44 protein-coding genes are annotated in these 44594 nt (G+C 61.5%); 9 read left to right on the top strand and 35 right to left on the bottom strand.

The features are described 5' to 3' along the window. Nucleotides 1-108 precede the first annotated feature (108 nt). Both ABG80_RS00755 and ABG80_RS00750 read right to left on the bottom strand, forming a co-directional pair. On the bottom strand, nt 109-690 hold the full coding sequence (locus ABG80_RS00755; protein ID WP_058085887.1) for a hypothetical protein: 582 nt from the start codon (nt 688-690) through the stop codon (nt 109-111). A 292-nt stretch (nt 691-982) separates the two neighbouring features. Next, on the bottom strand, nt 983-2350 hold the full coding sequence (locus ABG80_RS00750) for an AbiJ-related protein (protein WP_058085886.1): 1368 nt from the start codon (nt 2348-2350) through the stop codon (nt 983-985). Between the two features lie 157 nt (nt 2351-2507). On the opposite strand from ABG80_RS00750, the gene ABG80_RS00745 reads away from it, so the two are divergent. Continuing rightward, the gene (locus tag ABG80_RS00745) at nt 2508-2831 is read left to right on the top strand and encodes a hypothetical protein (RefSeq protein WP_058085885.1); all 324 of its coding nucleotides are present in this window, start codon (nt 2508-2510) and stop codon (nt 2829-2831) included. Here ABG80_RS00745 and ABG80_RS00740 read toward each other — a convergent pair whose 3' ends face one another. The 32 genes from ABG80_RS00740 to ABG80_RS00590 all read right to left on the bottom strand — a co-directional run bounded on the left by ABG80_RS00740 (nt 2832) and on the right by ABG80_RS00590 (nt 33562). Then, on the bottom strand, nt 2832-5606 hold the full coding sequence (locus ABG80_RS00740; RefSeq protein WP_058085884.1) for a conjugal transfer protein TraG N-terminal domain-containing protein: 2775 nt from the start codon (nt 5604-5606) through the stop codon (nt 2832-2834). Nucleotides 5607-5630: 24 nt separating this feature from the next. Beyond that, nucleotides 5631-7088 (bottom strand): conjugal transfer protein TraH, encoded by a 1458-nt coding sequence (locus ABG80_RS00735; protein ID WP_058085883.1) that lies wholly within the window; start codon nt 7086-7088, stop codon nt 5631-5633. A 9-nt stretch (nt 7089-7097) separates the two neighbouring features. Further along, a complete protein-coding gene (gene traF / locus ABG80_RS00730) occupies nt 7098-8033 on the bottom strand; it encodes a conjugal transfer protein TraF (protein ID WP_058085882.1) in 936 nt (311 codons plus the stop codon). A 10-nt stretch (nt 8034-8043) separates the two neighbouring features. After that, a complete protein-coding gene (locus tag ABG80_RS00725; RefSeq protein WP_235513699.1) occupies nt 8044-8424 on the bottom strand; it encodes a hypothetical protein in 381 nt (126 codons plus the stop codon). A gap of 50 nt (nt 8425-8474) precedes the next feature. Then, nucleotides 8475-10811 (bottom strand): type-F conjugative transfer system mating-pair stabilization protein TraN, encoded by a 2337-nt coding sequence (gene traN / locus ABG80_RS00720; protein WP_058085880.1) that lies wholly within the window; start codon nt 10809-10811, stop codon nt 8475-8477. Nucleotides 10812-10819: 8 nt separating this feature from the next. Next, on the bottom strand, nt 10820-11602 hold the full coding sequence (trbC, locus tag ABG80_RS00715; RefSeq protein ID WP_235513698.1) for a type-F conjugative transfer system pilin assembly protein TrbC: 783 nt from the start codon (nt 11600-11602) through the stop codon (nt 10820-10822). Next, nucleotides 11589-12560, bottom strand: a complete 972-nt coding sequence (gene traU, locus ABG80_RS00710) for a conjugal transfer pilus assembly protein TraU (RefSeq protein WP_235513700.1) — start codon at nt 12558-12560, stop codon at nt 11589-11591. The genes trbC and traU overlap by 14 nt, the downstream gene beginning before the upstream one ends. A 77-nt stretch (nt 12561-12637) precedes the next feature. Continuing rightward, entirely contained in the window at nt 12638-13288 is a 651-nt protein-coding gene (gene traW / locus ABG80_RS00705; protein ID WP_083505688.1) for a type-F conjugative transfer system protein TraW, read from the bottom strand. Beyond that, the gene (locus ABG80_RS00700) at nt 13285-13788 is read right to left on the bottom strand and encodes a hypothetical protein (RefSeq protein WP_058085877.1); all 504 of its coding nucleotides are present in this window, start codon (nt 13786-13788) and stop codon (nt 13285-13287) included. Before ABG80_RS00700 ends, traW begins: the two co-directional genes overlap by 4 nt. Nucleotides 13789-13798: 10 nt before the next feature. Beyond that, complete coding sequence (gene traF, locus ABG80_RS00695; RefSeq protein WP_235513697.1) at nt 13799-14320, bottom strand: conjugative transfer signal peptidase TraF; 522 nt, start codon at nt 14318-14320, stop codon at nt 13799-13801. 92 nt (nt 14321-14412) lie between these two features. After that, on the bottom strand, nt 14413-14754 hold the full coding sequence (locus ABG80_RS00690; protein WP_235513696.1) for a hypothetical protein: 342 nt from the start codon (nt 14752-14754) through the stop codon (nt 14413-14415). 26 nt (nt 14755-14780) lie between these two features. Continuing rightward, nucleotides 14781-17396: a type IV secretion system protein TraC gene (gene traC, locus ABG80_RS00685; RefSeq protein WP_235513695.1), complete on the bottom strand. Its 2616-nt coding sequence runs from the start codon at nt 17394-17396 to the stop codon at nt 14781-14783. 20 nt (nt 17397-17416) lie between these two features. Continuing rightward, nucleotides 17417-18103: a type IV conjugative transfer system lipoprotein TraV gene (gene traV / locus ABG80_RS00680; RefSeq protein WP_058085875.1), complete on the bottom strand. Its 687-nt coding sequence runs from the start codon at nt 18101-18103 to the stop codon at nt 17417-17419. Beyond that, nucleotides 18100-18942, bottom strand: coding sequence for a DsbC family protein (locus ABG80_RS00675; RefSeq protein ID WP_152987394.1), 843 nt, complete (start codon nt 18940-18942; stop codon nt 18100-18102). Before ABG80_RS00675 ends, traV begins: the two co-directional genes overlap by 4 nt. Continuing rightward, nucleotides 18929-20470 (bottom strand): TrbI/VirB10 family protein, encoded by a 1542-nt coding sequence (locus ABG80_RS00670; RefSeq protein WP_083505685.1) that lies wholly within the window; start codon nt 20468-20470, stop codon nt 18929-18931. The genes ABG80_RS00675 and ABG80_RS00670 overlap by 14 nt, the downstream gene beginning before the upstream one ends. After that, complete coding sequence (locus ABG80_RS00665) at nt 20467-21351, bottom strand: type-F conjugative transfer system secretin TraK (RefSeq protein WP_058085873.1); 885 nt, start codon at nt 21349-21351, stop codon at nt 20467-20469. The genes ABG80_RS00670 and ABG80_RS00665 overlap by 4 nt, the downstream gene beginning before the upstream one ends. Then, nucleotides 21341-21904: a type IV conjugative transfer system protein TraE gene (traE, locus tag ABG80_RS00660; RefSeq protein ID WP_058085872.1), complete on the bottom strand. Its 564-nt coding sequence runs from the start codon at nt 21902-21904 to the stop codon at nt 21341-21343. Before traE ends, ABG80_RS00665 begins: the two co-directional genes overlap by 11 nt. A gap of 14 nt (nt 21905-21918) precedes the next feature. Continuing rightward, on the bottom strand, nt 21919-22218 hold the full coding sequence (gene traL, locus ABG80_RS00655; protein WP_058085871.1) for a type IV conjugative transfer system protein TraL: 300 nt from the start codon (nt 22216-22218) through the stop codon (nt 21919-21921). Between the two features lie 28 nt (nt 22219-22246). Beyond that, nucleotides 22247-22660 carry a hypothetical protein gene (locus ABG80_RS00650; protein WP_235513694.1) on the bottom strand — a complete coding sequence of 138 codons (414 nt, stop codon included), beginning with the start codon at nt 22658-22660 and terminating at the stop codon, nt 22247-22249. Nucleotides 22661-22788: 128 nt separating this feature from the next. Then, nucleotides 22789-23520 (bottom strand): OmpA family protein, encoded by a 732-nt coding sequence (locus tag ABG80_RS00645; RefSeq protein ID WP_083505684.1) that lies wholly within the window; start codon nt 23518-23520, stop codon nt 22789-22791. Next, nucleotides 23454-23996: a lytic transglycosylase domain-containing protein gene (locus tag ABG80_RS00640; protein WP_058085869.1), complete on the bottom strand. Its 543-nt coding sequence runs from the start codon at nt 23994-23996 to the stop codon at nt 23454-23456. Before ABG80_RS00640 ends, ABG80_RS00645 begins: the two co-directional genes overlap by 67 nt. Before the next feature lie 198 nt (nt 23997-24194). Then, entirely contained in the window at nt 24195-24692 is a 498-nt protein-coding gene (locus tag ABG80_RS00635; RefSeq protein WP_109036403.1) for a hypothetical protein, read from the bottom strand. A 696-nt stretch (nt 24693-25388) separates the two neighbouring features. Continuing rightward, nucleotides 25389-25841: a Cd(II)/Pb(II)-responsive transcriptional regulator gene (gene cadR / locus ABG80_RS00630; RefSeq protein WP_058085867.1), complete on the bottom strand. Its 453-nt coding sequence runs from the start codon at nt 25839-25841 to the stop codon at nt 25389-25391. Nucleotides 25842-25874: 33 nt separating this feature from the next. After that, complete coding sequence (locus tag ABG80_RS00625; RefSeq protein WP_058085866.1) at nt 25875-28502, bottom strand: heavy metal translocating P-type ATPase; 2628 nt, start codon at nt 28500-28502, stop codon at nt 25875-25877. Between the two features lie 136 nt (nt 28503-28638). Further along, on the bottom strand, nt 28639-29007 hold the full coding sequence (locus tag ABG80_RS00620) for a hypothetical protein (protein WP_058085865.1): 369 nt from the start codon (nt 29005-29007) through the stop codon (nt 28639-28641). A 244-nt stretch (nt 29008-29251) separates the two neighbouring features. Further along, nucleotides 29252-29608 carry a DUF2946 family protein gene (locus tag ABG80_RS00615; RefSeq protein ID WP_058085864.1) on the bottom strand — a complete coding sequence of 119 codons (357 nt, stop codon included), beginning with the start codon at nt 29606-29608 and terminating at the stop codon, nt 29252-29254. A gap of 123 nt (nt 29609-29731) precedes the next feature. Then, nucleotides 29732-30262 carry a flagellar basal body rod protein FlgB gene (gene flgB / locus ABG80_RS00610; RefSeq protein ID WP_230179382.1) on the bottom strand — a complete coding sequence of 177 codons (531 nt, stop codon included), beginning with the start codon at nt 30260-30262 and terminating at the stop codon, nt 29732-29734. 573 nt (nt 30263-30835) lie between these two features. Next, nucleotides 30836-31120 carry a hypothetical protein gene (locus tag ABG80_RS21800; RefSeq protein WP_133611161.1) on the bottom strand — a complete coding sequence of 95 codons (285 nt, stop codon included), beginning with the start codon at nt 31118-31120 and terminating at the stop codon, nt 30836-30838. A 248-nt stretch (nt 31121-31368) separates the two neighbouring features. Further along, nucleotides 31369-31725 (bottom strand): cation efflux protein, CzcI family, encoded by a 357-nt coding sequence (gene czcI / locus ABG80_RS00605; protein WP_058085862.1) that lies wholly within the window; start codon nt 31723-31725, stop codon nt 31369-31371. 110 nt (nt 31726-31835) lie between these two features. Then, nucleotides 31836-32087 (bottom strand): TFIIB-type zinc ribbon-containing protein, encoded by a 252-nt coding sequence (locus tag ABG80_RS21080; RefSeq protein ID WP_407638722.1) that lies wholly within the window; start codon nt 32085-32087, stop codon nt 31836-31838. Nucleotides 32088-32209: 122 nt separating this feature from the next. Further along, a complete protein-coding gene (locus ABG80_RS00595; RefSeq protein ID WP_058085860.1) occupies nt 32210-32797 on the bottom strand; it encodes a class I SAM-dependent methyltransferase in 588 nt (195 codons plus the stop codon). A 24-nt stretch (nt 32798-32821) separates the two neighbouring features. Next, complete coding sequence (locus ABG80_RS00590; RefSeq protein WP_281262567.1) at nt 32822-33562, bottom strand: winged helix-turn-helix domain-containing protein; 741 nt, start codon at nt 33560-33562, stop codon at nt 32822-32824. A gap of 161 nt (nt 33563-33723) precedes the next feature. Between ABG80_RS00590 and ABG80_RS21795 the strand changes: the two genes are divergently transcribed. The 8 genes from ABG80_RS21795 to ABG80_RS00550 all read left to right on the top strand — a co-directional run bounded on the left by ABG80_RS21795 (nt 33724) and on the right by ABG80_RS00550 (nt 43908). Then, nucleotides 33724-33933 carry a hypothetical protein gene (locus tag ABG80_RS21795; RefSeq protein WP_137839858.1) on the top strand — a complete coding sequence of 70 codons (210 nt, stop codon included), beginning with the start codon at nt 33724-33726 and terminating at the stop codon, nt 33931-33933. Between the two features lie 199 nt (nt 33934-34132). Beyond that, on the top strand, nt 34133-34510 hold the full coding sequence (czcI, locus tag ABG80_RS00580; RefSeq protein ID WP_058085857.1) for a cation efflux protein, CzcI family: 378 nt from the start codon (nt 34133-34135) through the stop codon (nt 34508-34510). Nucleotides 34511-34620: 110 nt separating this feature from the next. Continuing rightward, nucleotides 34621-35919: a TolC family protein gene (locus ABG80_RS00575; RefSeq protein ID WP_083505682.1), complete on the top strand. Its 1299-nt coding sequence runs from the start codon at nt 34621-34623 to the stop codon at nt 35917-35919. 11 nt (nt 35920-35930) lie between these two features. Continuing rightward, entirely contained in the window at nt 35931-37328 is a 1398-nt protein-coding gene (locus ABG80_RS00570) for an efflux RND transporter periplasmic adaptor subunit (protein WP_058085856.1), read from the top strand. A gap of 18 nt (nt 37329-37346) precedes the next feature. Next, nucleotides 37347-40532 carry a CusA/CzcA family heavy metal efflux RND transporter gene (locus ABG80_RS00565; protein WP_058085855.1) on the top strand — a complete coding sequence of 1062 codons (3186 nt, stop codon included), beginning with the start codon at nt 37347-37349 and terminating at the stop codon, nt 40530-40532. Beyond that, nucleotides 40529-41164, top strand: coding sequence for a hypothetical protein (locus tag ABG80_RS00560; RefSeq protein ID WP_058085854.1), 636 nt, complete (start codon nt 40529-40531; stop codon nt 41162-41164). Before ABG80_RS00565 ends, ABG80_RS00560 begins: the two co-directional genes overlap by 4 nt. Before the next feature lie 76 nt (nt 41165-41240). After that, nucleotides 41241-41750, top strand: coding sequence for a DUF4124 domain-containing protein (locus ABG80_RS00555; RefSeq protein WP_152987392.1), 510 nt, complete (start codon nt 41241-41243; stop codon nt 41748-41750). A 217-nt stretch (nt 41751-41967) separates the two neighbouring features. Beyond that, entirely contained in the window at nt 41968-43908 is a 1941-nt protein-coding gene (locus ABG80_RS00550; protein ID WP_058085852.1) for an LTA synthase family protein, read from the top strand. Nucleotides 43909-43982: 74 nt separating this feature from the next. Here the strand turns inward: ABG80_RS00550 and ABG80_RS00545 are convergent, their stop codons facing one another. Beyond that, nucleotides 43983-44561 (bottom strand): hypothetical protein, encoded by a 579-nt coding sequence (locus ABG80_RS00545; RefSeq protein ID WP_321166021.1) that lies wholly within the window; start codon nt 44559-44561, stop codon nt 43983-43985. Nucleotides 44562-44594: the final 33 nt, after the last annotated feature.

Below are 44594 nucleotides of genomic sequence, written 5' to 3'. Positions count from 1 at the left end.
TCAGGCCGCCACCATGGCCGCCTTGAAGGTCAAAAAGCTCAGCAACGAACTCCAGTTATCCCTCCTGTAGTGGCACGCTGACTAGGTCAACCTAGTCAAATCAACCACTTACAGCATTTGGTGTCGAACTCGGGTGGCCCGAGCCGCATCGTCGGCGATGACCTGAACGAACGCACTCAAATCAGGCCAGTATTTCAGATCGAACTGGCGTGTGAGAGCGTTCAGTTTTTCCTTTACCCAGCTTTGGTAGCTGTAGTTCTGTTCAGCGGATGCATGGATCACGTCTACTGGGTGGTAATGCGTGTCGCAGGAAAAGCCAGAGTGGTTTTTCAGCGTTGTACGTTCGCTCAGCAGGCTGGCAAGCTCCGACGCTTTTTCCTGAATTGCTAGATTTACCTCGACCAGCCTGTTTCTGCCTTCACGCGCTTCGATATTGGCCTCTGGGCTCCAGAATGCTGCGGTGCTTTGCAAGAGGTCGAAGAACACCTTCAGCGCATGAGGATGCTCGTGCAGCTTGTTGAAGATCTCTTCGTAGGCTTCGTTCAGTTCGAGCCCACGCGCCAGAAGTCGGTCAATGACTTCAACCTCGCTGGGCAGAATGGCCTTCTCAATTTTGTCGCTTCGATCTGCTGCCAGCAAGGCCTCGCAGATCGCACGCGCGTTTTCCTGGGGTGTGGATTCAGTTGCCATGCTGGCTCCTCATTGATGTAAGCATAAGCGTACAGAGGTCCCGAAAATCTGTCGGTACCTGAACACGCGAAGTTCTCCGGGCGCTCAGGTACCCATTTGGCAGATAGCTTCGAGTTCGTTGAACTCTACTGAGCCTTTTAGGCTGTTGGCAGGGCGGCTCGTGGCAGTGCTCGCCCTGCAGCCTTGCCGTTTTTGATCCAGGTGGTTTTCTTCTGAGCGAGGCGTATGCCCGGGGACCGGTAGCAATAGAGCGTGGAGATTCGCTTGATATTCTTGATGAATGCAAGTGACGTCAGTTCGTAGAGACGCGGTAGCGCTTGAACAAAGCCTTGAAGAACGCTTTCACGTCCATCTTCGCGGAGTTCGCCTGCAACTCTGCGGCCCCGAAGCGAAAGACTTCATAGCCCGCGAGTTTGAGTTCGCGGTCGGCCTTGACCATCTGCGCGTAGCGTTGCGCGTCAGCGCTACCCTTCGAGTCTGCATAGTGGTGCTTTCCATCGACCTCGATGACGACCCGTACGCCCTGCGGCAACAAGAGCAGGAAGTCCATGCGAAACCGTAGAAGTGCATCCGGCCCTCGCTCCTTGACCGTGCGCGGGTCCCAGTGCAGCCAGACCTCAGGCAGTAGCGCGGGCAAATTCGGCACCGCGCTGCGGAAGCCTTCAAAGAAGGCATCGAACAGCAAGGTTTGTGGCGGTGAGTTGGAAGGCAGGCTTGCTTTGAGCCGAGCGTACAGTGAGCGCTTGGCCTGCGTGGCATCGAAAATCTGCTCAGTCTCGCCCCACCATTGCTGCAGGTCGTTCCAGCGCAACCCGTCGTTACCAATAGGTCTGTCATAGACGAGCACCTTGTCAGCATTGGTGACAATTTCGACATCGTTGTCCAGAGCATCGCGAAAACGCAAGTCAGGTTTCTCGGGCGAGGCGAAGATGAGATTTTTTGGCCTACCCTTGGCCGTCGCGAGCAATGAGACAAGGGAAAAGACTGGGTAGCCGCCCTCGGCGTCGGTCTCGCGCAACTCGACACCGCAACTGCGCAGCGGCTCGTTGACGCAGGCGACGAAGTGGCGTTGCGCGGCCTCGTCAGGACGCACGTTGGCTGAAGCCAGCCCCTCAAGGAACAGCGCGAAGCGCCGATCGGAGGCTTCATACGCGCCGAGCTTGTCGAACAGCACTTCAGACGACCAGTCCTCGGAGTTGCGATGGACGTGCTGCTGGATTTCGGCGCGTAACCCCGTGGGCTTGCCACCTAACAGGTGCATCCAGTCATCCGCATCCAAAATCCAAAGGCTTTCTAATAGCTCATCAAACCTGCGAGCATCTCCATAAAGATTCTCGGAATTGAGCCTGCGCGCAACCTCTCGCCGATGGCGCTTCGGAATGGGTGGGCAGGAGCTATCGGTCCAGAGAAGGTCTTGAATCTGATTCCGCGTGGCGGCGCTGGGTGGATGGCGAACGAGCAGTTTGCGTGCAACCGCTGGCAGATCTGTGTCTGCGACCGCATCGAAGCTGGCGGTCATGCGCTCTCGCTTGGAGCCATCGGAGGCAGGTGCGGGCATCCCCAACTCACCGCAAATCGTGGGAAGCATGGGGTGTGTGCCGGCATCCTTCAGGGCCGCTACCAGGGGCTCCAACAGGTTGCGAAGTCGTGCGTAGTCCATGGTGAAAGCGTAACTCACTGGCTGGGCGTGCGCGTCCGCTACTGGCCAGCGAAGTGGCGTGGGTGGAGAGTTTGGATGAATACACCCCATGGAGAAAGGAAAATGGGGTTGCAGACGTACCGGCGTGGCGATAGCCTAGTTGGTCCGAGGTGCCCACATGAGAAACCCAATTTTCTTTGGCTTTGTCGCTTTAGGTGGTTTGGTCGGCTTGTTCTCAGCCGCAATGGACGATTGGGGCACAAGGGTAGTCATGATCGGTGTTGGGATGCTTTTTGGCACAGCTATCGGCGGGGCGCTGACTCGCGTCCGCAGAATGAGCAGGAGCTTGAGGCAGGGCGCCGATTCGATCCCCGGGATGGGGGTGACTTCAGAGGATTTGGCCGCGAACTACTGGCGTGACAAAGGGCACCCGCCGTTTATGAAGCCACCAGAAGGTGACTTGAATCCGAATATGAGCGGACCGGATGGTGATTCGGCCTGACTATTTTTTGAGAAGGTCTTTCACCACGCCCATGGCGTTGTCGGCGGTCGCTCCTGCATCCTTGACGACTTGCTTACCAGACTGCTTGAGCAGTGATTTCTTCGAGGCTATTGTTCCGTCATTGGTCTTGACGATCTCCGCTTTGGCATCGAAACCGGTTTGATCAGCAATTGCCGTTGCTCGTATCTCTGTGCCTCGGGTCTGAACCTCTTGTCTAGTCGATGATGGCTCTGGGGCGGGGGCTGGTTGGCCTGCACGCGCAGACTTGCCGAAACGAGACACCTGTCGATCGTTGCTGCGATGGCGATCATCAAGCTCCGGCTTCAAGGCTGTGTCGGCCTTTTCTTGCCGATGTTGAGCCTGAATGTCCTCAAACGAAGTTGGCAATGCCGTGCCATCGGAGAAAACCCGATTGGGCTTGAGTGCCTGCCTGGCCAGTTCTGAGGCCATCAAGGCCTGCGCCGCTTTGCTGTCGCCCCCGTATTGCTCTGCATAGCGAGTGAACATCGCTAGGTTATGCGGATCCTGCGCAATGTCGATGGTGATGGTTTCGCCCTTTTCATACGCGGAGGTCAGGCGCTCGGACAGTGCGGTGCGTTCAGCAAGGCTCGCCTCCGCACGTTCAGATCGCGTGGCCGTGTTCGTTAGCCTGGACGCCATGTCACGGGCCTCTCTGGAGTCGCTGCTGATGGTGTTGACGAAGCTCGAATCTCGGGAGACGCGATCACCGAATTGCTTGAAGTCAGCTATTTGCTCGCTGGTCAAACTGCTCAATACCTTGCGTTCATCGGCGGATAGGCCCGACAGGTAGCTCTTGTCAGCGCTGGCATTGGCTTTTGCACCAGCGAAGCGCCCGTCAACACCTACATGTCCAGACGCACCAAATGCGATGCGCGCCACTTGAGACTGTGAAAGCCCTGTGCTGTCGGCGATGCCCTTGGAGATCTGGTCTAGGCGATTGAGTGTTTCTCCAAATTGCTCGAAGCTGCTGGACGTGGATCCGCTGCTGCTGCGGCCAGAGCGAAGGCTGCTCAGTCCTCGCGTGAATGCTTCGGAGAGGGCTGTGGATCGATCCGAACTGGCAGCCAAGGCTTCGCTGCGTGCCGCAGTGACCTGTCTGCTAGCGTCGGACACATCCTGTTCAGACACCCGCATGGATACCACCCGCGAAGCAAACCCCTGGTTGCGCAGCAAGCTGACGGCAGTTCGCCCGGTCAGGCTGTTCGATGAGAAGGTGTTGCCACTGAGGTCATTTTGCCAACTGCTCATGAACGCCGAGGTTCGGTTCGGTGCCAGTTGTGCCTGGTCCATGGTGACGTTGCCCATGTTCATGTTGCCGGTGGCAGCAGATGCTGTGCTGCCGGTCAGCATGCTTTGCAGGCCGGACAAGCCACCCACCAGGGCGGTCCCGACACCCTCCATCTTCTTCAAAGCCGCCCAGGCAATGACAGGAATGCTGATCGCAAGGTAGCCCACGACAGCCTCGCCAGAGATGGCGCCCGAATAGATCGTCGAGGCGGTTTGCAAAGACAGGGCCTTGGTGCCCGTGCCGATGTCCGAAGCCGCAGCCAGATCGTAGGCCGCGTAGATGGACGCCATGTAGTTCAGCACCGCGTACAGCGGGGGCCACAGTTGGATCCAGATCAGGATGGCAGCGTAGCCTTTGAAGGCCAGCATCGTGTCGCGCCCGCTGGTCAGCAGCAAGAGCAGCACCATCAAGGGGAACAATGCGTAGGTGAGCGCTTCAATGACGTTGCGGAACACGGGCAAGGCTTGCTCGGCCACCTTGCCATTGTTGATCCACGCGGCGTTCTGCTGAGCGACGGCTTGTGCTCGGCCAACGGCCAGAACCATAGCCGCCGGATCGTTGACCTTCTGCCCGACGATGGTGCTGGTGTCGTTGATCGCATTGAGCATGGCGCTTTGGCGGATCAGGTCGGCAGCGGTGGTGGCCGCATTGGCGATATTGTTCTTGATGTAAGCCTGCTGAATCTGGTTGGCGATGACTGCTGCGGCCGCAGCACCAGGCAGGGTGGGGTTTAACTGGAAGGCCAGGCGGCCCTGAATCTGGTTGATCTGCGCTGGTAGCCGGCCATTGAGGTTTGTGTAGATGTTGGGGCAGGTGTCCACATTGATGCCCGCAGCACTGGTGACCGTGCTGAAGCGTGCAGGATTGGGCGTGGCCATGAGGGGCCAGACATCTGCGGATGTCGAGAACACGGCGGGACCAATCGTGCCGTCGATCAGGTCATACATCGTGCAGTTGTGAATGAAGTTGATCAAGTCAGTACGGAAGTTCGGATCCTGGAACGTCACCTTACTGGTGCTCCTGATCAGCCGGTTGCCAAACATCAGGCCGTTCTTCTCGTAGGTGAGTTCGCTGGGCAAGGCGCCTGGGCCGGGAATGGTCTGGAAGGCGGTTTCGAACAGAGCTGTCAGGGTATGGCCGATGGTGCTGGTGATGCTGCCGAGCATGACCATGCCGAAGGGCACGTTGGCCACGACCTTGACCGGGGCTCCGCCTGTCTTGTCCACGATGCCCACGGTGGCCCTGGGCAGGATCAGGATGGAGAACACCAGCAGCACTGTGCCCAGCCACTTCCAGCCTTGCAGCTTCTCAGGTGCAAAGGCGTAGGCGATCAGGGCGGCCACGAAGCCGCAGAAAGCCACGGCGGCAACGGCCGACATGTAGTCGCCCGAGGCGTGGATGGCCGCTGCTGCATTGAAGACGCCGAACATGCTGTCCGCGTTCTGGTAAGCATAGATCTCCCACATGGCATCCCCTGTGGTCGGTGAAAGTCAACGAGCCATGTAAGCAGCCTGCTGCCCAAGCATGTCCATCACGTGCTGCGGCATGCTGGATCGCAATTGCCGCTCCAACTGTTCCAGGTGGCTGGAGACAGCCCGGTAAGAACCGACCTTCTGATACAGGAGGTTCTTCTCTTGAGAGAGTTGCTGCAGCATGACCAGGGCGCGTTGACGAATCTGGACCGCCTGTTCGCGCTGTGTCTTTTGCAGTTGATAGTCCTTGTCGAGCGCGGCCAGGCCGACGCGCAGATTGCGCTCCAGGAACACATAGGCGTAGTCCGCTGCGATCACGTCGCGGTATTGGGCGATGAGGCTGTCTGCCAAGCCAGAACCTGGGATGGTCGCACCCACTGACAGCATTTTGTAGACCGGCTCGGTGGTCTGGTTGACGAAGCCGACCTCGGCCGAATTGTTGGGAATGGCGGTGCGGGTGGCGATCTTCTCTGCAATGGAGCGCATCAGTGTCTCGACTTTGGCGGTGAATGGCGTGTGCGTGTAGGTGGTGTTGAGGGTCACGGCATCACAGTTCACGTAGTCATTGCACTTGAGCAGGTGCTGGGTGACGTTCACACCGGCCCCGGCGCTCTGACCATAAAGCAATTGGCTGATCGAGGTGAGTGTGGCGGCGATGGGTTCCGGGTCGCGGGCGGCTTCTTCCGGGTAGTAGATGACGGTGCCCACCATGCTCATGATCAGTTCACGCTCCTGATCGTCCAGGGAGACGCCGGTGTACTTCAGGGCCTTCCAGGTCAGGTTGCCCACGAAGGGCGCCTTGTTGCGCACATTGGCATCGCCTGAGGTGCGAGCCGAAGCGAGGATGCTGGGCCGGTCGGAAGCGCAACGCCTGCGTGCAGCGTCACGGTCGCTTTCCATGCCCATCTCGATGGCGAGGTCTGCGCAGGTCTCCTGCGAGCTGTATCCCGTGGCCTCGGCCGCCGTGCTGACGATGGCTTTGGCCGTTTCGCAAGAGTTGATGCGTGCGTTGTTGATCCAGGTCTCCAGGCCCTTGGCCCACTTGCTCAAGCCACCCAGGAGTGGTGAGACGGCTTCCAGTGCCAGTTGAAAGGCGATGCCCGGCAGGGCAGCGGTGATGTTCTTGAGCATGTTCTTGAACTCGGTGGCCGAGATGTGCGAGAACGATCCGCCGAACACATCGATGCCACCGCAGCCCGCCTTGGCGCTGGGGAACTGAATGGCGGCGAGTTGGTACACCTTGTTGGGGGAGCGCATGAACAGACTGCCGCCGGTGTAGGTGTTCATGGTCTGACCACGGAAGGCGCCAGGTGCGGTGTAGTTGCCAATGGCCCCCAGGTTGTTGAACATGCTGTTCACTTCGGCATTGAGGTCCCCGGCGTGCAGAGGCAGCGGCGATGCGATGACCAGCACGGCCTTCAGGGTGGCGACTAGTCGTCTCCAGAGCGGTGCCGTCGGCGTGGGTGTCTGAATCATGATCTGCTCCTATTGAAGAACGACTTGCCTGTTCACGCTGGGCAACATGGCCTGGGCAGCAGGTGTGCTCACCGTGGTGATGCGCTCCAGCAATTCGGATTCGGACAGCACGCCAAAGCCAATGGGTGTGATTTGCCCGGTGTAGGGCTGGGCGAGAAACACCGCTGGCACCTGGGTGACCTTCAGGGTGTTGGCGATGCCGTTGTCGGCTCGGGCATCTGCAAAGCCAGGCATGGGGCCGCCATCCACGCTGATGGCCACCACCTTGATGCCGTGGCGCGCCTCGAAGGCCGTCAGCGTGGGGGCGAAGGCGTGGCAGTACGGGCAGTCACTGCGGAAGAAGAAGAACAGGACGTGGTCCTTGCCCAGTGAGGTGATGGACTGGGAACGGCTGAGCAACTGGTCCCGGTCGAACACCTCCAGCGCCTTGGCGTTGACTGGGCGGCCATGTACGGTGGGGTCCAGCTCCGGTGTGGCCCAGGCGACGCGCTGGGCGACGTCGGCGAAGTAGGACGCTCTGGCCACAACCTTGGCCTCCAGTTCCATGTAGCGGCGCACATTGGCCTCGGTCGGCCGCATGATCGCAATGTTGCGGTAGGACTCGACAGCCTTTTGCAGTCGCTCGAATTCGACCAACTCTGGCGCTCTGGCCGGGTGGGTTGATGGTGTCGGGGCCGCTGGTGACGTGGGCGGTGGCAGGGCGGGAGTCTTGGGTTGAGCCTCAGGTGTGTCGCGTACCTCGGGTTCGGGGTCTTCGTAGAAGTGCCATCCTCGCCATGCATCTGACCAGTAAGGCGCGGCAATGGGCTCGTCCAGCTTGGACGAGGCTTGCGCTTGTGCCTCGGGCGCTGCGTTGAGGCAAGCGAAGGCGAGGAGGGCTATGCTGGCAAGGAGTCTGAAAAGACCTGAGCGAGACGCCCATGACGGGCGAGATGGGCGAGGCATGTCAATCTCCTCATTGCAGCGACTTGGGCGGCAAGCCATCGAGGCAGTAGTTGATCCCGAACTCGATGGATTGTTTGCGAGGGGCCTGGGCACCAGGCAACCAGACACCGTCTTGCCAGAAGGTCACCTTCAGGCGGCTGCAACCAGGCTGGCGGTAGCGCTTGTCGGTGGTGACGTCGATGGAGATGGGGGTGTTGGCCTTGAAGCGCTGGCTGATGGCGTCGGCAGATTCGCCTGTCAGCGTGCCGTGCGCCTGTCCGTCTGGCGCTTGCAGTGCCATCACCATCAGCACCCTGGCGTCCTTGACAGGCATGCGACCGACGAACGGATCGGGCGATCGCTCAGGCGTTTGCGTTTGTGTTTGTGCTTGGCAAGTCAATGCAAATGCCATCGCCATCGCCGTGATGGCATTGAACTTGATCGGTGTCCTGAGATGCTGTGTCATTGGCAACGCCCCTGTCCGTAGTAACAGTTGGGCACCTTGGCGCTGTTGCCGCTTTGGATGGCACCCAGGTTCGGGATGTTGGGCACGATGGAGGCGTAGAACTCGGTGAGGTCCATCGCTGCGAAGTCCAGGCTTTGCAGCTGAGGGATGGTGAAGCCCGAGCAGTCCGGGTTCTGGCCGCTGCCCCAGCCCTTGCCAATCTGCATGCGCCCCTGCTCATTGACTATCCGGGCGAGTTTGCTGTTGAAGCAGCATTTGCCTGTGGTGTGCTCCAGGCACGACACGCAGGCACCAAGAACGCGAAGACACGATGAGCACCATGACCCCGTGGCGTGGCACAGCCCCGCGCCTTCTCTCATGGCCAGCTTGCCCTCTTCTTCATTGCAGGACATCATCGACATGACGATGTAGATCACCACAGCGATGGCCAGCGACCAGGGGTCGAACGCGACCACCATGCTGTCGCCTGCATAGAGCACCGACGATCCGGCGGGCAGAGCGGTGCCGTTGACGGCCACGGTGACGCCGTAACTGGTGAAGGAGCCGCTGAAGCCGCCGCTGGTGAGCAGTGCGGACATGCCCTGGTAGATGAACTCCCGGTTCTCGGAGTTCATCAGCACGTCGTAGACCAGGCGTGAGCCCACACCGAAGGTGCTCTGGTTGCTCATCCCAGCGCCAGCGCTGTCCGAGTCGCAACAATCTTTGAACAGCCGGTCTCGGCAGTGGTTGCCTTCGCCCTTGAAAACCTGCATCAGCTTGGTGTCCAGGTACACACCGGCTTCTCGGGCGGCTTCCAGCATCGACATGGAGCGGGCAAAGTCCGCGTCGTTCGTGTAGCTCGTGTTGAAGCAACTGTCACCCAGACAAAAGACATTGGATGGGCAGTTGGTTGCTGTCGTGATCGTTTGGGCGCTGGCCGGGCAGGTGTAGCTGTCCAGGTAGACCTCGCACATGCCTGTGGCAGCGTTGGTTTGCTTGCATGTGCTGCTTCCCAGCGTGCAGCCTTGGCTCAGCAAGGGGGCGCATTCGTCTGTGAGGGCACCGGATGTGCAAGAAAGGGTGCGCTCGTAGGACCAGCAAGCGCGGGTGACGGCTCGGCCATCGATCACCTTGGTGGCGGGGCCATCCACGCACCTGTCGGCTGTGGTGACGGTGCAGCGTCCGCCTGCTTCGAGTGGGGCGCTCTTGTCATCCCAGACATCGGTTTCGATGTGGTTCATGGTGGGCTGCTGGAAAGACAACGGGATGCTCCAGCCAGAAGCGCCGACCAGGCTGGCCGCCCCCGCATCCTGAGCACAGCGGGTCTCTGTGCGGCTGACCACGACAGAGGGGCCGCTGTCACAGCCCATGCGGGGGCGGGGCATGGTGAGCGTGAAGCAGCGATCGGCCGGGCCCGCCGATTGGATGCGGCTGGACCAGTAAGCCTGCAACTGGTCGCCGCGCACGGTGCCCGTTGGGCAGGCATAGACCGGCGTGCCGAACTGGAAGTTGTAGTTGCACTGGCCAGATGAGCAGCCGGATCCAGGCATCATGACCACCTTGAAGGGGCGCCAGCAATGGCCACCCCAGTGTGGTGAGAGGTCGGTGACGAATGTAGGTTGGGTGGCTGGCGTGCTGGGCAATTCCAGGTTCTGCCACCCGACGCAGGCCCCGTTGCCACCGGCAGCGTAGAAGCGAAATTGCTGCAACTGGTCGGTGCGGATGCGGCATTGGGCTTCGGCCACCATGTAGTCGGCACCGTTGCGATTGGCTTGACCATGCGCAAACCAGTCGCCAGCTGTGCAACTGGGGACGAGTTCGACTTGCACCGTCAGATCCCGCCGGGTGGCGTAGTTGCCCACACCGTTGTAGCGTTGGCACTGTTTGGTGACTGCGCCTGCTGGTGTGATGGCTGGGGAAGGGACGTCGGCGGTGGCGCAGCCGCTGTAATAGGAGGAGAGGCTGCCAAGGGCCAGAGACGGGTTGGCGGCGATGTCCCGCGCGCCCATGACTGCGGGGTCGTGGGGCGAAATGGCAGGGCGTGGCGTGTTGGCCGAGTTGAGCGCGCCGCGTTGGGCCTGGCACACCGGGTCATCGGGCGTGCTGGTGCAGGCGGTGAGGCGCGCGTTGGCCGGGCCTGACAAGCTGGGTTGGCCGTAGTAGGCCGCCTCAGCGGGCGTGCGGGTGTATCCCGGCACATTGGCCGTTGCATTGGGGGTGCTGACCGTGCCCCGAATCACCGGGTTGGCCGCTTGACCGGCGGCGGTGCCTTCTTCGTGTGGCCCAGCCAGGGCCATCGTCTGCGCCATGACGAAGCACCAGAGGGTGAAGCAGGTGACGAATCGGCGCAGCATGACGATCCCTAACCCTTGAGCCGTTGGATGAAGGCGCCGGCATCCTTGCTGAAGCGGGGTGTGCGGTGCTGAATGTGGCCCAAGGCGTAGTCCAGGCTCACGTCTCCGGCCAGGCGGACATAGTCATTGGGGGGCGCACAACTGCCTCGGCCACCATCACCACAGGGCGTGCTGTCAGCGCCCTCACGCACCAGCACAAAACTGGGCACCTGTGTGATGGCGTAGCGCTCGAAGGCTTGCGGATCGATCTGGAAGGCCACAGACTGACCGGCCAACAATGCCTGTGTTCGCGCGACGGTGTCACGGAGGGAGCCATTGAGCAGGCCTCTGATCAGCAGGGATGCTTTGGCGCGTGCCGCTTGGCTGACCAGTCTCTTGAGGGTGGCCTCGGGCATCGACAGGCTGATGAACACCATCAGGATCGGGCCACCACTCATGTCCTTGCCCACCCCGGTGCCGGGGGGCTGGGCGGTTTTCATCTGCAGGGCGTAGGCTTTGGACAGCGCTTCGAGGTCCACAGGCACTTTGGCTTGGGGCTGCGGGAGCGCATCAATTCTTGGTCCCGCTGTGTTGGGCACACGTTCCAAGTCTGCGGCGCTGGGCACGCCGTGCGCTTTCCGAGCACGTTCGATGTCCTGGTCCGTGATGGTGGGTTGCGCGCGCCTGGCCCGAGCGATGTCTGCTTCGGTGATGACCGGTGTGGTTTGGGCCTGTGCGCTCAGTGCAAGCAGCATGGACAGGCCAAGACCGAAGCCCCAGCGTGAAGGTTGATGGAAGTCAGAAGCCGACACAGCAGTTCCTTTTGCGAAACAACATGAAGGCGAAGTCTTCGCCGCGCACCGGGTATTCCTTGCCGGCCCCCCAGATCACGGTGCTGCGCCCGAAAGGCTGGCAGCACCTGCCGCCGTCCTTTTCGGTGTTGGGGATGGGGTAGGTGAGTTGTGTCTTGTAGGCCGTCTTGTCCATGACGGGCTCGAAGTAGGGGCCACACAGGCCGGGCGTGCCATGCCATCCCCAGGCGATCAACTCGCGGTGCATCTTGGTGGTCAGGCGCTGGGCCAGCAGAACGGCCGTGCGAACACCGCCCAAGTGGTAGGGCACTTGGCCATCCAGCGGGTAGATGCCGCCCTGGCATCCTGCGCACCAGAACAATTCCTTGATGCCAAAGCCCTGTGAGGCGGCCACGCAATCGGCGGCGCAGGCGGCAATCGCGATGGGGTTGGCGAACAACACCGCATCCGGGTTGAGGATCAGGGTCAACTCGTCGTCGTTCCACAGCGGATCGACCTCGGTGAGATAGGCCAGATCGAAGCTGCCCTTTTCCAGGCAGGGAAAGTCGGTCACGACCTCCAGCCAGTACAGCATCGGGTTCACGTAGAAATGGGCCTGGTAGAAACTGCCGCCATCGCCGTCGCCTTCAGCGTGGGTGAAGCGGGCGGCTTCCGGGGCGGGCAGGCCCGGGTTCAGGTCGATGCCGCCCAGTGAGGTCAGGCAGAACGGCTTGCGCACGACTTCGACATGGCGAGCCGGTTCCCAAAAGCCGATAGACAGACCGATGACCGGGTTCACGCCGCAACTGCACACAGGGCTGCCTGGGTTGGCAATGTCTTCCTGGCCGCCGAAGTTGGCGATGGGGATGCTGCCCAGGCTGATGGGCAGGATGCAGCTCCAGCAGATGTCGGTGACGGGGTTGGGGAACTTGCCTGTGCAGGTGGCGATGCCCGCCGCGTGGCTGTGCTGGCTGGTCATGGCCAGCAAGCAAATCAACAGGATCGCCGCGATGTGATCCCACGATTGACGCCATCTTGCTTTTGGGGTGGATCGGGTCATGGTGTCACCTCCAACTCATCCACGCGCAGGCGCTTGCCTTCCTGCGAGACCAGAGCGGGCACCTGTGCGATGCCCAGGCGCCGGGTCAGCACACCTTGCTGGTCGTAGTAAACCGGCGTGCGCCAGGCTTTCATCAGGTCCAGGTAGGAGCCAGCTGTCAGGATCGCCTTGAGCTGGCCCTGGTAGCGCTGGATCAACTCCCGAGCGCGGCTCACCTGCCGTGCATCACGGGCGTCGAAGAACAGCAGGTGTCTGGACAGGGACACCACGTCCAGCGGGTTGTGGCGCGAGCCAGCGGCAAACATCAGGTGCCCCTGGGGATCCAGGATGTTGCGATCCAGCGTGAAGCTGGGGTCGAAGTAGAAGGTGCGCGGCTGTTGCGTGGTGCGCAGCCCGGCCACAGGCTGTGGCTGGCGCACGGCCTGAATGCCGCGCTCACGGGCTTGGTCCTGCAGTCGAGCCAGTTCGCCATTGGCTTGCTTTTCTCGCAGGCGTTGCGCAATGAACTCCAGCAGGTTGGCTTCGCTGATCGGATAGGTCGGACCGATGCTGCCCAGGTCCACGCCCCAAGCGCATGAGCCCGCACCTGTGCATGCCATGGTCAGCAGGCAGGCCATCACCATCAACTGTGGGCTCTTGGGCTTCATGGCTGACCCCGAGCGTCGCAACGGATGCGTTGAGCGAGTTGGCTCAGCAGGGCATCACGCTGCGCCAGTTGGCTGGGGTGGCTGGCGCTGACCATGCCCATGAGGACCGGGTCACCGCTGCCCTGGGCAATGGCCTTGCGCAACGCCAGCGCGGTGAGGGGCCGCCCGCAGCGTTGCGCGAACGCACGCAAGTAGGCCTGAGCGCCGTCGCGCGCGGCAGGCGAGATTTGGGCCAGCAGTGCCAGGTAGTCCTCCAGAGGCACATCGTCTGGCGTGGACGCAGGCGTGCTTGTGCTTTGAGTGACTGGGCTGCTGTGGGCGCGACTTTCGGCCAGTTGCTGGGGCGGCCTATTGGGCGTGGTCTGGGCCTGAGCGTGGGTTGCAGATGCCAAACCAGCGATCCAGATGCACAGGATCAAGCGAGGCGCCGAGTGGCGCACGTCATTGCGGCCATTGCGGCACTTGCGGTGTTGCTGGAGGTGGCATGGACGAGCTTGCATGTCATGCTCCTCAGAACAGGGGCCGAACGAGCCCGATGACCTGCTCGGCGCGGACCAGACCGCTGCTGCGGTAGCGCGAGTCGAAGCTGTCGGGGCTGCTTCCCTGGACGTAGTAGCTGCCCGGTGGGATCACCGTGGGCAGAATGGGATCGAGTGCACGGTGGTCAAAGGTTTGAGATTTGGCATGCCCAACTGCCTCGCCGTTGATCAACACCCTGCGGTCTTGGACGGTGATGGTGTCACCGGGCAGGCCCCTGACCATCTTGAAGAAGGGCTGGCCGCGCAGGCCCGGGTATTGCTGCTTGGCATCGCCCGCGAAGGCGAACAAGATGTAGTCGCCACGGTGCAAGGTAGGCGGCGCAGCCTGTGTCCCGGTCACGCCAAATGTCGTGAGGTAGGCTACGCGGTAAGGCAGGCTGGGCGTCCAGTTGAAGACAATGGGCAGGCGTGGGGTGGGATCCAGGAACAGCCGGACGTAGGCCAATGCCCAGATGGCGAACACCGGAAGATAGAGGTACCAGCGGCGCCTCATGTGGGCCAACTGGTCGACAAAAGATTGCCGGGCTTGACGATAGCTTCGCACAGGCCAGGGCATAGGGGGCGGGATGCGGACGATCTGCAAGGTCATGGCATCCCCACTTTCTGGCGCAACTGAGCGGTCAAGTCCACGGTGTGCGGTGTGGGCCCGGCCACAGCGCCTTTGAGCACCACCAAGCATGCGCAGTCGCGGGGCAATTCCTCCAGTGCAATGGGCAGGCGTTGGGCGAAGGTGCGTGCCATCAGCATGGCGTTTTGCCGATCGTCTTCCGAGCCCGCCTTGGTGAGCAGTTGTGTGAACTCGGCTTCCTTTTGCCGGTACACCTCGGCCACATCGACCATGCCGATGCGCAGCGCTGGGCGCACCACCGTGCGGTCATAGAGCAGCAAGGCGGCAGCGACTACGATCAGGGTTAGCAGCAGTTGCACCAGGGCAGGGATGAAATCAGGGGCTTTCATACGGTGTGCCCCCGGCGCCGCAGCAGTTCGGTGATGGCGGCATCGATGCTCAGACCTTGCGCGCGCAGCTCGTCGATGGGCGCGTTGTCCTCCAGCTTGTTGGAAAACAGCAGGTGCGTGGCCGGATCCAGGATGTTGCGCGCCACCCCTTCGCCCACCGGGGAGGAGATGTACAGCTCGGAGTACACGCCCGCCTCGGTCCTCAGTGAGTTCAACAAGCGCTTCTTGGGCTCGTCCATGGTCAGTCGGCCCTTGCGGTCCAGCATCTCGATGGATTCGGGCTTCTGGCGCAGCAGGAACACCCAGTCCGAGCAGTTGAACGCAGCTTCCATCTGGGCCGAGCCATAGAAGTCGTCGGCGCTCTGGGTTGCCGTGCCCAAGGCTCCGCCGTATTTGCGGGCGCGCCGGGCCGCTTCCTCGATCACGGCGGCCTTGACGGGGTCATCGGCACCGATGTCGCCGAGTTGCTGCTTGAGCTCGTCAATGAACAGCACCTTGCGCCGGTTGCGGCTGAGGTACATCTCGCCGGTGATCTGGTGCAGCAGCAGGATGTTCACAACGGCGTGCAGGTCGGGGCGGCGCTTGAGTTCCTCGTTTTCGATGACGATGAAATCGTTGCTGAAATCGACGTTGCTGGGCCCCTCGAAGAAGCGCTCGTACTGGCCGCCCCGGGTGTAGGGGTTGAGCATCACGGCCAGGTCCTTGATGCGCTGGTCGTTGACCAGGCCAAGGGCTTCGATGTTGCCGGTCTTGAAGGCCTCGCGCAGGGCCGTGATGGTCAGGTCGTTGCCGTGCTCGGCGAACAGCTTGAGCACCATGGCCGAGATGGCCTTGTACTGCACCTCTTCCAGCGTGTGCTGCATGGAGCACATCTTGGAGATGGCCGGCACCAGCATGTCGATGTCCTCGTGGATGTCAACGATGTTGGTGAATGGGTTCAGGCAGATGTCCACATCGGGGCGGAACTCGATGTAGGTGCCCTTGGCCTTGCGGCACAGCTTCTCGAAGGAGCGGCCCAGGTCCAGCATCCAGACCTTGGCATCGATGGCCCGGTAGGACCAGGCCATCTCGTTCATCAGCACGGACTTGCCCGAGCCCGGTGCGCCGATGATCGCGAAGTTGTAGTTGCCCAGGTCGTTGTCGAAGATGTCCAGGGTCATCAGCTGCCCACGGCGCCCGCCGAACACCAGGGCAGGTGTGCGTGTGCCGCGCCACTCGGCGATCAGGGGAGCCAGGTGGATGGCGTTGGCCATGGTCTTGCGCGAGACGCGACGCATCTTGGCCAGGTCGCTATGAAAGCGTGGCGTGAGGGTCATGGGCAGGCTGGCCAGCAGCGCCTGGCGGTGCATGTACACGTCGGCATTGAGCTGAAAGCCCCGACCACGCCAGATGGCGTTGGCTGCTTCGTGGGCCGCCACCGCCTTGCGTGGTGGCGAGAAGATGGCCAACTGGTGGTACAGGCTGACTAGGCTGCCACCGGTGTCGATGGCCTGGGCGGCGGCGGTCCAGTCCTGCAGTTTCTTGCCCACGTCCGGCATCACGTCGGCCATCTTGCTTTTGGCGTTCTGCGTGGCGCGCACATGGTTGGCGGTGACCGTGGCCTTGGTGGCATTGGGGTCGAGCACATGCACGCCCATGGTCAGCAAGAAGGGCGCGCTGTACTGCAGGGCGGGCTGCATCAGGTCGCCGATCAGCGAGCCCATCTGCCACAAGGCGAAGCGCTCCGGGAAGGACTTGATGGAGTAGAAGCGCGCCTCCAGTTCGTCCGATCCGGTCTCCTTCCACAGGCGCAGGCCGCTGGGGGTGGGATCCTGGATGGTGTCGAAGTCGATGATCTGGTCGCGCAATTCGCGCCCGTCGTCGTAGTGCAGGTCTGGCGCGTCGGTCTGCGAGATGCGGTCAGGGTTGGTGAACAGCGCGCACCAGTTGATCAGGTCGGCGGCGTCGCAGACACGGTTGGGCAGGGAGGCCGAGCGCAGCGTGGAGGCCATGGACTCGCGCTGGGCCATCACCTCTTCGCGCTTGGTCATGTCCTGGGCGTCACCGGGCAGGGTGACGCTGAGCATCAGGCGGAAGTCCCGGATCGTGTAGTGAAAGCCCGAGGTCAGCGAGGATTGCGCCCCTCGCAGCAGGTGGCCTACGCGTTGGCGGGCCAGGGTGTGGAAGAGGTTGTCGTTGCGGGCAGGGCGCCCCCAATGCTTGGCCTTGTCAGCCTGGTCTTCGTCTTCCACTCGCAAGTTGGCGTAGCGGCGCAACTGACCGCGCACGTGAGGTGAGGCGAACAGGTGGAACTGGATGCCCGCGCCCGTCGGGCAGTTGGCGTACAGCGAGATCAGCACCTCGGCCATGCGTTCATCTGCGCCCGACTGTGGCATGACCTCCAGCATGAAGCCCAGGCCATCGCGGTTGACGAAGATCTTTTCATCGGCGAGGTACGCAGAGTAGGGCAGCCACGCGGCGAATTGCTCTGCCGGTGTGTCAGGCGGCGCGCCCAGGCCCATGGCTTCGAACAGGCCTGGGCGTGCGGGCCTGCGCACGGTGCGAGCCCCCTCCATGGAGACGCTGGCTGCTGTCGTGACTGTTGAAGTGGCTGTGGCTGAGAGGTTAGGCATGGCGCAACCTTTGAGAGCGTTCAGTTGCTGGGGGCAAGGTTGTCGGTGGGCGGTAGCAAGGGGCCGGTGTCAGGACTTTCGGAGTTGTCCGGGGTGTAGGGAGGCAAGCGCTGCTGGCCAACGGGCCGCCCAGGCGATGTGCTCGGTTCTGGCGTGGCGGGTTTGACAGGGGCGCCCATTGGCGGTCGTATGGGTGCATAGGCGTCGCGGATCTGGCGCTGAGCGTGGTCGATCAGCCACTGACCCGCATCGATCTGGACATAGACATAGCCCTGGTCATAGAGGTCGCGGTCGGCGTCTTCCCAGGGCTTGAACCACAGCCTCAGGATCCGGGCCGATGAGCGCAGAGGCAGCGCCAGGCTGGGGGACTGCGCCACGGGCGGGACAGTGGCTTTGGCGGATGTCAGCGCTGGTGCAAGGCGAGGCTGTGGCGACTCGGGTGGGGGATCGGTGCCTGGCGCGCCATGGGATTTGGCGGCCATGCGGCGCTTGGCCACCTGGGCGGGCAGGTTGTCCTGAACGGCGTTGGCATAGGTGCCCGATACCGACGTGCAAGTCACCCCGTCCGGGGCTTTGCAGGCGTAATCGGAGCTGCCGCCCAGGCCGGATAGGTTCATGCAGCCCGACAAGCTCAGCAGCATGCAACCCAGAAGCCAGATCGGGCGCACGGGGTGGGGGCGGGTAGCGACGTGACCGTGGGCGTTCATGGCTGAACCTCCGAGGTGGCCAGGTTCAGGCGGGCCTGGATCACCTGGTGATCGACGTAGCCTTCGGTGCGGCTGCCATCTGCCCAGATCAGGGTGGGCGTGGCTTGAACACCCAGGCGTTGCGCCAAAACCAGGTTGCGGGCCACGGGGTGATCGCATCGCACTGGGGCATTGATCACGGAGGTATCGCCCTGCACCATGTAGCGCTGCCAGGCTTGAGCCCGGTCCGGGGCGCACCAGAGGGCGATGGGCTTGGCCTCACCCTGAAAGGGCAGCATGAAGGTGTAGACCGTGACGTTGTCGATCCGGGCCAGCTCCGGTTCCAGTTGTTTGCAATAGCCACAGCCCGGGTCGCTGAACACGGCGATCTGCCGCTGGCCGTTGCCCCGCACGGTCTTGATGGCGTCTGCCAGTGGCAGTTGGTCAAAGGCAATAGGGGCTGATGTTGGCGCCGATGTCGGTGCTGATGTTGTTGCAGGCGTAGCGGGTGCCATCGCGCCCTGCCTGGCCGCCAGGGCCAGCCGTGGCCCGGTGATGTCGGTCATGGTTTGTGTGTCAAAGACATGGCCGAACACGAAGTAGCGTGGCTGGCGGGCCGACACATAGGCCACGTTCCCGTTCATCCAGACTTCGTACAGCCCGCCAATGGGCGAAGGCAGCACCTGGGTGAAGCGCGTGCTGGGGTTGGCCTTCCTGAGTGCGGCCAGGAGGCGAGCCTCTTGCGATGGCGGGGCGCCTGCCCAGGCGATGCCATTGACCAGCATCGTGAAGAGTGCCCAGATCAGCGTCGCGGCCTGAAGCCTGCCTCGCAGAGGCGGGCGCATGTCAGTAGTTGTCATCATTGGCGGCTTTCAGGTAGCGGTCTTCGGGGGCGGGCTCAGCCGAGCGCGCCAGCGTGCTGGAGGGGGTGCGGCTGGTACTGGTGTAGGCGTTGGCCGACATGGGCACGTCGATGCGCACGCCCTTGGTGATCACCACATCGACTTCGCGGCTGGCATCGATTTCAATCACCGGAAACGTGTTCTCGGCGAGCTTGATGTAGTACTGGGCCAGGCGGTCCAGGGCCTTGCCGACACCGGTGCCGATGCCTGCGCGGTAGGCGTCACTGCCGCTGCCACCGCTGCTGGCGATCGTGCCCAGGGCCGAGGTGCTGTAGGTGGTCGATGAAGTCGCCAGGCCCTGGCCGATGCCACTGACCACGCCCGCCAGCAATGCATTGGCCAGCATCTGGCCTTGTTTGGTGACCAGTCGCCCGCGCATGCCCACCTTGCCGTCTTCGCCATAGACGCTGCCCTGGATCTTGACTTCCAGCGTGGCGCCGTCCGAGCGGACACAGGACAGGTTCTCGGTGCGCAGGTAGGCGCGCTCCGAGCTGATGTCGCCGTAGCCTGCCGCGATCACGAAGCAATCGCGGTATTCCCCCCGAAAACGGTTGGGCAGGACCGAGTTGTCCGAGAGCCGGATCAGGACCGGATGCGGGTTGGACTGGGCCTGCCCGCCCGTGGGGGCATCCAGGCCACCAAGTAAGGTGCCGCGCGTGAAGCTGACGGGCAGGAAGGTCGAAACGGTGCGGGTGTCGGCTGTTGACGGTGATCCAGGCGTGGCATTGTTTGTGGTGCTTGCCGTGGCGCCTGTTGCAGCGGCCTTGGCCGATTCCCGGTCCACCAGAGAAACGCGCGTCAACACCGGGGCATTGAAAGGCATGTCCTGCGGTGCCATGCCCGGATCACCGAGGGGCATGGCACCTGCGGGCGATGTGCCGGGCGGCAGCGGTGGGGGAATGTTGATGCTCTGCCCATGAGGATTTGCATGGGGCAGAGCGGTGGACGCCGGGGCTGGTGGAAGGGGCAGGCTGGATGCCGGTGGCATCGTTGGGGGAGCGGGTGTGCTTGACGCCGTCGCAGTGTTGGGTGCCGAGGGCGTGCTGGCAGCCTGGCTGGCCGAGGTGAGTTTTTGCTCCAGTTCGGCAAAGCGCTGCATGGTGCGGGCCTCGAATGCCTGCCGGTCCTTGTTGAGCCGGGTCTGCTCATCGCGCTCGTTCTCGTACTGCGCCAGCTTGCGTCCTGCAGTGCCCACCCATTGGTCTACCGGGTTGACCTGCTGTCCCGGCGGCATCACCCCGATGTTGGTGACCGTGGCAGGCTGCGCGCTGCCGTTGTTCTTGGCGTCTGTGGTGGGCGAGCGCGTGTCGGTGAGGGCGAAGATCAGCCACAGCAGGCCGACACCACATACCAGGATGGCGGCCAGGGTGACGTACTGGCGCTGCCGTGGCGACAGCCTTTGAAGGGCGCTGCCCATGGCCCCCTTGATGCGGTCTGGCAACCCGGTGACACGGCCGTTGGCTGCTTGGTCGAAAGGCGTGTTCATCGCATGGCCTCCTGCCGGATCACAAACACATTCGTGGTCTCTCCGGGTTGCAGGTTGTGGTTCTCGATGGACACACCCATGACCTGGGCGCCTTCGCGGTCGAATTCCTGCTCGGCCAGCACCATCAAGGTCGAGCTGATGTTTTGAAGCAGGTATTTCTCGCCGACCAGGCCTCGCCCTTCATAGCGGCGCATCAGGGACAGCCTCGCTTCGAGCCACAGGGGGACGAGGCGGTTGACCTCCTCGACCCGCACGTCAGGAGGCACCCGGTCCGAGGCCATCGCCACCAGCAAGGCCTTCATGGCGCGGATGTGGTTGGCTGAAGGGCCAGATGGACTTGGGTTCGCATTGTCCGGCTTCAGCAGCCTTGCACTGGGATCCCGGATCACGATGGTGTCTGCAGGAGTGTCCGAGCGATGCAGCAGCAGCGTGTAGGTGGCTTGGGTGCTGGAGACAAACAGGTTGATGGGCTTGCTGGATTTGCCCACGGGGCGGATGTAGACCTCGCCCTTGTCCTTGTCGCATTCGAGGACCAATTCACCCGTGGGGTTGATGGCCGGGCTGTTCTGAATATTGGTGCCGGGGAGAGGGGCGCCACTGGCCAGGGAGCTGGTCAAGGGGACGGCGGCTGCCACGTTGGCACAGTTGCTCGAATAGATGTTGCCAAACACATCGGTGATGGGCGCGCCATCGATGCGGATGCGTGTGGGCTCCTTGATCGACACCATGGCCTCAACGGAGACACCGTCGCGGGCTTCGACCAACTGGAGCGCCCTGACAGGGCTTGGTGACGTTGCCATCCCAACGGCTGTCACCATGGCCAGCAGCAGGCTTGCCTGTGCCTTGGAGGGCTGCTGGCGTGGCTTGAGATCAGCTCGCATTGGGAACCTCCTTGAAGGTCTTGAGGTGCATGCGTGCCCCGTTGAAACTGAACTCGATCAGGTAGGCCTTGAGGTCGTTGGCGGTCTCAAAGCCATTGACCAGGGTGCGCAGTCGGCCACGCACCACCACGCTTTGCTTGTCTTCGCTGGGCACCAACTGCTGCGGCATGAACATCGTGCTGGCGTTGATGCGCTTGAGCCTTTCAGCCTCGACCTCCTGCCGGGTCTTGAGTGCGCCGTACTGGTCGGGCTCCACATAGCCGAGCAGGATGCTTTTCTTCCAGTCGATCGATGAAGGTGTGACGTCCAGCACCAGCCAGGCCATGAAGCCGCCCATCTGCTCCAGGTATTCGCCACTGGCCTTGTCTCGGCTGACCCAGAAGGTCTTGTCGATCGTGGGCGGCACGACCACCGTGCGAACCGTGCCGATCAGGTTGAGGATGACGAGCAGCGCCACGACATGACCGGTGGACAGCACGCCCACCGCAAGCCCCAGGCTGCGGTTGCGGCGGCGCATCTCCTTGATGTCGCTGTTGAGTCGCTCGAAGTCCATGGCGTGCTCCAGGCTCAGCCGACCATGCGGTGGATGTGCGAGGGCGGGGTGGCGCGCATCGCGGTCATGGGGCTGGGTGGCAGGTGCCAGTACAGCCAGTGCATCGCGAAGGCCTGGTGCTTGTCGGCCTTGATGCGGGCGATCCAGCGCGACAGGAAGATCCCCGCACCCGCGCAGGCTGCAAAGGCCAGCTTGGTGCCCGCCAGGTAGCCGACAAAGAAAAAGAAGATCACCGGGGCGGCCACATCGATGTCCCAGAAGCCGATCTTCCAGGGGTCATCCAGGCGACGGGGGATGTAGGTGTCGGCTTGCATGTCAGGCTCCTGCAGGTTTGAGCTGAGCTCAGACGACCGCGCCCATGATGGCGCCCGCGATCACCAGCCCCACCGCACCGAAGATGGCCAGTCCCACGTAGAACAGCACCGGCCCGAAATTGCGCAGGGCTGACAGCGAGATCAGGGCGACCACGAAACCGACGAAGCCGACCAGGGCCTTGACGCTGGGGCCCAGCGCGGAGATCTGCGCCAGGGCTGATGTCAGCGGCCCGGTGATGCCGGTGAATGCCACCAGGTCGAGGGCGAAGCCGGGCATGGACAGGCCCACGCCCAGGGCGAGCATGGCCAGCGCCGAGGCCACACGCCAGCGCTTGTGCGTGGGCTTGCTGGCGTCACTGGCGTTGGATTGACGGCTTTGCTGGCCGTCCACCTGGACAGAGGGGCGAACAGGGGTGAAGGGATGGATGATGGCTGTGCGCATGGGAATCTCCTGGCTGGGTTGCGCGTCAAGGCCTGACGCAGGCGGGGGCGATCCTGCGAACGTGCGGGCACGCTTCAGGAGGGGGATGCGGTGGGCGAACGGGCTCACGGGCGAGGGCCATCGGCGTGTCATGGCACCCCCTCGGATGAGGCAGTGAACACGACCTCAACGCGACGATTGCGCGCTCGGCCCTCAGGTGTGTCGTTGTTGGCGATGTAGCAGCACAGGCCTCTGGCATCGATGCGGATGTCATTGGGGTGTGAGGGACTGATGCGCTTGATGTGATCTCGAACGGCATCAGCCCGAGCTAGCGCGATGGCCTGATTGGGCGCATCAGGGCCGACGTTGTCGGTGCGTCCCACGATGAGCACACGCTGGGCACGTCCCAGGGCTTTGGCTGCGCTGTTCAGCAGGGTCCGGTGTACAGGTGTCAGCACCGCACTGTCGGTTGCAAACTCCAGGACCAGCACCTGAGGCTTGTGCAGCGGGGCAGGCTTGGTCACTTCAGTTGGCGCGACGGATGCAAGGGCGCGCGCGTTGCCTCGCATCGAAGGCTGCGGCTGTGCATCGGCCACAGCCAGCGTTTTGGGTGTGGTGGTAGGACAGGCAGGCTCGACGCACTGGGCAAAGTACGCGTCGCGGCCACGTTCAAGCTGCGCGATGTGTGAGGCGTTCCGCTTAGCTTGTGGTATCGCGGTTGCATGGCCCTGCTTGGCGGGCAAGGTGCAAGACGAGAAGGCAAACAGAATCACCGCTGCCGAGGCGCTGGTCATGGCGAGGTCCTGTACCCGCGTCATGGCGACACCCGAGCGGCAAGGATGAAGAGGGGCTGCTTTGCCTCTGATCGGCTCTGCGGCCATACGGCGGTTGGCTGTGGGGACTGGATTGCCGAGGCGTGCAACTGCCGATAGACCTTCCAGGCGTAGCGTCTGCGTGCGCTCTGGCAGGCCACTCCCTTGAGTTGGGTACACGCTGCGTTGTAGGCACCCACCCCATCCCAGGTCAGCCCTTGCTTGGCCAGGGTTTGGGCAAGCAGCCAGGCGCCCACATGGATGTTCGTGCAAGGGCTGTACAGGTCGCTTTCGGTGATGCCGAACCGTGCCAGCGCAGGCAGGTTCGAGCTGTTGATCTGCATCAGCCCGATGTCATAGCTGCCCGTGCGTTGGCGGTGGCTGAGGTTGATTGCATTTGGATTGAGGTGCGACTCGACCTTTGCAACGGCATAGAGCAATTGCGATGACACGCCATATCGATGCGCCGCCTCGTCCCAGCAAGCCAGGGCGTGTGCCGGCAGGCTCAGCAGCGCAAGACATCCAGACAAGGGACCCCATTGCATGGCGCACTCCAAACAAGACCGATGAATCCGCCAATGCACGTTGCGCGGCGGGACGGATGGGGTGAGACCGGCACGGTGCCGATCAAGGTCTTGTTCAGGTCTGCCGTGGTTGGACGACCTTGGCGTGGTCAGGGCACGTGAATCGTTTGGAGATTCTTCATGCCATGTGCTGGTCAGAGCGCTGGGCGGTCGATGGCCTCAGCGGGTCTGTGTGGCGTGCTCTGGACGGAAGCGCTGTGCCATGTTGATGCGAGCTTGTTGAAGGACGCTGGCGCCGGTCTCATCCGCCTGTTGACACAGCGCCACGCAGGCGGTGGTCAAGTGGTCGAGCTGGAACTTCGGGTTGGGGTGCCGATTGGCGGGTGAGCGCTGCAACTCAAGGAGCAAGTCGTACTGCGGTCGCCACATGGCTTCCCGACGACGAGGCGTATTGGGCGAGCGGGCCACAAGCTCGGTTCCGAGAAAGCTGAAGATCTGTCTTGCCGCTTCGGGGCCGGAGAAGACCTGGGAGACGCAGGCACTGATCAGGTCAGGAAATCGAAAGATCGGGCCGACGTTGCGATCGGACTTGAGCACGCCATAAAGCCAGACATGTTCTTCCAGCCACAGCCGCGTTTCGATGACGTCGGACGGCTGGGATTCCACTGTTGCGGTGTGTCGAGAGTCCTGAAATCCGGGCGGTGCAGCGGTGAGCATGGTGCGTACCTCTGTTCTCTGATTCGGCAATCGCTCGGATGAGCGCATGAGTACAGATTAGGGCCAGGGTACAGCATGGTCACGGGTGAATGCGGGCTTTGTCATGGGGATTTCGGCTCCAGTTCATAGCGAGTACTGACGCGGTACGGCCAAGATGGAGGAGTTCAATTTCCGCGAGACAAAAAAAAGCCCGCCGATCAGCGGGTGATCAGCGAGCACAAGACGCATCGCTGTCATCACGGTGCGCCACCGGCTCAGGGAGGAAACGCCGGGCCGAGGTACGAACCTGCAGCAGCCAAATGATAAGGGGATTGGCGGCGATGTGGCCTGAGCACGGGTGTGCCCAGGCCATAGAGCAAGCGTTGCCATGTGCAAGTAGCCAGTTTTCCCATTCAAATTCGGGGAGGGCGCTCGCATTTCTGTCAATGCGCGCGGCGTGGAGACGCCGGCAAGGCCAATGGCTCATGCACTGCAAATGGGCCATCTGACCGACACCTCAAGGGTGGTGGCGAGATCCGGTTCTACGAGATTGGACCAGCCATGCAGCAACGAGAAAAGCCTCTGAATGGCGGCGACGCCAACAAATGCATGGACAGCCAAGAGCCCGAGCGCATTTCAGCGTGAACTGGCTGCCAAATGCAAAGCACCACGCTTCTGCGCCACCCTATAGTTTCTGCGGGAGGCGTGGGAGAGGGGCTATCTACCAAGGCCATGTACCGAATCGATGTGCTGGTGGCCGGTTTGCGAGGGCTGTTGATTCCCGTTGCTCAGTTCTTTTAGGATGCCGCAGTCGGCTGATTCCTTGGCCTCACCGCACTGGGAACGCAAGCTCTCCAACTGTGCCTTCAGGGCCACCAGCTCATCAATTCGCTGGGTGACATGACCAAGGTGCTCATCGAGCACACGGTTGGCATCTTCGCAACTCTGGGAGGGCTTGTCCTTCAGTCCAAGCAAGACACGAACTTCGTCGAGGCCCATGTCCAGGGAGCGGCAGCGCCGTATGAAGGCCAGTCGCTCAACGTGCTCAACATCGTAGATGCGATAGTTCGTGGCCGTGCGCGCGGGCTCGGGCAGGAGTCCTTCCCTTTCGTAGTAGCGGATGGTCTCCACCTGGGTGCCGGTGAGGTTGGCAAGATCGCCGATTTTCATTGGACGCCTCTCTGTTTGATGAAAGCCAGTGGCTTAAGCCTTCGGGGTGTCGGACGGGACGGGTGTCAGCGATTCCGGCTGATTGAATGCCAGCAGGCGCAGCGCATTGATGACAACCAGGAGGGTGGAGCCTTCGTGGAAAAGCACGGCCGTGCCCATCTTCAAACCCAGGATCGTGGACGGAATCAGCACAGCCACCACGCCCAAACTCACCCAAAGGTTCTGGCGGATGATGCGACTCGTCTGGCGTGACAGGCCGACGGCAAAGGGCAACTGGGTCAGGTCATCGGCCATGAGCGCCACGTCGGCTGTTTCCAAAGCCACATCCGAGCCAGCGGCGCCCATGGCGATGCCCACCGTGGCATTGGCCATGGCAGGCGCATCGTTGACGCCGTCGCCCACCATCGCGACCTTACCAGCGCTCGACCGGAGGTCCATGATCGTCTTGACCTTGTCTTCCGGCATCAGGTCGCCCCGCGCTTCCGTCAGACCCACGCTCTTGGCAACGGATTCGGCAACCTTCTGGTTGTCTCCGGAGATCATCACCAGACGCTCGATCCCCAGTTTCTGCAGGGACTTCATCACTTCAGCAGCAACTGGCCGAGGCGTGTCCATCATGCCCAGCGCACCGAGGTAGCGCCCGCCCAGTCGCACGATCATGGTGGTCCTGCCGTCGGCCACCAAGCGTTCATTGGCCGTCTTCAAGTCAGCCGGTACGGCTTCGCCTTTGAGTTCTTCGAACAGAACCGGCTTGCCGATGTACACCTCGTCGCCACCGATTCGTGCCTTCACACCTCGGCCAGTGATGCTTTCCAGGCCTTGGACCTGGGGTGCGGCATGGCCATCACCCAACCGCTGCTTGGCGCCTTCCACCACGGCGGAGGCCAGCGGGTGATCGCTGTGCTCTTCCACGGCCAAAGCGATGGACAGCAATTCCTTCTCGTCGACGCCTTGAGCGGCCACGACATCCGTCAGGCGAGGCTTGCCTTCGGTCAGCGTGCCGGTCTTGTCGAAGGCGATGGCCGTGAGCGTGCCCAAGTTCTCCAGCGGGCCACCGCCTTTGACCAGGACCCCACCTCGACCCGCGCGGGCCACGCCGCTGAGTACAGCGCTGGGAACCGAAATGGCCAGCGCGCAGGGACTGGCAGCAACCAACACCGCCATGGCTCGGTAGAAACTCGCGGAGAAGGGCTCGTCAACGACAACCCATGCGAACAGCAGCAAACCCACGAGCGCCAGGATGAGGGGCACGAAGACGCGTTCGAATTTTTCAGTGAAGTTCTGAGTAGGGGAGCGTTGGGTTTCAGCCTCCGTGACCAGTTTGACGACGCGTGCCATGGTCGATTCGCTGGCCTGCCGCGCAACGACCACTTCAAGCGCGCCCGAGCCATTGATGGTCCCTGCGAAGACGCGGTGCTGCGGCGGCAACTTGTCGAAGCCTTGCAACGCGGCCTGCGCGTCTTGGACAGGCCGCTTGTCCACCGGAACGCTTTCGCCTGTCACGGGAGCCTGATTGACGCTGCTTTCGCCCAAGACCACGAAGCCATCCGCGGGCAACCGTTCGTTCGGTCGCACGACGACGGTGTCGCCCACTTGCAGTTGGGCCACGGCGATTTCTTCTTTCTTGCCGTCGCGCCGACGCAATGCCACTTCAGGGGCGAGTTTGGCCAGCGCCTCGATCGCCTTGCGGGCCCTGCCCATGGCGTAATGCTCAAGCGAGTGCCCCATACTGAACAGGAACAGCAGCAAGGCACCCTCGAACCATTGCCCGAGTGCGGCTGCGCCAGCGGCGGCCACCAACATCAGCATGTCAATCTCAAAGCGCTTGGCCTTGATGTTGTCGATGGCTTCCAGCAAGGTGAAGTAGCCGCCAAACAGATAGGCCATCACAAAGAAGGCCATGCTCACGGTTTCCGTGGCCAGCTTCTGTGATTCCAGCACCCATCCGACCAGCAGCAAGGCTCCCGCGATCGCGGCAAAGATCAGTTCTGTTTTTTCACCGAAGAGTCCACCGGAATGGTCATGGCCTTCATGAGCACCTGATGCATGCTTGCCGTGCTTCTCGTCACCATGCGAATGATCATGGCCGTCACCATGCTCGTGCGCATGATCTGTGTGGTCGGACACCGATGCGAGCTTTTCGGGATGGGAATGGGACTGATGGTCATGTCCATCATCCTTGATGGACGTTGATGAACCAGGCGAGAGAGAGGCGCGGTCTTCGATGCCGAAGCCGCTGAGCATCGTGCGCAAATCCTTCTCTTCGACCTGTTCCCGATCGAACTCGATGCGGACGGAACCCGAGGCATTGACTTCGGCTTCGACGACGCCTTTCAGGACCTTGAGCTTTGCCGTCAAAGTTCGGGCTGCGCGGGGATGTTTCGTTCCCGCTCGCAAAAGCATGTGGCCAAAACGATCAGTTAACTTGGCGCCAGCCCCACGTGCGATGTCACGCACTTTGCCCAGGGAGATGACATCTGGGTCGTAGTGGATGCACAGCTCAGGAGTGCCCCCGGTGGCCGCATCAGCGACGTGAGCAGCGGCGATGCCTTCACGCGATTCAAGTGTCTGGATCAGGAGCTTGACGCAGCGATCCCTGATGTCCGGGAGACTGGGCAGCAACAGTGGGATTTCCAATCGAAGCTTTTGAGGCTGGGTCATTTTCGCGACCTTTCTTTTTTGATGGAAGCGGAATCAGAGACGCGCCCTTGGGCATAAGCGATGAACGAGCCGTATCCTGGGGAAGCGGCCTTGATCAGGACGCTCCCAGGGATGAGTTGAATCCATGGCCGGCATCTCATGGGGTGTTACCCAACGCATCCCGCTTGCGCAACGGCGCAAAGCAGTTTTGAATGTTGACGAAGACGAGGTCGTCGGCCTGGAGGTCCAAATCATTGGGAATGGCCGAGATTCGCCGGGCCTTGTTCCTTGGACTACCGCGCACGTTGTAGGAAACAACGGCAAACCGGGTGTAGGGCGGGTTAGGACCCAGTTCCGAACGGCAGTCCGTCTGCAGGGTCTTCATGGGCGATTCAATGCCGCCCACTTCGACCACACGGGCCCTGCGCCAGCCTTCCTTGCGGCCGTAAGTGTCGGTGTCCATGCTGGCGCATCCAGACGCCAGCAGGGCCAGAAGCAGTGATACCCAAGTCAGTGACTTGATCATGAGAGGTACTCCAGATAGAGGGATCTACGGAGGACCAGGATTGCCTGCGGCGCATGAGAAGCGTTTCGAGCGCGGCAGTAGTCCTCCGAGCAGTCCCGGAGGGTGGCCGACAAGGCAGGGCAATCAGTGGGTGATGGCACATGGCGCATCGAGTCCTCCAGTTGAACAAAGTCAGAACTGGTGGATCCAGCGGCGCGGGAAGCTTGAGGCTGTTGGTTTCAGCGGGGAAGAGCGCTCAGCTGGATCAACTGGGCATACGCCAGTTGGGCTTCTCGGGCGCCTCTTCGAATACCCATGCCCGCCAGGACAGCGGTTCGGGCAAGGCGGTCGAGCTGGTCAGCGGAGCATCAAAGAAATGGAACTCCACGACGGGCGTTGGAACGCTCACATGGCAGTATGGGCAATCTGTATCGGCCTGGCCTTTGTCGGCAACTGACTTTCCGTGCTCCACCGATTTGCCACTGTCCTGGTGCTGATGCACGTGATGCCCGAAGTGGTCGGCGGCAGGGCCGGTCTCATGCGCACAGGCGATGCCAGCCGCCGCCCAACTGAGTTGGAGCGGAAGGACAAACACCAGGAACAAGATCAGCCAGCGGCGCATGGTTGGGCAGTATAGGGAAAGGCGAACAATGGTGCTGAAAGGCCAAGCGGACAGGCAGTCAACAAGCCATGTCAGCGCGTACCTGCATTAGAAACCCTGTAGTGGGCACAGAGTCAAGCGCTATCAGCGTGTCCCTCCCGTCATCGAAGCTTGCCGGAATTCCTTGTACTCATCCTCATAGGCCTGCAAGGCCAACTGATAGCGGATGGCGTTGTCGGCGATTTGCCCACGTTCGACGTCCATGTCCACGGTATTGCTGTCCAGGCTGGTCTGGAGCGGAACGCGGTAGACAAGCGCCACCGTGCTGTTGAATATGCTTCCTGATGGTTGCGGCAACTGCGACAAGTGTCCCGCGGCCGTCTTTCGAAGGTCACTGGGATCGGTGCCCTCTGAGCGCTGGTTGTTCACGGCGTTCCGCAGGCTGGTCCGGAAATCGAGGTCTTTGGCCTGGTAGTGAGGGGTATCGACGTTCGCGATGTTGGAAGCCAGTATTTCCTGCCTCTTGGAACGCAGCAGGATCGCGTGCTCTTTGAAACCGTCCTCCTCCTGTTCCCCAGAAGGATTCGTCGGTGGAACCACTGGAGGCGTCAAGCGGGGCGATGGCACCGCCGGCGTGGAGGGCAGTGGCAGATTCATGGAGATGGGTTTGATCATGATGCGGTCTCTGGTGTTGAATCGGATGCCGGATCGAAGATTGATGCTCAGCAGGCACAAGGAGGTCGGTTTGGCGGTAGCACAAACCTGACAGTCACTGGACGGCGGCCCTGGAGGTGCAACACGGCGGTGATCCTGGTTTCTGGAGGTAGCTCGAAAATGCCTTGAGGGCCGAGCAAACCGCTGTGGGGGCTTACCGCCGCGCTGCGCCTGCCGTGCGGACCATCCCAGCTCAAAGTGGCACGCGCGATGTGCAGGCCGGCGGTCATGGCTTGACCGCACAATCGGAAGTGCAGGGCTGAGCGTTGGAGCATCAACTCGCAGACCAGCCAGGAGACCACCGCGCGCATCAGTTCATCTGATGTGGTGCTGGATCCTGAAGGCTGAACCTGGGCTGCCACCTCCGGCGCGCGCCATGAATGGGCCGTAAACGGAGCTTCATCATTGGCAGCGAGACGCGCAGCCACGACCCGGATGCACAGCAAGGAGCCGAAGGATCGGAGCGTCGTGTACCTCATGGCATTTGCTCAGGGAGTGAGGGGCATGCCATCCACAAACGGGTGGAACGTATGCTCATGGCCTTCTTCCTTTGGCTTTGCCGTCTTGTTTTCCAGCGGGCGGCTGACCATGAGTACCCGATGCCGTGCCGGTCGAATTCGGTGGCGCTTGCCGTTCCGAAAATCGTTTGCCGTTCAGTCGATGCCGGAGAGCATCGGTGTACTTGGGCTGTGAGGTTGGTGTCACCTTGGGAGGGTGATGCGCCAGCCACCAGGCAAACAGAAGCAGTGCAAGCACCCCACACAGTCCCAAAGCCAACCACACCAGGCCCAACTCCTTGTGGGTGAAGGGCGTGGTCATGTAAGGGCCCCTTGCGCGCGCAGGACTGGCCGCTGCGCTCCGGTGGCTACGGGCGTTGTCTGGATGGATGCAATCAAGGGCAGGTGGGCACTACCGCGTCTGCCATGGCAAAACATGGGCACGGCCAATGAACTTCGCATCGAATTCTCCAAGCGTGATGGGAGGAATTCGACGAGCAGAAGCCGTCAGTTCATGACGGATTCATTCGAAGCGTATGGAAGCCAGGAATGGACGAACTGCTCGCCGATTTACAGCGAGGATGTCCAATTGGGGCGTTCGAGACGGCGGCGATCGGCCGAGGAATACGCAATCACCGGTGCACGGTAGAGGGAAGTCTCGACGGAGGTCGGTGTCACCGTGGTGTGCTGGGGCAGCAGCTGGGGCATCTGGAGATGGCAGAGGCCGCAATCCTGGTCAAGCTGCAATGACAACTTGCCTTTGCCATTGTCTTGATCGGCTCCTACCTGCGCCCTGTGTTCATGCGCATGGTGCCCGAAATGCCCGGCCGCACTGCCAGTCTCGTGCTGGCAATAGGCCGCGGCCGCAGCATATCCAAGCTGCAGCGGCACAATCAACAACAAGAAAATGGCAATCAGGCGGCGCATCGCAAAAATGTATCACCATCAAATGGGTGTGCCAAGGATGGATGACGAGACATGAGCATGCAGATGCCCACTATTCCCGTCACCAAAATCGCTCCGGCAATGCCAGCACATCAATCGAACAGTCTCCTCAGAAAACTGCCTCCATGGCTGGAGCCATGACCAGACTTTTGATGGCCGCCGCCATGTTCACGCCGACCATGGTGTTCACCACGTCCTGTCGAAATGCCGGGATCCATGTGGGCCTGCGTCGACACGGGGTCGCGCTGGCTCTGTTCAATGATTTTGTCCAACTCTCCTCGGTCCAGCCATACGCCCCTGCATTGCGGGCAGTAATCGATTTCGACGTTCTCGCGATGGCTCATCGCAAGTTGAACGGTTTTGCAAGCGGGGCATTGCATGAAGATTCCTTTCTTTGATCAGACGGTGTCAATTCAGCGCATCAAACCTTGAAGTTGCATTAGCCTTGGCTTATGCACGGTTCATATCAACTGGCGATGGCAAGGACGTTGATCCAATGTGGCGTGCCATAGAGAAGAGGGGAGCTGGTTGTCAGCCATGATTCGCTTGCTTCGAAACCAGCCTGACCTAGGGCGTTTAGAACCTCCGAGAGACGGTAGTACACATAGTGTCGCCCATCCTCGATGCAGCGTTCTCCTTGTCCCTCTTGAAGAGCAAGGAACAACGTTCCGCCAAACACGAGTGCTTGGTGCAGGCGCATCAGTACTGGAACGAGTTGCGCCCTTGGCGGGTGGAGCAGGGAAGCGCAAGCCCAGATGCCATCGAAGCTGCGCTCAAAGGCAATGTCTTCGAGACGAAGCACCATGCATTCGACGCCAGAGTAGGCATAAGCGAGGCTGGCCATGGCGACTGAGGAGTCGATTCCAAGAGCGACATGGCCTGCACGCTTGAAGGCGCGAAGATCCCTGCCTGAACCGCAACCCGCATCCAGGATACGTGCTCGTCGAGGCAGCTTCGCCAGGAAGCGTTCCCTGGGTGCGGACGTGTCGGCATCGAAGGTGAGGGAAAAATACTCCTCCGCCTTGTCCTCGTAGAAATTGCCTGTGGTCGACATCAAGCTCTTGTTCCTCGAATGCGGTCACTGTTCGGGCGCTTCGAGCATGTAGCCCATGCCTCGCACCGTGAAAATCATCTTCGTCTCTTGCCCTTCATCGATCTTGAGTCGCAGGCGACGCACGGCCACATCGATGACGTTGGTGTCGCTCCCGAAGGGCATGTCCCATACCTGGGAGGCGATCAGTGATCGCGGAAGGACTTCCCCTTGGCGACGCATCAGAAGTTCCAGCAGGCCGAATTCCTTGGGCGTCAGATCGATGTGGGTCCCTGCACGGTGCACGCGGCGGCGCAACAGGTCCAACTCCAGATCACCGATGCAGATCGAAGGGAGGCTGCTGGCGTCGACCGTGCGTCCACGCAGGATGGTCCTGATGCTGCACAAGAGTTCCGAGAAGGAGAACGGCTTTTTGAGGAAGTCTTCAACGCCACGCTGGAGCGTGTTGACGCGGCACTCATGATGGTCGCGTCCATTCAAGAAAAGCACGGGAATCAACGAATCCTGACGCCGGAGCGCCTGCAGCAGTTCACAGCCTGTCATGCCTTTCAGGGCGGTGTCGATGATCAAGAGATCGAACATTTGCAGCGATGCCAGTTTCAACGCCTCGATGCCGCTTTTGGCAAGGTCGACGGCGAATCCGGCCTCGCTCAAACCTAGGCGATAGTGATCGCCAGTCTTAATGTCGTTTTCGACGACCAATATCTTCGCCTGCACACTTGTCATGTTTGCGAAGTGTGCCGATGAATACCGGCCTGAACCAAACATGACGAAAATGTAATCTTCAAGACACCGCCTTGAAAGGCTGGGAGCCGGAAAATCTATAGTGGCTTCAGCCTTCTGGCGTCTGGCATGACATTGGATTCAATTCGAACCAGATCGGCATATGCCTTGCCGATGACACTCGTTGTCATTGCAAAGGAGCCATCATGGGTGCCACTTCCAAACATGCCAGGACTGTTGCGAAGCCTCAAAAAGATCGCGAGCCGCAGCGCAACTACGCTGTCAAAGACGAGGGCGTAGAACCCCAAGTCGACAATCCCAAAGCGGCGCCGGATCGGCATGCCCACAGTGTGGAGGCCAGCAATGTGGACGGGCATGTGGCTCAGAGCGAGACCGAGCAACCTAGACAGGCTTGATTCATTGCCCTGTGGAAAAATTCACAACAATCTTCGCGAAGGGTATTGACTCTGTAGCCGCTACAGGGATTCAAATGGATTCAAAGAGATTGGATCTTCTATCGACGGACATGCCAGGCAACTTCCTTCACGTGTATTTGTCAGGCGCAACTCATTTCTGATCCACAAGGCATTTTTTTCAACCTATACTTGCCGCGCCATGCGTCGATTGCTTTGCTTGTTCCTGCTGATTTGGTTTCCGCTCCAGATGTCCTGGGCTGCGGTGGCCAGCTATTGTCAGCATGAAAGCAACCCTGCCGCGCAGCGCCATTTCGGGCACCACGAGCACAACCATCTTGATCCGCAACATGGGGAGCGCCCTGGCGATAAAGCCGCAAAGGACAAGAGCGGTAGCGACAAGAAGGCCAGTGCCGACAACGACTGCACTGTCTGCCACATGAGCGCTGCCTCGCCGGTCAGTGAGACGCACACCCCCCAGGTGGCGTCTAGCAGGGAATGGTTTGGCCACTCGATCGAGGGCTACGCCTCCAACATTCCAGCGGGGCCCGAGCGTCCCGACATACGTCTCGCCGTTTGATTCGGCGAGACGGCTGCTGCGCAAGCTTTTTTCCTGTCTTCAGATAGCGAGGCCACGGCCTCTCTCGCCGGATTCCTTCTTGTTGTTGTTCCCACAACCCGGAGAATTCGATGTACAGGCACATGGTGCCGATGACAACGTTCGCGTTGGTCACGGCCACACTTTTTTCTTCCACCACCTTTGCTCAAGTTAGCCCGTCCGATTCGGATGGGCAGGCCGTGCACAAGGCGGTGCCCGTGGCACAGCCCCTGACGCTGAGCGAAGCCATCAGGCTGGCGCTTCAGTTCAGCCCGCAAATCGTGGCGAATCAGCAGGAACTGGCGGCCAGCGAAGGGGCCGTCATTCAAGCGGGTGCGCGTCCCAACCCTGAAGTCCAGGCACTGCTGGAAGACACGCGGCGAGACAGCCGAACGACCACGGTGCAGTTGAGCCAGCCCATCGAGTTGGGCGGTAAACGTTCAGCGCGGATCTCGGTCGCCGAGGCCGCGCGGGCTCAAACCGCCGTGGACATCGAAGGGCGTCGCGCGCAGATCAGAGCGGATGTGGCCGATGCATTCTTTGCCGCAGCCATCGCTCAGGAACGGGTGAAGTTGGCGCAGGCCTCCGTCGACTTGTCCATGCGTGGCACGGATGCGGTCTCCAAGCGGGTTCAGGCCGGCAAGGTCTCTGCGGTGGACGAGACGCGGGCAAAGGTCGCTCACGCTGGTGTCCGGCTGGAGTTGCTTCAAGCGCAGAGCGAACTTCGATCCGCTCGCCAAGGGCTGGCAGCTCTGCTGGGACCAGCATCTGCCGTTCGTGCTCAGACGCTGGTCTGGCAATCGGGTGTCCAACCAGCCGCTCGCAATCTGGAGGCTTCTCAGTTGTCAGATGTGCCGGTGCTGCGGCAGGCACGCCTGGAGGTCGACAAGCGGCAAGCCATGGTCGAGCTTGAGGAGGCGCGCCGTGTTCCGGACGTGACCCTGACCTTGGGTGCCAAGCGGGATCAGCAGGTCGGACGCAACCAGGCTGTGATCGGCCTGGCCATTCCCATTCCTGTGCTCGATACCAACCGGGGGAACCTGCTTCAGGCCTTGCGCCTGCACGATAAGGCCGAAGCGGACTTCCAGGCAACGCGGATCCGCGTCGAGACCGAGTGGGTGCAATTGACGGAGCGTCAGCGCTTCGCCCAGGCTGAGGTGGACGTCCTGCGCAGCGAGGTACTGCCGGGCGCCGAGAGCGCGTGGCAGGCCGCCACGACCGGCTTCGAGTTGGGCAAGTTCAGCTTCCTCGACGCCCTGGATGCTCAACGGACCTTGCTCCAGGCTCGCGCCCAGTACCTGCGGGCGCTCAATGAGCTGTACCGCACCAACGCCAACATTGATCGCCTGCTGGGGACCAGCGGCGAAGAACAGACGACGTCCAAGCCATGAGAAAGCATTGCATGACACGCTCCAAATCACAACGCCAAGCTGGGCGCATCAGCCAAAAGCAACTCATCGCCATCATCGCCATCGTTTTGGCGGGGTTGGGCGTCAGCGCATTTGTGCTGACGCGGTCTCCCAGCGCGCCCGCCGGCGAAGCGGCCGAGGAGAGCCATGGCCACGGTCACGGCGAGGCCAAGGGACACGACGACGCCGAGCACCACGGCGAGAAGAAATCCGAGTCCGGCCACGACGAGGCGAAGGGACACGATGACAAGGAACACCATGAGAAGGCCGAGGAGCATGGGGAGCATGACAAGCATGAAGGCGAAACCGCTCCTGAGAAGGGCGCTGCCGCCGCCAACGCTGGCAAGCACGAGGAAGGCGAGGAAGAGCCTGTCTCTCTGAATGCTCAGCAGATCGCAGCAGCGGGCGTTGAAGTCCAAGCGGCACAACCTGGCAAGATCCTTTCGACGGTGCAACTGTCCGGCGAGATCAAGTTCAACGAGGATCGCACGGCACACGTTGTGCCCCGTGTCGGTGGCGTCGTCGAATCGGTGTCGGCCAACCTCGGGCAGCAGGTCAAAAAGGGCCAGGTCCTCGCGGTCATTTCCAGCGTGTTGCTGTCCGAACAGCGCAGCGAGTTGCAGGCGGCCCAGAAGCGCCTGACCTTGGCGCAAACCACCTACGACCGAGAGAAGAAGCTCTTCGAAGACAAGATCTCGCCGCAGATGGATCTTCTGCAGGCCACCCAGGCCCTGCGCGAAGCCGAGATTGCGGTCAACAACGCCAACCAGAAGCTCAAGGCGTTGGGTGCCTCGCCTTCGGCTGGGGCATTGAATCGCTACGAGCTGCGCGCACCGTTTGATGCGGTCGTGGTCGAGAAGCACATCGCTCTGGGCGAGTCGGTCAAGGAAGACGCCAATGTGTTCACCCTGTCCGACCTGTCCACCGTGTGGGCCACAATCAACGTGCCCGCCAAGGACCTGAACCTCGTGAAGGTGGGCGAGAAGGTTACCGTGCGATCCAGTTCGTTCGAAGCCACGGCCAAGGGCACCGTGACCTACGTTGGATCGCTGATTGGCGAGCAGACGCGCACAGCAACCGCCCGAGTGGTGCTGACCAATCCAGACCTGTCGTGGCGTCCCGGCCTGTTCGTCAATGTCGCCGTGACTTCCGGCGAGACGGAAGCACCCGTGACCGTGACGGCTGGCGCGGTGCAGACCATGGAAGGCCGCCAAGTCGTGTTCGTCGAAGTCCCGGGCGGATTCCAGGCCAAGCCTGTGGAGGTCGGTCACACCGATGGCAAGCGCACGGAAGTCGTCAAGGGCTTGAGCGCCGGTACCCGCTATGCGGCGACGAACAGCTTCGTCATCAAAGCTGAAATCGGCAAGGCTTCGGCCGAGCACGAGCATTGAGCACGAGGTCCACCCATCATGTTTGAACGCATCATCCGATTTGCCATTGAGCAGCGCTGGCTTGTGCTGCTGGCCGTCTTCGGTATGGCCGCCCTGGGCGTCTTCAGCTATCAGAAGCTGCCCATCGATGCCGTGCCGGACATCACCAACGTCCAGGTCCAGATCAACACCCAGACACCTGGCTATTCGCCGCTGGAAACCGAACAGCGTGTGACCTACCCGCTGGAGACAGTGATGGCGGGCCTGCCCGGCCTGGAGCAGACCCGCTCCCTGTCGCGCTACGGCCTGTCCCAGATCACCGTGATCTTCAAGGACGGCACCGACCTGTACTTCGCGCGCCAACTGGTGAACGAGCGGATCCAGGAGGCCAAGGCGCGGCTGCCGGAAGGCGTCACGCCGGCCATGGGCCCCATTTCCACAGGCCTGGGCGAGATCTACATGTGGACTGTCGAAGCCAAGGACGGCGCCAAGAAGCCGGATGGCACGCCCTACACGCCGACTGACCTGCGCGAAATCCAGGATTGGATCATCAAGCCTCAACTGCGCAATGTAACGGGCGTGACCGAGATCAATTCCATCGGCGGCTATGCCAAGGAATACCAGGTCGCGCCCAGCCCTGAGAAGCTCATGGCGCATGGCCTGACGTTGGGTGACGTGGTCAATGCCCTGGAGCGCAACAACGGCAACGTTGGCGCCGGCTACATCGAACGCGAAGGCGAGCAGTACCTGATCCGTGCACCTGGTCAGGTGCGTGGCACCCAGGACCTGGGCAGCATCATCGTCAAGCAGACGACGGATGTACCCATCCGCATCCGCGACATCGCAGAAGTGGGGCAGGGCAAGGAGCTGCGCACGGGCGCCGCCACCGACAACGGCCGAGAGGTCGTCCTGGGCACCGTGTTCATGCTCATTGGCGAGAACAGCCGCAAGGTCTCGCAAGCAGTTGACATCAAGATGGCGGAGATCAACAAGTCCCTGCCAGCTGGTGTTCATGCCGTGACCGTCTACGACCGGACCGTCCTGGTGGACAAGGCGATCGCCACGGTGAAGAAGAACCTGATGGAAGGCGCCATCCTGGTGATCGCCATCCTCTTCCTGTTCCTGGGCAACATGCGTGCCGCGGTGATCACCGCCATGGTGATCCCGCTTTCCATGCTCTTCACCTTCAGCGGTATGGTCAGTCAGAAGGTCAGTGCGAACCTGATGAGTCTGGGCGCGCTGGACTTCGGGATCATCGTCGATGGCGCGGTGGTGATCGTGGAGAACTGCGTGCGCCGCCTGGCGCATGCGCAGGCGCATCACGGGCGAGAGTTGACCTTGCGCGAGCGCTTCCATGAAGTCTTCGCGGCTTCGCAGGAGGCCCGTCGTCCGCTGCTGTTCGGGCAGCTGATCATCATGATCGTCTACCTGCCCATCTTCGCCCTGGCCGGTGTGGAAGGCAAGATGTTCCATCCGATGGCGTTCACCGTGGTGACGGCGTTGTTGGGTGCCATGATCCTGTCCATCACCTTCATCCCCGCTGCCGTGGCGCTGTTCATCGGCAAGAAGGTGTCGGAGACCGAAAACGTAGTGATCCGCACCGCCAAGCGCTGGTATGAGCCCATGCTGAACACGGTGATGGGGGCCAAGCCTGTCGTGCTGACGGCGGCAGCGGTGCTCGTCCTGGTCTGTGGCGTGGTGGCTTCCCGCATGGGCAGCGAGTTCGTGCCAAGCTTGAACGAAGGCGATTTCGCGGTGCAGGCGCTGCGGATTCCCGGCACCAGCCTCAGCCAATCGGTGGCCATGCAGACCAAGCTGGAAAGCCATCTGAAGGCCAAGTTCCCTGAGATCGAACGTGTGTTTGCACGCACCGGTACCGCCGAGATCGCGGCCGACCCGATGCCGCCCAACATCTCGGACGGTTACGTGATGCTCAAGCCGGTGGACAAATGGCCCGAGCCGCGCAAGACGCGCGACGAACTGCTGGCCGCTGTTCAGGAAGAGGTCGCCAAACTGCCGGGGCAGAACTACGAGTTCTCTCAGCCGATCCAGCTGCGCTTCAACGAGCTGATCTCCGGGGTGCGCAGTGACGTCGCGGTCAAGCTGTTCGGTGATGACATGGATGTCCTCAACAACACTGCCAACCAGATCGCGAAGGTGCTGCAAGGCATCCCGGGCTCGTCCGAGGTGAAGGTGGAACAGACCACGGGCCTGCCCATGCTGACCATCAACATCGACCGCGAGAAGGCGACGCGCTATGGCCTGAACATCGGCGACATCCAGGACACGCTGGCCACGGCCGTGGGCGGCAAGGAGGCTGGGACGCTGTTCGAGGGCGACCGCCGTTTCGACATCGTCGTGCGTCTGCCGGAAGATGTCCGCACGGATCTGGAAGCCGTTCGGCGCCTCCCCATCGCCTTGAAGGGCGGAGACGGCGAGGGCGCGCGCTTCATTCCGCTGTCCGAGGTGGCTTCCATCGACTCGGCGCCTGGTCCCAACCAGGTCAGCCGCGAGAACGGCAAGCGCCGCATCGTCATCAGCGCCAACGTGCGTGGCCGTGACATCGGCACCTTCGTCGGGGATGCCCAGAAGGCGCTGGAAGCGGTCAAGATCCCCACGGGCTATTGGACCGTGTGGGGCGGCCAGTTCGAGAACCTGCAGTCCGCCACGCAGCGCCTGCAGATCGTCGTGCCGGTCTCGCTGCTGCTGGTTTTCGTGCTGCTCTTTGCCATGTTCGGCAACGTGAAGGACGGCTTGCTGGTGTTCACCGGGATCCCGTTCGCGCTGACGGGAGGCATCCTGGCCCTGTGGCTGCGGGACATCCCCTTGTCGATCTCGGCGGCCATCGGATTCATCGCACTGTCTGGGGTGGCCGTGCTGAACGGGCTGGTGATGATCTCCTTCATTCGCAACTTGCGTGACGAAGGGCGGTCGCTTGACGAGGCCATCCACGAGGGCGCCTTGACGCGGCTGAGGCCGGTCCTGATGACCGCGTTGGTGGCATCGCTTGGCTTCGTACCGATGGCCCTGGCCACCGGCACGGGCGCGGAGGTTCAAAGGCCGCTGGCGACCGTCGTGATCGGGGGCATCCTGTCCTCGACGATGCTGACTTTGCTGGTGCTGCCTGTGCTTTACCGCATCGTCCATCGAAAGGATGAAGAGGACGCCCAGACCACCGAAACCAAGCCCTCTCCTGACGCACACGAGGATGGAGCGATTGCATGACCAAAGCATGGGGCCGGTGGCCCCGGCTTTGGCCCGGTGAGGGGAGCGCGCGTGCCTTCACTCGCGCGACGTTCTATGCGCCTGACATAGTCTTGCTGGGGCTGTTCGCCGCGGTGTTGCAAGGCTGTGCCCTGCCCGAGAGGGACGAGGCCAAGCGGCTTAAGCCCATATGTTTCACCATGCTCAAGACGAGAACCTGCGTGCCGGGGCCGTCACCGAAGTCCTTGGACGCGGCCAAGGTGCGCAACCTGGCATTGCGGCCGGATGCGGGGCGGGTGGTGATCGTTCGAGCGCGGGACGGCGACGTCCAAGGGCTGGTGCCTTTGGGGTTGAATGGGCAGCCGCTGGAAAGCCTCATCCCCTATTCGGTCGTTGCCGTGGACGTTTCGCCGGGGCTTCACGAAGTTCGCATTCAGGAGGGGGTGGACGCGACCATTCCCCTGGAACTGCGAGCAGGTGATGTCGTTGTGCTGGAAGTACGCAGGCGTGGAAGGTATGGGAAGAGATTCGACCTTGTTCGCTTGTCGCGGCAGGAAGGGCGTGCGCTGATCGACGAAAGCCGGATTCTGCGCGCGCTGGATCGTACGGTTCCGTCACCGACTAAAACTGGTGGCGAAGGCACGGTTCCCTGATCTGGCGGTTCGCCTGCATAGCGCGTCTGAACACGCGAGCTTTTGCAATGGCGAGAAATGAAGAAGGAGCTTGTGGATGAGCAATTCAATGCGAAGCGTGCCTGGACATCTCGCCAGTAGCTTGATCCCGCTGGCATGTCTCTGCATGACCCCTTACTGTTGGGCCGAGGAACGCATCCTCTACAAGTCGATCATGCCCAATGGGCAGGTCGTGTATGGCGACGAGCCCGAGGCAAAGGCGAAGCGGTCTTACGCGATATCTGTCGAACCTCACCCGGCTGATCCGCAGCAGGCCGAGGCGGCGCAACGCGCGCTTGCGATGACGCGAGAGCAGTTGCTGAAAGACGCTGCTGCGCGATCTCTTCGGCTGAAGGATCTGGACAACAAGATTGCCAGTGCCTACGAAGAGCTCAGGGGCCGTCGGTCCGATCAGGAGGCCGGGCGCCAGGTCGTAGAGGGGGATCGGCAAGGCCGTAGATTTTCTTCACAGTATGGCCGCCGTCAGCGCTCGTTGGCTTCGGAGACGGAGCAGGCCCAGCGCAAGTTGGACAAATTGATCAAGGAACGGGACGCACTTCGATATTGATCTCGCGGATATGCCTGTGAGGTCTGTCAAAGCATGGCGAGATTGTCGTCGCGTCTTTTGCTGAGATGCATTACCAGGCAACTTACCGAGGCAAGCAATCGGCATCGGTGGCGTGAGCCATCGCCATTCAACTTGAAACGATCACGTCTTCGTTCATTTGTCAGACGTGTTGGGAATAGGGTCGATACCCGCCCGACACACATCAGGATCACCTTAGATGTTTTCAGTTCCCACGAATGCTTTCAGGTCCATGGGCGTTCCCTGGCTGGTCGCCGTCATCTGGTTGGCGGCCTTCACTTGCTTGCGCATCGGCCTGCTGGTCACATTGGATGCGGGGCAGGTCGGCATCGATCTCTGGCCCTATGTGCTGACCAAGGGGCTTCTGTTCGATTTGGCAACGCTGGCCTTTCTGGTCGCGCCGGTTTGCCTTTACGAGGCGGTACTGCCCAATCGCTGGAGAACTAGCCTTTGGCATAGAACGCTTCGGCTCAAGTGGTTGTGGTTTTCTGTCTTCGTCATGCTGTTTGGCATCGGCGCGGAGGTCACCTTCTGGCTGGAGTTTTCAACACGGTTCAACTTCATCGCGGTCGACTACCTGCTCTACACGCAGGAGGTGATCGGCAACATCCGGCAGTCCTATCCTGTTCCAACCGTCTTGGCGGCCATCGCAGTGGTGGCTGGTCTCATTGTCTGGTTCTTGCGGGGCGCCGTTCGAAACATGGACAACGTCAAGATCACGCGCATCCAGCGCGCCAAGCTGGTGGCAGCGGGTGTGGTTCTGCCCGTGATCGCGGGGTTCACGGTCAGCGTGGACCAGATGGAAGGGGCAGGCAACGCCTATGCGGACGAGATCTCCGGGAACGGTCTGTTCACGCTGGCGGCGGCCATGCGGCGGAACGAGCTGGATTTCGATCGCTTTTATCGAACAATGCCGCAAAGCGAGGCGGACCGCATTCTTCAAACCATGGGGATGCAGCGCAGACCGCTGTCCGATCTTTCTGCTCAGGCATTGAAGGGCGCCGCGAACCACGCATGGCCCTTCACCCGGCGGCCACGGAATGTGGTGCTGATCTCGGTGGAAAGCCTCTCGGCTTCATTTCTTGGCGCATACGGCGACTCGCGAGGGTTGACGCCCCGGCTCGATGCGATCGCCAAGCAAGGACTGCTGTTCTCGCACGCCTATGCGACGGGAACACGCACGGTCAGGGGGTTGGAGGCGCTGTCGCTGGGAACGCCCCCCGTCCCCGGGCAGGCCATTGTCCGCCGACCTCAGAACGAGCACCTCGCCACGCTGGGAGAAGTGCTTGGCTCTCAAGGCTTCAAGCCCTACTTTTTCTACGGCGGGTACGGCTACTTCGACAACATGAATGCCTATTTCGGGGGCAACGGCTACAAGGTGATCGACAGGACGGACATGGACAAGCGCACCATCGTCTTCGAAAACGTCTGGGGGGTGGCGGACGAGGTGCTGTTCAGCCAGGCCTTGAGCACGCTGGATGAGGGAAGGGCGCAAAGCAATCCTTTCTTTGCGCACATCATGACAACGTCCAATCACCGCCCTTACACCTATCCCGCCGGCCGCATCGACATCCCTTCGCCCGGTGGGCGACTCGGCGCCGTCAAGTACACCGATTTCGCGATCGGCGACTTCATCGACAGGGCTCGTGCGCAACCCTGGTTCAAGGACACCCTGTTCATCATCGTCGCCGACCATGGTGCGTCCGTGGCGGGAAAGACCAAATTGCCACTGGATGGCTACAGAATCCCTTTGATCTTCTTCGCGCCTGATCTGCTGAAGCCAGGTGTATACGAACCGCTGGTCAGCCAGTTGGACCTGGCCCCCACGATCGTCGAGCTATTGGGGAAAAAGGGGGCCGACTACTTCTTTGGACGCTGTCTCTTCGAAGAAGAGGAGCCGTTGAGAAGGGTCTTCGTCAGCAACTATCAGTCGCTTGGCTACCTGCGAAGCAACACGCTCACGGTGTTGCTGCCTCGGCAACGGGTGGAGAGCTACAGGGTCGATCCTCGGACGCTGGAGACGACGCCCAAAGCAGTGGATCCGGTACTGTTGAATGAGGCGATCGCCTACTATCAGACGGCATCAAGGTCCTTCAAGATGGGGGCATTGAAGCTGCCAAATTGCCCCCATCAACAATGAGCGGCCAGCGAATGCATCAGGACCTGCGTTCGCCCCGAAGCGGCCGATTCATCGGCCAGCTTCGGGGGCTTGCATCACTTCAGCGCAAAGCGAACAGAGACGGGCTTCTTGCCAGGCAGCGTCACGACAGCCACCGCTTTGGCGCCAGCGCTCACGTCGAAGCTGCCTTTGGCTTCCAGCTTCTCACCCGCTGGCGCGAGTTGCACTTCGTTTTTGTCGGTGCCCTTGATGAGGGTCAGTTTGCCACTGGCACCTTGCATCTTGACTGCCTTGCCGTGATCGCGCACGTACAGGCTGATCAGGTCGGCCTTGGCCACCAGTTCGAAGTCCATCTCGCTGGCTTCCACCACCACGCCGCCGTGCAGCGGATCATGTTCGTGCCCGTGTTCGTGTCCATCCGCCGCAAAGGCGCTGGCACTGATGGCCAGGATCGAGCAGGCAATCAGGCTGTTCACTTTTCTCATCTTCAGTCCTTGAAGGTTATGGAGGTGAAAGCCTATGCAGATGCAGGCGACAGAAGGCCAACTCAAAGATGACAAATTCGTCATCTTGAACCGCCCCGGCTTTGAAGGAGGCTCCCTCGTTTGAGATGATGGAGCCAAGATGAGAAGTTCGAAGTATTCCCCCGAGGTTCGCGAGCGCGCGGTGCGCATGGTGCTGGAGCACCGAGATGAGCACCCGTCACA

This window comes from Aquabacterium parvum (genome assembly GCF_001447195.1).
GTDB classification, from domain to species: domain Bacteria; phylum Pseudomonadota; class Gammaproteobacteria; order Burkholderiales; family Burkholderiaceae_C; genus Aquabacterium; species Aquabacterium parvum.
This window is presented reverse-complemented; position numbering and strand designations above follow the sequence as displayed.

Coding starts and splice junctions, on each gene's coding strand:
- ABG80_RS00755 (WP_058085887.1), bottom strand. CDS start 690: ATGGCAACTGAATCCACACCCCAGGAAAACGCGCGTGCGATCTGCGAG.
- ABG80_RS00750 (WP_058085886.1), bottom strand. CDS start 2,350: ATGGACTACGCACGACTTCGCAACCTGTTGGAGCCCCTGGTAGCGGCC.
- ABG80_RS00745 (WP_058085885.1), top strand. CDS start 2,508: ATGAGAAACCCAATTTTCTTTGGCTTTGTCGCTTTAGGTGGTTTGGTC.
- ABG80_RS00740 (WP_058085884.1), bottom strand. CDS start 5,606: ATGTGGGAGATCTATGCTTACCAGAACGCGGACAGCATGTTCGGCGTC.
- ABG80_RS00735 (WP_058085883.1), bottom strand. CDS start 7,088: ATGATTCAGACACCCACGCCGACGGCACCGCTCTGGAGACGACTAGTC.
- traF (WP_058085882.1), bottom strand. CDS start 8,033: ATGCCTCGCCCATCTCGCCCGTCATGGGCGTCTCGCTCAGGTCTTTTC.
- ABG80_RS00725 (WP_235513699.1), bottom strand. CDS start 8,424: ATGGCATTTGCATTGACTTGCCAAGCACAAACACAAACGCAAACGCCT.
- traN (WP_058085880.1), bottom strand. CDS start 10,811: ATGCTGCGCCGATTCGTCACCTGCTTCACCCTCTGGTGCTTCGTCATG.
- traU (WP_235513700.1), bottom strand. CDS start 12,560: ATGACCAGCCAGCACAGCCACGCGGCGGGCATCGCCACCTGCACAGGC.
- traW (WP_083505688.1), bottom strand. CDS start 13,288: ATGAAGCCCAAGAGCCCACAGTTGATGGTGATGGCCTGCCTGCTGACC.
- ABG80_RS00700 (WP_058085877.1), bottom strand. CDS start 13,788: ATGCAAGCTCGTCCATGCCACCTCCAGCAACACCGCAAGTGCCGCAAT.
- traF (WP_235513697.1), bottom strand. CDS start 14,320: ATGAGGCGCCGCTGGTACCTCTATCTTCCGGTGTTCGCCATCTGGGCA.
- traC (WP_235513695.1), bottom strand. CDS start 17,396: ATGCCTAACCTCTCAGCCACAGCCACTTCAACAGTCACGACAGCAGCC.
- traV (WP_058085875.1), bottom strand. CDS start 18,103: ATGAACGCCCACGGTCACGTCGCTACCCGCCCCCACCCCGTGCGCCCG.
- ABG80_RS00675 (WP_152987394.1), bottom strand. CDS start 18,942: ATGACAACTACTGACATGCGCCCGCCTCTGCGAGGCAGGCTTCAGGCC.
- ABG80_RS00670 (WP_083505685.1), bottom strand. CDS start 20,470: ATGAACACGCCTTTCGACCAAGCAGCCAACGGCCGTGTCACCGGGTTG.
- ABG80_RS00665 (WP_058085873.1), bottom strand. CDS start 21,351: ATGCGAGCTGATCTCAAGCCACGCCAGCAGCCCTCCAAGGCACAGGCA.
- traE (WP_058085872.1), bottom strand. CDS start 21,904: ATGGACTTCGAGCGACTCAACAGCGACATCAAGGAGATGCGCCGCCGC.
- traL (WP_058085871.1), bottom strand. CDS start 22,218: ATGCAAGCCGACACCTACATCCCCCGTCGCCTGGATGACCCCTGGAAG.
- ABG80_RS00650 (WP_235513694.1), bottom strand. CDS start 22,660: ATGCGCACAGCCATCATCCATCCCTTCACCCCTGTTCGCCCCTCTGTC.
- ABG80_RS00645 (WP_083505684.1), bottom strand. CDS start 23,520: ATGGCCGCAGAGCCGATCAGAGGCAAAGCAGCCCCTCTTCATCCTTGC.
- ABG80_RS00640 (WP_058085869.1), bottom strand. CDS start 23,996: ATGCAATGGGGTCCCTTGTCTGGATGTCTTGCGCTGCTGAGCCTGCCG.
- ABG80_RS00635 (WP_109036403.1), bottom strand. CDS start 24,692: ATGCTCACCGCTGCACCGCCCGGATTTCAGGACTCTCGACACACCGCA.
- cadR (WP_058085867.1), bottom strand. CDS start 25,841: ATGAAAATCGGCGATCTTGCCAACCTCACCGGCACCCAGGTGGAGACC.
- ABG80_RS00625 (WP_058085866.1), bottom strand. CDS start 28,502: ATGACCCAGCCTCAAAAGCTTCGATTGGAAATCCCACTGTTGCTGCCC.
- ABG80_RS00620 (WP_058085865.1), bottom strand. CDS start 29,007: ATGATCAAGTCACTGACTTGGGTATCACTGCTTCTGGCCCTGCTGGCG.
- ABG80_RS00615 (WP_058085864.1), bottom strand. CDS start 29,608: ATGCGCCGCTGGCTGATCTTGTTCCTGGTGTTTGTCCTTCCGCTCCAA.
- flgB (WP_230179382.1), bottom strand. CDS start 30,262: ATGATCAAACCCATCTCCATGAATCTGCCACTGCCCTCCACGCCGGCG.
- ABG80_RS21800 (WP_133611161.1), bottom strand. CDS start 31,120: ATGACCACGCCCTTCACCCACAAGGAGTTGGGCCTGGTGTGGTTGGCT.
- czcI (WP_058085862.1), bottom strand. CDS start 31,725: ATGCGCCGCCTGATTGCCATTTTCTTGTTGTTGATTGTGCCGCTGCAG.
- ABG80_RS21080 (WP_407638722.1), bottom strand. CDS start 32,087: ATGAGCCATCGCGAGAACGTCGAAATCGATTACTGCCCGCAATGCAGG.
- ABG80_RS00595 (WP_058085860.1), bottom strand. CDS start 32,797: ATGTCGACCACAGGCAATTTCTACGAGGACAAGGCGGAGGAGTATTTT.
- ABG80_RS00590 (WP_281262567.1), bottom strand. CDS start 33,562: ATGTTTGGTTCAGGCCGGTATTCATCGGCACACTTCGCAAACATGACA.
- ABG80_RS21795 (WP_137839858.1), top strand. CDS start 33,724: ATGGGTGCCACTTCCAAACATGCCAGGACTGTTGCGAAGCCTCAAAAA.
- czcI (WP_058085857.1), top strand. CDS start 34,133: ATGCGTCGATTGCTTTGCTTGTTCCTGCTGATTTGGTTTCCGCTCCAG.
- ABG80_RS00575 (WP_083505682.1), top strand. CDS start 34,621: ATGTACAGGCACATGGTGCCGATGACAACGTTCGCGTTGGTCACGGCC.
- ABG80_RS00570 (WP_058085856.1), top strand. CDS start 35,931: ATGACACGCTCCAAATCACAACGCCAAGCTGGGCGCATCAGCCAAAAG.
- ABG80_RS00565 (WP_058085855.1), top strand. CDS start 37,347: ATGTTTGAACGCATCATCCGATTTGCCATTGAGCAGCGCTGGCTTGTG.
- ABG80_RS00560 (WP_058085854.1), top strand. CDS start 40,529: ATGACCAAAGCATGGGGCCGGTGGCCCCGGCTTTGGCCCGGTGAGGGG.
- ABG80_RS00555 (WP_152987392.1), top strand. CDS start 41,241: ATGAGCAATTCAATGCGAAGCGTGCCTGGACATCTCGCCAGTAGCTTG.
- ABG80_RS00550 (WP_058085852.1), top strand. CDS start 41,968: ATGTTTTCAGTTCCCACGAATGCTTTCAGGTCCATGGGCGTTCCCTGG.
- ABG80_RS00545 (WP_321166021.1), bottom strand. CDS start 44,561: ATGCGCACCGCGCGCTCGCGAACCTCGGGGGAATACTTCGAACTTCTC.